The 57671-nt window shown below is 60.7% G+C and carries 47 protein-coding genes and 1 rRNA gene (1 of these 48 only partly in view); 21 read left to right on the top strand and 27 right to left on the bottom strand.

Translation table 11 applies throughout. The features are described from left to right. Positions 1-73 precede the first annotated feature (73 nt). Positions 74-1087, top strand: coding sequence for a GNAT family N-acetyltransferase (locus tag ACA049_RS21495; protein ID WP_497329674.1), 1014 nt, complete (start codon positions 74-76; stop codon positions 1085-1087). Positions 1088-1242: 155 nt separating this feature from the next. Here ACA049_RS21495 and ACA049_RS21490 read toward each other — a convergent pair whose 3' ends face one another. After that, the gene (locus ACA049_RS21490; RefSeq protein WP_010461205.1) at positions 1243-1791 is read right to left on the bottom strand and encodes an RNA polymerase factor sigma-70; all 549 of its coding nucleotides are present in this window, start codon (positions 1789-1791) and stop codon (positions 1243-1245) included. Between the two features lie 368 nt (positions 1792-2159). Between ACA049_RS21490 and ACA049_RS21485 the strand changes: the two genes are divergently transcribed. Continuing rightward, positions 2160-15143, top strand: coding sequence for a non-ribosomal peptide synthetase (locus ACA049_RS21485; RefSeq protein ID WP_497329673.1), 12984 nt, complete (start codon positions 2160-2162; stop codon positions 15141-15143). 219 nt (positions 15144-15362) lie between these two features. After that, positions 15363-16175 (top strand): alpha/beta fold hydrolase, encoded by an 813-nt coding sequence (locus tag ACA049_RS21480; RefSeq protein ID WP_497329671.1) that lies wholly within the window; start codon positions 15363-15365, stop codon positions 16173-16175. A 120-nt stretch (positions 16176-16295) separates the two neighbouring features. Here ACA049_RS21480 and dsbG read toward each other — a convergent pair whose 3' ends face one another. From dsbG to ACA049_RS21455, 5 genes are all read right to left on the bottom strand, one after another. After that, complete coding sequence (gene dsbG / locus ACA049_RS21475; protein ID WP_497329669.1) at positions 16296-17066, bottom strand: thiol:disulfide interchange protein DsbG; 771 nt, start codon at positions 17064-17066, stop codon at positions 16296-16298. Then, complete coding sequence (locus ACA049_RS21470) at positions 17042-17908, bottom strand: prolipoprotein diacylglyceryl transferase family protein (protein ID WP_497329667.1); 867 nt, start codon at positions 17906-17908, stop codon at positions 17042-17044. Before ACA049_RS21470 ends, dsbG begins: the two co-directional genes overlap by 25 nt. Beyond that, the gene (dsbD, locus tag ACA049_RS21465; protein WP_497329665.1) at positions 17908-19644 is read right to left on the bottom strand and encodes a protein-disulfide reductase DsbD; all 1737 of its coding nucleotides are present in this window, start codon (positions 19642-19644) and stop codon (positions 17908-17910) included. Before dsbD ends, ACA049_RS21470 begins: the two co-directional genes overlap by 1 nt. A 118-nt stretch (positions 19645-19762) precedes the next feature. After that, positions 19763-20539 (bottom strand): hypothetical protein, encoded by a 777-nt coding sequence (locus ACA049_RS21460; protein ID WP_497329663.1) that lies wholly within the window; start codon positions 20537-20539, stop codon positions 19763-19765. Positions 20540-20611: 72 nt separating this feature from the next. Then, complete coding sequence (locus tag ACA049_RS21455; RefSeq protein WP_497329661.1) at positions 20612-21307, bottom strand: hypothetical protein; 696 nt, start codon at positions 21305-21307, stop codon at positions 20612-20614. 316 nt (positions 21308-21623) lie between these two features. Here ACA049_RS21455 and ACA049_RS21450 point away from each other — a divergent pair, with 316 nt between their 5' ends. The 5 genes from ACA049_RS21450 to ACA049_RS21430 all read left to right on the top strand — a co-directional run bounded on the left by ACA049_RS21450 (position 21624) and on the right by ACA049_RS21430 (position 26141). Beyond that, a complete protein-coding gene (locus tag ACA049_RS21450; protein ID WP_497329659.1) occupies positions 21624-22307 on the top strand; it encodes a response regulator in 684 nt (227 codons plus the stop codon). Continuing rightward, entirely contained in the window at positions 22304-23629 is a 1326-nt protein-coding gene (locus ACA049_RS21445; protein WP_497329657.1) for an ATP-binding protein, read from the top strand. Before ACA049_RS21450 ends, ACA049_RS21445 begins: the two co-directional genes overlap by 4 nt. 227 nt (positions 23630-23856) lie before the next feature. Next, positions 23857-24342, top strand: a complete 486-nt coding sequence (locus tag ACA049_RS21440) for a GNAT family N-acetyltransferase (RefSeq protein ID WP_497329655.1) — start codon at positions 23857-23859, stop codon at positions 24340-24342. Between the two features lie 77 nt (positions 24343-24419). Then, positions 24420-25832 (top strand): aspartate aminotransferase family protein, encoded by a 1413-nt coding sequence (locus ACA049_RS21435; protein ID WP_497329653.1) that lies wholly within the window; start codon positions 24420-24422, stop codon positions 25830-25832. 81 nt (positions 25833-25913) lie between these two features. Beyond that, positions 25914-26141, top strand: a complete 228-nt coding sequence (locus tag ACA049_RS21430; protein WP_010461182.1) for an MbtH family protein — start codon at positions 25914-25916, stop codon at positions 26139-26141. A gap of 163 nt (positions 26142-26304) precedes the next feature. On the opposite strand, the gene ACA049_RS21425 is transcribed toward ACA049_RS21430, so the two are convergent. The 8 genes from ACA049_RS21425 to ACA049_RS21390 all read right to left on the bottom strand — a co-directional run bounded on the left by ACA049_RS21425 (position 26305) and on the right by ACA049_RS21390 (position 32561). Continuing rightward, complete coding sequence (locus tag ACA049_RS21425; protein ID WP_497329651.1) at positions 26305-27219, bottom strand: metal ABC transporter substrate-binding protein; 915 nt, start codon at positions 27217-27219, stop codon at positions 26305-26307. After that, the gene (locus ACA049_RS21420; protein ID WP_003226663.1) at positions 27220-28119 is read right to left on the bottom strand and encodes a metal ABC transporter permease; all 900 of its coding nucleotides are present in this window, start codon (positions 28117-28119) and stop codon (positions 27220-27222) included. Next, positions 28119-28877, bottom strand: a complete 759-nt coding sequence (locus ACA049_RS21415) for a metal ABC transporter ATP-binding protein (protein ID WP_497336928.1) — start codon at positions 28875-28877, stop codon at positions 28119-28121. Before ACA049_RS21415 ends, ACA049_RS21420 begins: the two co-directional genes overlap by 1 nt. A gap of 101 nt (positions 28878-28978) precedes the next feature. Beyond that, complete coding sequence (locus tag ACA049_RS21410; protein WP_497329649.1) at positions 28979-29905, bottom strand: metal ABC transporter substrate-binding protein; 927 nt, start codon at positions 29903-29905, stop codon at positions 28979-28981. A gap of 34 nt (positions 29906-29939) precedes the next feature. Further along, positions 29940-30512 carry a DUF6162 family protein gene (locus tag ACA049_RS21405; protein WP_497329647.1) on the bottom strand — a complete coding sequence of 191 codons (573 nt, stop codon included), beginning with the start codon at positions 30510-30512 and terminating at the stop codon, positions 29940-29942. Beyond that, entirely contained in the window at positions 30509-30832 is a 324-nt protein-coding gene (locus ACA049_RS21400) for a hypothetical protein (RefSeq protein WP_109633514.1), read from the bottom strand. Before ACA049_RS21400 ends, ACA049_RS21405 begins: the two co-directional genes overlap by 4 nt. Continuing rightward, positions 30829-31371, bottom strand: a complete 543-nt coding sequence (locus ACA049_RS21395) for a PA2404 family protein (protein ID WP_497329645.1) — start codon at positions 31369-31371, stop codon at positions 30829-30831. Before ACA049_RS21395 ends, ACA049_RS21400 begins: the two co-directional genes overlap by 4 nt. Further along, positions 31368-32561 carry a PepSY-associated TM helix domain-containing protein gene (locus ACA049_RS21390; RefSeq protein WP_497329643.1) on the bottom strand — a complete coding sequence of 398 codons (1194 nt, stop codon included), beginning with the start codon at positions 32559-32561 and terminating at the stop codon, positions 31368-31370. The genes ACA049_RS21395 and ACA049_RS21390 overlap by 4 nt, the downstream gene beginning before the upstream one ends. A 797-nt stretch (positions 32562-33358) precedes the next feature. Here ACA049_RS21390 and leuC point away from each other — a divergent pair. Both leuC and leuD read left to right on the top strand, forming a co-directional pair. Next, on the top strand, positions 33359-34780 hold the full coding sequence (leuC, locus tag ACA049_RS21385) for a 3-isopropylmalate dehydratase large subunit (protein ID WP_497329641.1): 1422 nt from the start codon (positions 33359-33361) through the stop codon (positions 34778-34780). Next, positions 34777-35391 (top strand): 3-isopropylmalate dehydratase small subunit, encoded by a 615-nt coding sequence (gene leuD / locus ACA049_RS21380; RefSeq protein WP_497329639.1) that lies wholly within the window; start codon positions 34777-34779, stop codon positions 35389-35391. Before leuC ends, leuD begins: the two co-directional genes overlap by 4 nt. Before the next feature lie 142 nt (positions 35392-35533). Here the strand turns inward: leuD and ACA049_RS21375 are convergent, their stop codons facing one another. The 3 genes from ACA049_RS21375 to ACA049_RS21365 all read right to left on the bottom strand — a co-directional run bounded on the left by ACA049_RS21375 (position 35534) and on the right by ACA049_RS21365 (position 38079). Beyond that, complete coding sequence (locus ACA049_RS21375; RefSeq protein ID WP_497336926.1) at positions 35534-36484, bottom strand: LysR substrate-binding domain-containing protein; 951 nt, start codon at positions 36482-36484, stop codon at positions 35534-35536. An 18-nt stretch (positions 36485-36502) separates the two neighbouring features. After that, the gene (locus tag ACA049_RS21370; protein ID WP_497329637.1) at positions 36503-37378 is read right to left on the bottom strand and encodes an alpha/beta fold hydrolase; all 876 of its coding nucleotides are present in this window, start codon (positions 37376-37378) and stop codon (positions 36503-36505) included. Between the two features lie 242 nt (positions 37379-37620). Continuing rightward, positions 37621-38079, bottom strand: a complete 459-nt coding sequence (locus tag ACA049_RS21365; protein WP_497329635.1) for a VOC family protein — start codon at positions 38077-38079, stop codon at positions 37621-37623. A gap of 254 nt (positions 38080-38333) precedes the next feature. Here ACA049_RS21365 and ACA049_RS21360 point away from each other — a divergent pair, with 254 nt between their 5' ends. From ACA049_RS21360 to ACA049_RS21350, 3 genes are all read left to right on the top strand, one after another. Beyond that, positions 38334-39548, top strand: a complete 1215-nt coding sequence (locus ACA049_RS21360) for an SfnB family sulfur acquisition oxidoreductase (protein WP_497329633.1) — start codon at positions 38334-38336, stop codon at positions 39546-39548. A 3-nt stretch (positions 39549-39551) separates the two neighbouring features. Beyond that, complete coding sequence (locus ACA049_RS21355; protein ID WP_497329631.1) at positions 39552-40217, top strand: methionine ABC transporter permease; 666 nt, start codon at positions 39552-39554, stop codon at positions 40215-40217. A gap of 69 nt (positions 40218-40286) precedes the next feature. After that, positions 40287-41057 carry a MetQ/NlpA family ABC transporter substrate-binding protein gene (locus ACA049_RS21350; RefSeq protein ID WP_497329629.1) on the top strand — a complete coding sequence of 257 codons (771 nt, stop codon included), beginning with the start codon at positions 40287-40289 and terminating at the stop codon, positions 41055-41057. 118 nt (positions 41058-41175) lie between these two features. On the opposite strand, the gene soxR is transcribed toward ACA049_RS21350, so the two are convergent. Then, the gene (gene soxR / locus ACA049_RS21345; protein WP_497329627.1) at positions 41176-41643 is read right to left on the bottom strand and encodes a redox-sensitive transcriptional activator SoxR; all 468 of its coding nucleotides are present in this window, start codon (positions 41641-41643) and stop codon (positions 41176-41178) included. 95 nt (positions 41644-41738) lie between these two features. Between soxR and ACA049_RS21340 the strand changes: the two genes are divergently transcribed. Next, complete coding sequence (locus tag ACA049_RS21340; protein ID WP_497329625.1) at positions 41739-42110, top strand: antibiotic biosynthesis monooxygenase; 372 nt, start codon at positions 41739-41741, stop codon at positions 42108-42110. A gap of 4 nt (positions 42111-42114) precedes the next feature. Here the strand turns inward: ACA049_RS21340 and ACA049_RS21335 are convergent, their stop codons facing one another. The 4 genes from ACA049_RS21335 to msuE form a co-directional block, all read right to left on the bottom strand. Beyond that, positions 42115-43218: a sigma-54 interaction domain-containing protein gene (locus ACA049_RS21335; protein WP_497329623.1), complete on the bottom strand. Its 1104-nt coding sequence runs from the start codon at positions 43216-43218 to the stop codon at positions 42115-42117. A gap of 24 nt (positions 43219-43242) precedes the next feature. Then, complete coding sequence (locus ACA049_RS21330; protein WP_497329621.1) at positions 43243-44430, bottom strand: acyl-CoA dehydrogenase family protein; 1188 nt, start codon at positions 44428-44430, stop codon at positions 43243-43245. A gap of 130 nt (positions 44431-44560) precedes the next feature. After that, a complete protein-coding gene (gene ssuD / locus ACA049_RS21325; RefSeq protein WP_101206980.1) occupies positions 44561-45706 on the bottom strand; it encodes an FMNH2-dependent alkanesulfonate monooxygenase in 1146 nt (381 codons plus the stop codon). Between the two features lie 10 nt (positions 45707-45716). Then, positions 45717-46280, bottom strand: a complete 564-nt coding sequence (msuE, locus tag ACA049_RS21320; RefSeq protein WP_219095270.1) for an FMN reductase — start codon at positions 46278-46280, stop codon at positions 45717-45719. A gap of 401 nt (positions 46281-46681) precedes the next feature. On the opposite strand from msuE, the gene ACA049_RS21315 reads away from it, so the two are divergent. The 4 genes from ACA049_RS21315 (at position 46682) to ACA049_RS21300 (ending at position 50900) form a co-directional block, all read left to right on the top strand. Next, on the top strand, positions 46682-46951 hold the full coding sequence (locus ACA049_RS21315) for a hypothetical protein (protein ID WP_497329619.1): 270 nt from the start codon (positions 46682-46684) through the stop codon (positions 46949-46951). Positions 46952-47053: 102 nt separating this feature from the next. Further along, on the top strand, positions 47054-47665 hold the full coding sequence (locus ACA049_RS21310; protein ID WP_497329617.1) for a LysE family translocator: 612 nt from the start codon (positions 47054-47056) through the stop codon (positions 47663-47665). 204 nt (positions 47666-47869) lie between these two features. Further along, positions 47870-49027: a cysteine desulfurase family protein gene (locus ACA049_RS21305; protein ID WP_497329615.1), complete on the top strand. Its 1158-nt coding sequence runs from the start codon at positions 47870-47872 to the stop codon at positions 49025-49027. Between the two features lie 64 nt (positions 49028-49091). Then, positions 49092-50900, top strand: a complete 1809-nt coding sequence (locus ACA049_RS21300; protein ID WP_497329613.1) for an aminopeptidase P family protein — start codon at positions 49092-49094, stop codon at positions 50898-50900. On the opposite strand, the gene ACA049_RS21295 is transcribed toward ACA049_RS21300, so the two are convergent. Continuing rightward, entirely contained in the window at positions 50893-51813 is a 921-nt protein-coding gene (locus ACA049_RS21295) for a LysR family transcriptional regulator (RefSeq protein WP_497329611.1), read from the bottom strand. The two genes, ACA049_RS21300 and ACA049_RS21295, sit on opposite strands and share 8 nt — an antisense overlap. Before the next feature lie 104 nt (positions 51814-51917). On the opposite strand from ACA049_RS21295, the gene ACA049_RS21290 reads away from it, so the two are divergent. After that, a complete protein-coding gene (locus ACA049_RS21290; RefSeq protein ID WP_497329609.1) occupies positions 51918-52916 on the top strand; it encodes a zinc-dependent alcohol dehydrogenase family protein in 999 nt (332 codons plus the stop codon). Here ACA049_RS21290 and ACA049_RS21285 read toward each other — a convergent pair. Together ACA049_RS21285 and ACA049_RS21280 are read right to left on the bottom strand one after the other, a co-directional pair. Then, positions 52913-53503, bottom strand: coding sequence for a 2-hydroxychromene-2-carboxylate isomerase (locus tag ACA049_RS21285; protein ID WP_497329607.1), 591 nt, complete (start codon positions 53501-53503; stop codon positions 52913-52915). The two genes, ACA049_RS21290 and ACA049_RS21285, sit on opposite strands and share 4 nt — an antisense overlap. Positions 53504-53543: 40 nt before the next feature. Next, a complete protein-coding gene (locus ACA049_RS21280; protein WP_497329605.1) occupies positions 53544-54272 on the bottom strand; it encodes an SDR family oxidoreductase in 729 nt (242 codons plus the stop codon). 92 nt (positions 54273-54364) lie between these two features. On the opposite strand from ACA049_RS21280, the gene ACA049_RS21275 reads away from it, so the two are divergent. Further along, the gene (locus tag ACA049_RS21275; RefSeq protein WP_497329603.1) at positions 54365-54937 is read left to right on the top strand and encodes a TetR/AcrR family transcriptional regulator; all 573 of its coding nucleotides are present in this window, start codon (positions 54365-54367) and stop codon (positions 54935-54937) included. On the opposite strand, the gene ACA049_RS21270 is transcribed toward ACA049_RS21275, so the two are convergent. Both ACA049_RS21270 and rhtA read right to left on the bottom strand, forming a co-directional pair. After that, entirely contained in the window at positions 54924-55205 is a 282-nt protein-coding gene (locus ACA049_RS21270) for a hypothetical protein (protein WP_497329601.1), read from the bottom strand. The genes ACA049_RS21275 and ACA049_RS21270 overlap by 14 nt on opposite strands. A gap of 168 nt (positions 55206-55373) precedes the next feature. Beyond that, positions 55374-56261, bottom strand: a complete 888-nt coding sequence (gene rhtA, locus ACA049_RS21265) for a threonine/homoserine exporter RhtA (protein ID WP_497329599.1) — start codon at positions 56259-56261, stop codon at positions 55374-55376. Between the two features lie 671 nt (positions 56262-56932). Here rhtA and ACA049_RS21260 point away from each other — a divergent pair. Next, positions 56933-57671, top strand: a 16S ribosomal RNA gene (locus ACA049_RS21260); it runs 800 nt beyond the window's last position.

The raw sequence follows: 57671 nt of genomic DNA, 5'->3' as shown, positions 1-57671 counted from the left end.
GACTTCGCTTAAATTTCCTGCCCCGGCTCACGTCACATGGTTGAACTGTCGACGATTATCGTGAGCCCGACCCATGCCCAATCTGAATGACCTGACTGCTTTGGCGTTGCCCAACGGAAGCCGTCTTGTAGCTGATGAAACCGAGAGCCGCCTGTACCTCAGCCTGGAAGGGCAGCCGTTGATCGAGCTGCGTCTGACTCGCGAACCCGAATTGACGGTGCAGGTCGAACAGCACTTCGACACGTCTGAAGATCAGGCGCTCTGGGCCGCCTGCTATTGGCTGTTTGCCCGTGATCCGGCGTGCCAGCACCTGACGTTTCAACTGCAGCAATCGCCCACCGATGCCTTGGCGAGCGGTTTGCTGATTGCCACCGACACCGCCGGCCAATACCGCAGCGAACGCACGCTGTTCTGGCAGTTGCCTCAGCCGTGGTTGAGCCAGGCGCTGACCGCCAGTTATCCGCAGCAAATGGTCATCAGCGGCGGCAAACGTCATCCGCTGCGCCCGCTAAAACCTCGCGGTGAAGTCTATCGGCGCTTCGATGCGCGGCTCGGTGCCTGGATTTCCCTGCGCACGGTGGACATCGACCTGGACCTGGCTCGTTTCAATCGCTGGCAGAACAGCCCGCGGGTGGCGAGTTTCTGGCAGGAGGAGGGCAGCCTCGAGCAGCACCGCGAATACCTGAGCAAACTCGACGCCGACCCTCACACCGTGACGCTGATCGGTTGTTTCGACGATCAGCCGTTTGCCTATTTCGAAGCCTATTGGGCCAAGGAAGATCGCATCGCACCGTTCTATGACGCCGGCGATTACGACCGCGGAATTCACATGCTGGTGGGTGAAGAAAATCACCGGGGTCCGCACAAGGTGGCGAGCTGGTTATCGGCGTTGACGCATTTCCTGTTTCTCGACGATCCGCGCACTCAGCGAGTGGTCGCCGAGCCGCGCGCCGACAACGGGAAGATGATCGGGTACATGCAGAACCAGGGTTACCACTGCGAGAAAGAGTTCGACTTCCCGCACAAGCGTGCGGCGTTGATGGTGTTGGGGCGTGAGCGGTTTTTTGATCGGTGCAAGTTGGCGTGATGCGTAAGGCTCAAGGTCTGCACCGACCTTGAGTCAGCCTTCGCGAGCAAGCCCGCTCCCACATTGGATCTCCTGTGAACACAAAATATGTGAACACCCGAGATCCAATGTGGGAGCGGGCTTGCTCGCGAAGGGGGCGCCGCAGATTTCAGATTTTAGCGGCGGGCAAAGGTATCCACGCGATTGCCCGACACCTTGCGGCAGTGCACCAGCGCATCGCGAATCATGAAGTTCACCAGGGTCGGCGAGACGCCGAGTTCCTTGGCGATGTCCTTTTGCGGCACGCCGTGCAGGCGGTACATCTCGAAGGCGTAGCGGGTGCGGCTCGGCAGCTCCGTCAGCGCATCGGCAATGTTTTCCAGGGTCGAGAAATTGATGTGCGAGGTTTCCGGCGAAGCACCCTGGATCACCACGTTCAGACCTTCCTCTTCCGGCCCGGAATACTTCTGCTCCAGCGCCTGTTTGCGATAGTGGTCGATCGCCAGGTTGCGCACGATCTGGAACAGATAACTGAGCTGAGCCTTGAAGGACGACGTGATTTGCGGCGCCGACTGCAGCCGGAAAAACGCATCCTGGACCACGTCTTCAGCACGCGACCGGCAGCCGGTAATCCGCGCTGCAATTTTGACCAGAATCAGTCGGTTGTCGACGAAGGCCTGAAGTAGCGGTGAATCGCACCTGCTTGTGGATACTTGTTCCGTCATGGAAATCACCTTGCTGCCAATAGGTTTGGTGGGAGGCCGAGGGGGGAGCCGTCCTACACATCGAGCGACAAATTATTCTGAATGATAATGATTGTCAATTGAGAAAGAGAACTAATGCTCCTCAAAGGTGCAGAGTGAGAACTGCGACACGCTGTCGCACGCCAGCCCCGTTGGCGATCACGCCTGCCGACTAATTATTTCAAGACGTCATCCGTTCTCATTGGTGAAAGGTGCCGGGTAAATCCCGGCCAAAACCGCATTCCCAATGCCTTGCGCAGTCGGCGAAGACTGCGTCCTGCACGCCCCTTCATGGGCGTGACGCAAGAAAACCGATTCCATTTGCAAGCCGAAATCAGGCAGGAAACCTCATGACCGACGCGTTCGAACTCCCAAGCAATCTGGTCCAAGCCCTCCAGCGCCGCGCGGCCCTGACGCCGGATCGGGTGGCCTTGCGTTTTCTCGCCGACACCCCGGATCAGGCGGTGGTCCTCAGTTATCGCGAGCTGGATCAGCGGGCGCGAACCATTGCCGGCGCGTTGCAGGCCGAGGCTGAATTCGGCGATCGCGCCGTGCTGTTGTTCCCGAGTGGTCCGGATTACGTCGCGGCATTTTTTGGTTGCCTGTACGCCGGGGTGATCGCGGTGCCGGCTTATCCGCCGGAGTCGGCCAAGCGTCATCATCAGGAACGTCTGCTCTCGATCATCAGCGATGCCGAGCCACGCTTGCTGCTGACCAGCGCCGGTCTGCGCGATGCCTTGCAACACATTGAAGGTGCGCCGCCGTTGTTGTGCGTCGACACCCTCGATGGCGCCTTGGCCGAACGCTGGATTGCACCGACCCTGGCCGCCGACCACATCGCCTTCCTGCAATACACCTCCGGCTCCACCGCGTTGCCCAAAGGTGTGCAAGTCAGCCACGGCAACCTCGTGGCCAATGAAATGCTGATCCGTCATGGCTTCGGCATCGACCTGAACCCGGACGATGTGATCGTCAGCTGGCTGCCGCTGTACCACGACATGGGCCTGATCGGCGGGCTGTTGCAGCCGATTTTCAGCGGCGTGCCGTGCGTATTGATGTCGCCGGCGTACTTCCTTGGCCGGCCGTTGCGCTGGCTGGAAGCGATCAGCGAGTACGGCGGCACCATCAGCGGCGGACCGGATTTCGCCTATCGCCTGTGCAGCGAACGCGTCAGCGAATCAGCGCTGGAGCGCCTCGACCTGAGCGGCTGGCGCGTGGCGTATTCCGGCTCCGAACCGATTCGTCTCGACACCCTCGATCGCTTCGGCGAGAAGTTCGCGGCGTGCGGTTTCACCACCGACAGCTTCATGGCGTCTTACGGGTTGGCCGAAGCCACTTTGTTCGTCGCCGGAACCCCACGCGGTCAGGGCATCGGCAACCTGCGCGTGGATGATCAAGCCTTGGCCCAGAACCGTGTGGAAGCCGGCGAAGGCAGCGCGATCATGAGTTGCGGCATCAGTCAGCCGGACCATGCGGTGCTGATTGTCGACCCGGTCGCGCTCGATGAACTCGCCGACAACGTCGTCGGCGAAGTCTGGGCCGCCGGGCCAAGCATCGCCCATGGCTACTGGCGCAACCCTGAGGCCAGCGCCAAGACGTTCGTTCAGCACAACGACCGGACCTGGCTGCGCACTGGCGACCTGGGTTTCATGCGTGACGGTGAGCTATTCATCACCGGGCGCCTGAAGGACATGCTGATCGTTCGCGGTCACAACCTGTACCCGCAAGACATCGAGCAGACCGTCGAACGCGAAGTGGAAGTGGTGCGCAAAGGTCGCGTTGCTGCCTTCGCGGTCACGATCGATGGTCAAGAAGGCATCGGCATTGCCGCGGAAATCAGCCGCAGCGTGCAGAAAATCCTCCCGCCCGACGCATTGATCAAAGCCATACGCCAGGCCGTGGCCGAGGCGTATCAGGAAGCGCCGAGCGTGGTGGTGCTGCTCAATCCGGGCGCATTGCCCAAGACCTCCAGCGGCAAACTGCAACGTTCGGCCTGCCGCAATCGCCTGGCGGACGGCAGCCTCGACAGCTATGCGCTGTTCCCGTCGGCAGATGTTCAGAGCGAAGCCAAAGCCGAATCAAGTTCTGAGCTGCAAGCCTTGATCGGCCAGATCTGGAGCGAACAACTGCAGGTCAAACAGGTCGGCGCCGACGATCACTTCTTCCTGCTCGGTGGCAACTCCATCGCCGCCACTCAAGTGGTGGCGCGGCTACGTGAAGCACTCGGTCTGGAGCTGAACCTGCGCCTGCTGTTCGAAGCCCCAACCCTCGGCGCGTTCACCGCTGCGGTCGCCCGGTTGCAACAGGACGGCGGCCTCGCACAAGGCGCGATCACCCCGCTGTCGCGCAACGAACCGATGCCGCAATCCCTGGCGCAAAACCGCCTCTGGATCACCTGGCAACTCGACCCGCAGAGCAGCGCCTACAACATTCCCGGCGCGTTGCGCCTGCGCGGCGAGCTGGACGAAGACGCCTTGCGCGCCAGTTTCCAGCAACTGATCGAGCGTCATGAATCCCTGCGCACACGGTTCTTCGAACGTGACGGCGGGGCGCTGCAACAGGTCGATGCAGCGGGCGACTTCAACCTGCAATTGATCGACATCAGCGACCTGCCCGCCGCCGAGCGTGAAGCCCGCGCGCTGCAAATCCGTGAGGACGAAGCCCGCACCCAGTTTGATCTGGAGAAAGGTCCGCTGCTGTGGGTGACGCTGGTACGCCTCGACGACGAGGACCATCAACTGCTGGTGACGATGCACCACATCATCGCCGATGGCTGGTCGCTGAACGTGCTGATCGACGAGTTCTCGCGCCTGTATGCCGCCGCGTCCCAAGGACAAAAAGCCACGCTTCCCGCATTGCCAACTCAATACGCCGACTACGGCAGCTGGCAGCGTCAATGGCTGGCGCAAGGAGAGGGCGAGCGTCAACTCGCCTACTGGAAAGCCCAGTTGGGTGATGAGCATCCGACCCTGAACCTGGCCACCGATCACCCGCGCTCGGCGCATCACGTCCACAGTGCCGCGCGCCATTCCATAAAACTGGCCGCGACCTTGAGCGATGCCATTCGCCAGAGCGCCCAGGCGCATGAATCGACGCCGTTCATGCTGTTGCTCGCCGCGTTCCAGAGTCTGCTGCACCGCTACAGCGGCCAGCGCGACATCCGCATCGGCGTGCCGAATGCCAACCGTCCGCGCCTGGAAACCCAAGGGCTGATCGGTTTCTTCATCAACACTCAAGTGCTGCGCGCCGAGGTCGATTCGCGGCAGCCATTCGTTGAGCTGCTGGCGCAAACCCGTCAGGCCGCGCTGGGCGCGCAAGCGCATCAGGACCTGCCGTTCGAACAACTGCTCGAAGCCTTCCCGCAAGCGCGCGAACAAGGCCTGTTCCAGGTGATGTTCAACCACCAGCAACGGGATTTGAGCGCGCTGCGCCGCCTGCCTGGATTACTGGCCGAAGAACTGCCGTGGCACAGCCGTGAAGCCAAGTTCGACCTGCAACTGCACAGCGAAGAAGACCAGAAGGGGCGCCTGAGCCTGTCCTTCGACTACGCCAGCGAACGGTTCGACGCGTCGACCATCGAGCGTCTTGCCGAGCATTTCAGCAACCTGCTGCGGGCCATTTGTGAGCAACCGTCCACCGCCATCGGCGACCTGCCGCTGCTGACCGCAAGTGAACACGGCCAACAAACGTCCTGGAACTCTGCACCGTGCACGCCGGCCAGCCAATGGTTGCCGGAACAGCTCAATGAACAAGCGCGCCAGACCCCGGAACGCACCGCGCTGGTATGGGATGGCGGCAGCCTCGATTTCGCCGAGCTGCACACCCAGGCCAACCGCCTGGCCCATTACCTGCGCGACAAAGGCGTCGGCCCGGACGTGTGCGTGGCCATCGCCGCCGAGCGTTCGCCGCAGTTGCTGATCGGCCTGCTGGCGATTATCAAGGCCGGTGGCGCCTATGTGCCGCTGGACCCGGATTACCCGGCTGAACGCCTGGCCTACATGCTCAGCGACAGCGGCGTCGAATTGCTGCTGACCCAGACCCAATTGCTCGAACGCTTGCCGGCCACCGACGGTGTCAGCGTGATCGCCATGGACGCCTTGCATCTGGAAAACTGGCCAAGCCAGGCGCCGGGTTTGCACCTGCACGGCGACAACCTCGCCTACGTGATTTACACCTCGGGTTCCACCGGTCAACCGAAGGGCGTCGGCAACACCCACGCGGCGCTCGCCGAGCGCCTGCAATGGATGCAGAACACTTACGGTTTGAACGACACCGACGTGCTGATGCAAAAAGCCCCGATCAGTTTCGACGTGTCGGTGTGGGAGTGCTTCTGGCCATTGATCACCGGCGCTCGTTTGCTGATCGCCGGCCCTGGCGAGCACCGCGATCCGCATCGCATCGCGCAGCTGGTCCAGCAATACGGCGTGACCACGCTGCACTTCGTCCCGCCGCTGCTTTCGCTGTTCATCGATGAACCGCTGACGGCCGAATGCACCAGCCTGCGCCGCGTGTTCTCCGGTGGTGAAGCCTTGCCCGCCGAACTGCGCAACCGCGTGCTGGAACAGCTGCCGGCCGTGCAACTGCACAACCGCTACGGCCCGACCGAAACCGCAATCAACGTCACCCATTGGCACTGCACCCGCGCCGATGGCGAGCGCTCGCCGATTGGCCGCCCGTTGGGCAACGTGGTGTGCCGTGTACTCGACAGCGACCTCAACCCGGTGCCGGCCGGTGTGCCGGGCGAACTGTGCATCAGCGGCATCGGCCTGGCCCGTGGCTATCTGGGCCGTCCGGGCCTGACTGCCGAACGGTTTGTCGTCGATCCACTGGGCGAGCAGGGCGCGCGTCTGTACCGCACCGGCGACCGCGCGCGCTGGACCGCCGATGGCGTGATCGAATACCTCGGTCGCCTCGATCAGCAGGTCAAATTGCGCGGCTTTCGCGTTGAACCGGAAGAAATCGAAGCGCGTTTGCTGGCTCAGGATGGCGTCGCCCAAGCCGTGGTGCTGGTGCGCGAAACGGCAGTCGGTGGCCAGTTGATCGGTTACTACACCGCCACTGAAACCCGCGAAACCGAAGACGCGCAAACCGCACGCCTGAAAACCGCACTGGCGGCTGAACTGCCGGAATACATGGTCCCGGCGCAGCTGATGCGTCTGGACGAAATGCCCCTGAGCCCGAGCGGCAAACTCGACCGTCGTGCCTTGCCCGAACCGCAGTGGCAAGTGCGCGAACACGTCGAACCGGTTTCTGCGCTGGAGCAACAAATCGCTGGCATCTGGCGCCAAGTGCTGGGCCTTGAGCAGGTCGGCCTGCGCGACGATTTCTTCGCCCTCGGCGGTCATTCGTTGCTGGCCACGCAAATCATTTCCCGCACCCGCCAGGCTTGCGACGTCGAGTTGCCACTGCGCGCGCTGTTCGAAAACAGTGAGCTGGGCGCCTTCGCCGATCAGGTGCAACTGATCCAGGCCAGCGGCAAGACCAATCAGCAACCGCCGATTGAGAAAGTCGACCGCCGCCAACCGGTGCCGCTGTCCTATTCCCAGCAGCGCATGTGGTTTCTCTGGCAGATGGAGCCGGACAGCCCGGCCTACAACGTCGGCGGCATGGCGCGCTTGCGTGGCGTGCTGGATGTCGGGCGTTTCGAAGCGGCGCTGCAAGCGCTGATCTTGCGTCATGAAACCCTGCGCACCACGTTCCCGAGCATCGACGGCGTGGCCCGTCAGCAAGTGCATGCCGAGACGGGCGTGCGCATGGACTGGAAGGATTTTTCGACACTGGCCGCTGACATCCGCGAGCAGCGGGTGCAGCAATTGGCCGACGATGAAGCACACCGGCCGTTCGATCTGGAAACCGGTCCGCTGCTGCGCGCCTGTCTGGTCAAGACCTCCGAGCAGGAGCACTACTTTGTCCTGACCCTGCACCACATCGTCACCGAAGGCTGGGCGATGGACATCTTCGCCCGTGAACTCAGTGCGCTGTACGAAGCGTTCGTCGACGACCGCGAATCGCCGCTGGCACCGCTGCCGGTGCAATACCTGGATTACAGCGTCTGGCAGCGCCAGTGGCTGGAGTCCGGCGAACGTCGACGCCAGCTCGACTACTGGACCACGCAACTGGGCCGCGAACATCCGTTGCTGGAATTGCCGGCCGACCGTCCGCGTCCACCGGTACAAAGCCATCAGGGTGAATTGTTCCGTTTCGACCTGAGCGATGACCTGGCCGCACGGGTCCGCGCCTTCAACGCGCAAAACGGTCTGACCCTGTTCATGACCATGACCGCCGCGCTGGCCGTGCTGCTTTACCGCTACAGCGGCCAGACGGATCTGCGCATTGGCGCGCCGGTGGCCAACCGGATTCGCCCGGAAAGCGAAGGGCTGATCGGTGCGTTCCTCAACACCCAGGTGCTGCGTTGCCAGCTCGATGGGCAAATGTCCGTCGGCGAATTGTTCGAGCAAGTTCGCCACACGGTGATCGAAGGCCAGTCCCATCAGGACCTGCCGTTCGATCACTTGGTGGAGGCATTACAGCCACCGCGCAGCGCCGCTTACAACCCGCTGTTCCAGGTGATGTGCAACGTACAGCGCTGGGAATTCCAGCAGAGCCGCACCCTGGCCGGCATGACCGTCGAGTACCTGGCCAACGATGCCCGGGCGACCAAGTTTGACCTCAACCTGGAAGTCACCGACCTCGATCATCGACTGGGTTGCTGCCTGACCTACAGCACCGATCTGTTCGATGAACCGCGCATTGCGCGGATGGCCGGGCACTGGCGCAATCTGCTGGAAGCGCTGCTGACTGATCCGCAACAGCGACTCAGCGAACTGCCGTTGCTCGACGCCGGCGAACAGCAAAAGCTGCTGGACAGCCTTGGTGTCGAACCGGGCGAGCATCGCCTCGACCAGTGCATCCATCACCTGTTCAGCGAGCAGGCGCTGGCGCGCAAGGATGCTCCGGCGCTGACGTTTGCCGGTGAAACCCTGATCTACGCCGAACTCGACAGCCGCGCCAATCGCCTGGCCTGGATGTTGCGCGAGCGCGGTGTCGGCCCGCAGGTTCGTGTCGGCCTGGCGCTTGAGCGTTCGCTGGAAATGGTCGTCGGCTTGCTGGCTATCCTCAAGGCCGGCGGCGCTTACGTGCCGCTGGACCCGGAATACCCGCTCGATCGCCTGCACTACATGATCGAAGACAGCGGCATCGGTTTGCTCCTCAGCGATGCGGCGATGTTCAAAGCACTCGGCGAACTGCCGGCGACCGTCGCTCGCTGGTGCCTCGAAGAGGACGCCGCCGCGTTGGCCAATTACCCGGCCACCGAACTGCCGTTTATCAGCCTGCCGCAGCATCAGGCGTACCTGATTTACACCTCGGGCTCCACGGGTAAACCGAAAGGCGTGGTGGTGTCTCACGGTGAAATCGCCATGCATTGCCAGGCCGTGATCGAACGTTTCGGCATGCGCCCGGATGACTGCGAACTGCATTTCTATTCGATCAACTTTGACGCCGCCACCGAGCGTCTGCTGGTGCCGCTGTTGAGCGGTTCGCAAGTTGTTTTGCGTGCCCAAGGCCAGTGGGACGCGGAAGAAATCTGCGGTCTGATCCGTCGCCACCACATCAACATTCTCGGCTTCACCCCAAGCTACGGCAGTCAGTTGGCACAGTGGCTGGCAACCCAGGGCGAAACCCTGCCGGTGCGCATGTGCATCACCGGCGGCGAAGCCCTGACCGGCGAACACCTGACGCGAATCCGCGCAGCGTTCAAGCCGAGCCTGTTTTTCAACGCCTATGGTCCGACCGAAACCGTGGTCATGCCGCTGGCGAGTCTGGCGCCGGAACAGCTTGAAGAAGGTTTGGGCAGCGTGCCGATCGGCAGCGTGATTGGCGCTCGCGTTGCGTACATCCTTGATGCCGATCTGGCCTTGGTGCCGCAAGGCGCGACCGGTGAGTTGTACGTCGGCGGTGCCGGTCTGGCGCAGGGTTATCACCAGCGTCCGGGCATGACCGCCGAACGGTTTGTGGCGGATCCGTTCGCCGCCGATGGCGGGCGTCTGTACCGCACCGGCGACCTGGTGCGCCAGCGTGCCGATGGTTTGGTGGAGTACCTCGGGCGCATCGACCATCAAGTGAAAATTCGCGGTTTCCGCATCGAGTTGGGCGAAATCGAAACCCGTCTGCTGGAGCATGATTCAATCCGCGAAGCCGTGGTGCTGGCGCTTGAGGCACCGAGCGGCAAACAACTGGTCGGCTATCTGGTGACCGACGTCGCCGAGCAGGACGAAGCGTCACAAGCGGCACTGCGCGAAGCCTTGAAGCAGCACCTCAAATCGCAACTGCCGGATTACATGGTGCCAACGCACCTGATCCTGCTGGCGAGCATGCCGCTGACCGCCAACGGCAAACTTGATCGCCGCGCCTTGCCGGCGCCGGACTCGGAACTCAACCGTCAGCACTACGTGGCGCCGAGCAACGAGCTGGAACTGACCTTGGCCGGCATCTGGTGCGAGGTGCTGAACGTCGAGCAAGTGGGCCTCAACGACAACTTCTTTGAACTGGGCGGCGATTCGATTCTGTCGATCCAGGTGGTCAGCCGTGCGCGGCAGCAGGGCATTCATTTCAGTCCGCGTGACCTGTTCCAGCACCAGACGGTGCAGACCCTGGCCGCCGTGGCGACCCGCACCGAGCACGTCACCGCCGAGCAAGGTTTGCTCACCGGTGAATCGCGTCTGACGCCGATTCAACACTGGTTTTTCGACACCGACATTCCCGAGCGCCAACACTGGAACCAGGCGTTGCTGCTGGAACCGACCGTCGCGCTGGAACCCCATCGGCTGGAGCAAGCGCTGCTGGCGGTGATCGAGCAACACGACGCCTTGCGCCTGCGCTTCAACCAGACCGATGCGCAATGGCGCGCCGAGCATCAGGCGATTTCCGACGTGCCTGTGCTGTGGCAAGTGCGTGTTTCGTCGATGGACAAATGCACCGCGCTGTTCGCCGATGCCCAGCGCAGCCTCGACCTCGAACAGGGTCCGCTGATGCGCGTGCTGCTGGTCGATGGTCCCGAGGGCAAACAACGGCTGCTCATCGCCATTCACCACTTGGTCGTGGACGGTGTTTCGTGGCGGGTGCTGCTGGACGATCTGCAAACCGTCTACCGTCAACTGGACGCCGGGCAGTCGGTCAAACTGCCGGCGAAAACCAGTGCGTTCAAGGATTGGTCCGCCCGTTTGCAGGCCTATGCCGGCAGCGAATCCCTGCGTGAAGAACTGAGCTGGTGGCAGGCGCAACTGGCCGGGCCGAACGCCGAATTGCCGTGTGATCGTCCTGAGGGCGGGCGGCAGAACCGGCATGCGCAAACCGTCAGCGTGCGCCTCGATGCCGAACGTACTCGCCAGTTGCTGCAACAGGCGCCGAGTGCCTATCGCACCCAGGTCAACGACCTGCTGCTGACCGCGTTGGCCCGCGTACTGTGCAATTGGAGCGGACAGGCATCGGCGCTGATTCAACTCGAAGGCCACGGCCGCGAAACCCTGTTCGACGAGATCGACCTGACCCGCACCGTCGGCTGGTTCACCAGCGCCTATCCGTTGCGTCTCGAGCCGGCGAACGGGCAGGGCGCTTCGATCAAGGCGATCAAGGAACAACTGCGCGCCGTGCCGCACAAAGGCCTGGGATATGGCGTGCTGCGTTACCTGGCCGATGACCTGAGTCGCCAGACCCTGGCCGGGTTGCCGGTGGCGCCGATCACCTTCAACTACCTCGGCCAGTTCGACCAAAGTTTCGGTGCGGATGCGTTGTTCCGTCCGCTGGACGAGCCCGTCGGTGCGGCCCACGATCCGCAGGCGCCGCTTCCCAATGAGCTGAGCGTCGACAGTCAGGTGTATGGCGGTGAACTGGTGCTGCGCTGGACCTTCAGCGCCGAACGCCACGATCCGAAAAACATCACCGACCTGGCGAATGCTTACCTGGGTGAGCTGCAAAGTCTGATCGAACATTGCCTGCAGGACGATGCCGGCGGCCTGACGCCGTCGGACTTCCCGCTGGCCAGACTGACTCAGCCACAACTGGATGCGCTGCCGATTCCGGCGGCCGTCATCGAAGACGTCTACCCGCTGACCCCGATGCAGGAAGGCATGCTGCTGCACACCTTGCTGGAACCGGGCACCGGTCTCTACTACATGCAGGATCGCTACCGCATCAACAGCGAACTCGATCCGCAGCGTTTCGCCCAGGCCTGGCAAGCGGTGATCGCCCGTCACGAAGCCCTGCGCGCGTCGTTCTGCTGGAACGTCGGCGAAGACATGCTGCAAGTGATCCACAAGCCCGGCGGCACGCCGATCGAGATCCTCGACTGGACCGCGATCGCTGAAGTGGAGCAAGAACCGAAGCTGCAAGCGCTGCTCAAAAGCGAGCGCGAGGCCGGGTTCGATCTGCTCAACCAGGCACCGTTCCACCTGCGTTTGATCAAGGTCGGCGCGGCGCGCTACTGGTTCATGATGAGCAACCACCACATCCTCATCGATGCCTGGTGCCGCTCGCTGTTGATGAACGATTTCTTCGAGATCTACACCGCCCTCGGCGAAGGCCGCGAAGCGCAACTGGCCGTGCCGCCACGTTATCGCGACTACATCGGCTGGCTGCAACGCCAAAGCCTGGCCGAAGCGCGGCAGTGGTGGAAAACCAACCTGCAAGGTTTCGAGCGGACCACACCGATCCCGAGCGACCGGCCATTCCTGCGCGAACATGCCGGTGAAAGCGGCGGCATGATCGTCGGCGACCGCTACACAAGGCTTGATGCTCGTGACGGGGCGCAACTGCGTGAACTGGCGCAGGCGCATCAACTGACCATCAACACCTTCGCCCAAGCGGCGTGGGCCCTGGTGCTGCGACGCTTGAGCGGTGATCGCGACGTGCTGTTCGGCGTCACGGTGGCCGGGCGGCCAGTGGAAATGCCGGAGATGCAACGCACCGTCGGGCTGTTCATCAACAGCGTTGCGCTGCGGGTGAAAATGCCGGAAAACGATCAGCATTGCAGCGTGCGCCAATGGCTCAGCGGTTTGCTCGACAGCAACATGCAACTGCGCGAATACGAATACCTGCCGCTGGTGAGCATTCAGGAAAACAGCGAACTGCCCAAGGGCCAGCCGCTGTTCGACAGCCTGTTCGTGTTCGAAAACGCCCCGGTGGAAGTCTCGGTGCTGGACCGTGCGCAAAGCCTCAATGCCACGTCGGATTCGGGCCGCACCCACACCAACTTCCCGCTAACGGCGGTCTGCTATCCGGGCGATGACCTGGGGCTGCACCTGTCTTACGACCAGCGTTATTTCGACGAGTCGACCGTCGAGCGCATGCTCGCCGAGTTCAAGCGTCTGTTGCTGGCGCTGGTGGAAGGCTTCCATGGCGACATGGCCGATCTGCCACTGCTGGGCGCCGAGGAACAGGATTTCCTGATCCACGGCTGCAACCAGAGCGAGCACGATTACCCGCTGGAGCAGAGCTACGTCGCGTTGTTCGAAGCGCAGGTCGTTCAGCATCCACAGCGGATTGCCGCGAGTTGCCTGGATCAGCAACACAGTTATGTCGAGCTGAACCAGCGCAGTAACCGCCTGGGTCATGCATTGATTGCGGCCGGCGTCGGGCTGGATCAACCGGTGGCGTTGCTGGCTGAACGCAACCTCGATCTGCTTGGCATGATCATCGGCAGCTTCAAGGCCGGCGCCGGTTATCTGCCGCTGGACCCGGGGCTGCCGAGTCAGCGTCTGAGCCGGATCATCGACCTCAGCCGCACCCCGTTGCTGGTCTGCACTGAGGCCTGTCGTGAACAGGCGGTCGCATTGCTGGATGAGTTCAGTTGCGCCAATCGGCCGAAATTACTGGTGTGGGAAGACGTGCAGGCGAGCGATGCATCGGTAGCGAATCCGGGTATTTACAGCGGCCCGGACAACCTCGCCTATGTGATCTACACCTCGGGTTCGACGGGTCTGCCGAAAGGCGTGATGGTCGAGCAGCGCGGCATGCTCAACAACCAGTTGAGCAAGGTGCCGTACCTGAATTTGAGCGATGCCGATGTGATCGCCCAGACTGCTTCGCAAAGCTTCGACATTTCGGTCTGGCAGTTCCTCGCTGCGCCGCTGTTCGGGGCGCGGGTCGACATTGTGCCGAATACCATCGCCCACGATCCGCAAGGGTTGCTGGCGCATGTGTCGGCCCAGGGCATCACGGTGCTGGAAAGCGTGCCGTCGCTGATTCAGGGCATGCTCGCCCAGGAACGCATGAGCCTCGACGGTTTGCGCTGGATGCTGCCGACCGGTGAGGCAATGCCGCCGGAGCTGGCGCACCAGTGGCTGCTGCGCTACCCGGAGATCGGGTTGGTGAACGCTTATGGCCCGGCGGAATGCTCGGACGACGTGGCGTTCTTCCGCGTGGACATGGCCTCGACCCGTGGCAGTTACCTGCCGATCGGCACGCCGACCGACAACAACCGTTTGTACCTGCTCGATGGCGCGCTGGAACTGGTGCCGTTGGGTGCGGTGGGCGAGTTGTGCGTCGCCGGCACCGGGGTCGGGCGCGGTTATGTCAGCGATCCGTTGCGCACGGCGCAGGTTTTTGTGCCGAACCCGTTCGGCGCGCCGGGGGATCGTCTGTATCGCACTGGCGACCTGGCCCGACGTCGCAGCGACGGCGTGCTGGAATACGTCGGTCGTATCGACCATCAAGTGAAGATTCGCGGTTATCGCATCGAACTGGGTGAAATCGAAGCGCGTCTGCATGAGCAACCGGAAGTCCGTGAAGCGGCGGTCGGCGTGCAGGAAGGGGTGAACGGCAAGCATCTGGTTGGCTACCTCGTGGCGGCTGACTCGGCGCTGAACCCGACCGAACGGCTGGAGCGCATCAAGCAGCGCCTGCGCGCCGAACTGCCGGAGTATATGGTGCCGCTGCACTGGTTGTGGCTCGACCGCATGCCGCTCAATGCCAACGGCAAACTCGACCGCAAGGCACTGCCGGCGCTGGAGATCGGGCAGTTGCAGAGCCAGGATTATCAGGCGCCGCGCACTGAGCTGGAGCAGACGCTGGCGGATATCTGGGCTGAGGTGCTGAAGGTCGAACAGGTTGGCGTTCGCGACAATTTCTTCGAACTGGGCGGGCATTCGTTGCTGGCGACGCAGATTGCTTCCCGGGTGCAAAAAGCCCTGCAACGTGATGTGCCGCTGCGGGCGATGTTCGAATGCAGCACGGTGGCGGAACTGGCCGAATACATCGACGGGTTGGCGGCGAGTGACATCACCGAGGAGAAGGTGGATCGCCTCAATGACTTGATGGCGGAGCTGGAGGGGCTTTGATTCTCTAGCGTCTGTTCGGACGCCTTCGCGGGCAAGCCTCGCTCCTACAGGTTTTGTGTCGATCCCCAAAATTGCGAACGACACAAAACCTGTAGGAGCGAGGCTTGCCCGCGAAGGCGTCGCTGAAATTTGCGCGAATTTGCGCGTTGACTGCCGCGTCGGACCGGCTCAGGCTGCCTCTGCTTTTTTTGTTGAATTCCTTCACAAAGGAGACAGTCAATGCCCTTCGTAACCGTCGACGGACAAGCCCTTCACTACATCGATCAAGGCACCGGCCCGGCCGTGCTGCTGGCCGGCAGCTACCTGTGGGACCAGGCCATGTGGGCGCCGCAGATTGCTGCGTTGTCGCAGCACTACCGGGTGATTGCCCTGGACCTGTGGGGCCACGGCGAATCCGGCCCACTTCCCGAAAATACCAACTCACTGGATGACATCGCCCGTCAGGCCTTGGCGCTGCTCGATCATCTGGACATTGATCGTGTCACGCTGGTCGGTCTGTCGGTCGGTGGCATGTGGGGCGTTCGACTGGCGCTGTCGGCACCACAGCGGCTCAACGGCCTGGTGCTGATGGACACCTACGTCGGCGTCGAGCCGGAACCGACTCGCCAATACTATTTCTCGTTGTTCAAGCAGATCGAAGACACCGGCGTGATCGCACCGCAGTTACTCGACATCGTGGTGCCGATCTTCTTCCGTCCAGGGATCGATCCGCAGTCGGCGCTGTATCAGGATTTCCGCGCGAAACTGGCTGCGTTGCCGGCCGAGCGTCTGCGTGAAAGCATTGTGCCGATGGGGCGGATTACGTTTGGTCGCGATGATCTGTTGCCGCGTCTGGGCGACCTGAATGCTGAAACGACGCTGGTGATGTGTGGCGATCAGGACAAACCACGGCCGCCGTCGGAAACGAAGGAAATGGCCGAGTTGATTGGTTGCCCGTATGTGCTGGTGCCGGAGGCGGGGCATATCTCCAATCTGGAGAATCCGCCGTTTGTGACTGAGGCGTTGTTGAAGTTTTTAGCCGAGAGAAATTAGTCGGTCTGCTGACGCCTTCGCGGGCAAGCCTCGCTCCTACAGGGTTTGTGTCGTTCGCAATTTTTGTGATCGACACAAATCCTGTAGGAGCGAGGCTTGCCCGTGAATAGGCCGATGAATTCACTTAGGCCCGAGAATCTTCACCAACTTGTCCGGCGAAGGCGCGCCTTGCTGCTGTTGCAGCTCGCCCTTGTCGTCCATGTAGAAAATCGCCGGAGTGGCCTGAAGTTCCAGGTCTTCCATCAGTTGCATGTTCGCCGCCAGTTTCGCCTGAATCGCCGGCGGCACGTCTTTCAAGGCTTTCAGCGAACTGCCCTTACCGGATTTTTCGTGATCTTCCAGCGCCTTGCTCGGGTCCTTGGCGGCCAGCAGCGCGGCGGATTTGCCCGGGCTGTCTTCACGAATGATCCCGACCATGATGTGCCGCAGCTGCACCTTGCCGGCCTTGACCCACGGCCGCGCCTGTTCCCAGAACATGTTGCAGTAAGGGCAGTTCGGATCGCTGAACAGATAGACGACGCGCGGTGCATCCTTGTTGCCATCGCCGATCCAGTTGCTGGCCTCCATCTTGGCCCAGACTTCCTTGGACATCGGCGCGTAGACCAGTTTCTGCAACGGCGCGGTACTCAGGTCATTGCCCTCGGCGTCGTACAGATTGCCCAGTAGCACATGCTTGCCATCCGGGGTCAGGTACAGCGCCATGCCGCGATTCTGGTATTGCGCGGCATACCCGCGCAGACCGTCTGGCGCATCGAACTGGCCGACGATTTTTGCGCCCTTGGCTTCGATCTTCTTGATCGCTTCAGGCAATTCTTCGGCGGCCTGCACCGACGGCAGGTGCAGCAACGCTGCGCCCAGGGTCAGCGTCAGCAGGTGGCGGAGGCGGGGCATGGCAATTTCCTTGAAGAGGTGGCCGGTACGGCAGGAGAAGGTGCGTCGAAGTTTTCCAGGGCGCGGGCCAGGCTGGCATCCGAGAGTTCGCCCAGGTGGCTGCCCAGTAATCGACCTTCGGGGCTATAGAACAGCGTAGTCGGCAATGCCATGGAACCCACGGCCTGGCCCAATCGACCGCTGCCGTCGAACAGCACGTTGGTCAGGCTCAGGCCCTGGGTTTCGAGGAAGGTGCTGACGCTTTGCATGCTTTCGGCCTGGTTGACGAACAGGAAGGTCAGGTCCGGGCGCTGTTGCTGGGCGTTTTCCAGCACCGGCATTTCCCGGCGGCACGGCGGGCACCAGGTGGCCCAGAGGTTGATGACCAGTGGCCCACCCTTGTAGTCCGCCAATTGGACGGTTTCGCCAGCGGCATTGCGCAGGGCGATTTCCGGCAGGCGCGTGCCTTGCTCATAAATGTTCAGGGAGAACGTCGCCAGCAGCCAGAACGCCAGACCGCTGGCCACGCCAAAACCCAACGGGCGGCGCAAACCGGGTCGACGCCAACCGCGGTACAACGCGGTGAGCAGCAGCACAATCACCCCGGGCCAGGCGAGGAAACCGCCATCGCGCAGGTCGATGATTTGCCACGGATCGTTGCGATAGTGGGCCCAGTAAGCGACCACAAAACCGACCCGCGCCGCCAGCATACCGAGCAAAAACAGGCTGAACAGCGCCGACTCCGGGTTTTCGCCGCCACGCTTGGCCACCCGCCAGCCGACAAACGTCGCCAGCGCCAGGGCACTGATCAGCAGCAAATGGTTAAGCGCGATGGCAAAGGTGCCGAGGGTAAAGGTCAGCATTAACGGGCGTCTCGGGTGGTGGTCCAGCGTTGCAGGAAAGTGTCGGCATCAACCTCGCCGGTGATGCGCTGGCTGCGACGCTCCTGGCCGTCGGCGCCGATCCACAGAAAACTCGGTGGCCCCGGCACTTTATAACGGCCGAGCAGTTCGCGGCTGGCGGCATTGTCGGCGGTCACGTCCAGCCGTAGCAAGCGCACATCGCTCAGCGCTTCCATCACGTTGGCTTTGCCGAAGACCTGTTTTTCCATGACCTTGCACGACACGCACCAGTCGGCGTAGTAGTCCAGCAGCACCCATTGGCCCTGGGCTTGGGCGGCGTCCAGTTCCCGTTGCAGTGCCGCGGGGTCATTGATGGTCGTGAACGCCTCATGGCCGGTCGGGCGAGCGGCATTACCGGGAGAAGCCGAGGCGCTGTAGACCTGCAACGGTTTGAGCAAATCATCGCTGCCACCGGCGGCGCCGATCATCAGCAGACTGCCCCAAACCCCGAGCAACAGCGCACTGGCGCCGAACAGATGGGCGACGCGGCCAAAACCTTCCGACTGTTTCCAGGCACTGTAGGCGGCAATCAGCAACAAGGCGCCGCACAAACCGATCCACAGCGATTGATCCAGTACCGGGCGCAGCATCAGCAGCGCAGTGGCGAGGAACAGGAAACCGAAAATGCCTTTGAGCAGGTTCATCCAGGCACCGGGTTTGGGCAGGAAGCGATTGCCCACGGTCACCAACAACAACAGCGGCACACCAATGCCGATGCCCATGGCGAACAGAATCAGCCCGCCATGCAACGCATTGCCGCTTTGCGCGATGTAGAGCAGGGCACCGGCCAATGGCGCGGTCATGCACGGGCCGACCAGCAGCCCCGACAAAGCGCCGAGCACACCGGCGCCGATCAAACTGCCGCCACGCTGATTGCGCGATACATTTTCCAGGCGATCACGCACCGCCACCGGCAATTGCAGCTCGAAGAAACCGAACATCGGCAACGCCAGCAAGACAAATATCGCCGCGAAACTGCCCAGCAACCACGGGTTCTGCAACAGTGCCTGAAGGTTCGCCCCGAGCAGCGCAGCCAGTACGCCCATCGCCGCATACACCAGCGCCATGCTCACCACGTAACTGGTCGCCAAGGCGAAACCACGTTTGGGCGTGGCGCCGCTGCCGACGATCAACCCGGCCAGAATCGGCAGCATCGGCAACGAGCAAGGGGTGAAGGCCAGCAACAGGCCCAGACCGAAGAACACTAGCAGGCTCCAGCCCAGCGCCCGTTGTTGCAGGCCGCTGGCCAGGGCTTGATCCGGTGCTTCGTTGGTGGCGACCGCGACGCTGCCGCCCAGGTCCACGACCTGGGTTTGCGGCGGATAACACAAGCCGGCATCGGCGCACCCCTGGAAGCCCACCTTGATTTGGCCGGTGGCTCCCGCCGGAATCTTCAGCTCCAGGCCTTGGCGATAAACCTGTTGTTCGCCGAAGAACTCATCACTGTGCGCTTCGCCTTCAGGCAATGGCGGCTGCTGCTCCGGGGGCAACCCCTCGAATTTCAGGCGTTTCTGATAAAGGTAATAACCGTCGGTAATCTGCCAATAGAGCTGTGTTTCGCCCGATTCAAGGCGCTCGGAGGTAAAGACAAAGGCCTTTTCCACCGGCAGGAATTCAGGTTTGGTATCGAACGGATTGGTCCCTGCCTGGGCCACACCCGAGATCAAGAGAACAAAAAACAGAAACAATCGACGCATGGGTAAGCCTTATCCCTGTGCAAGTGAGGTGCACAATGGGCAGCGGCGATTAACCGATCATTAACCACCGCCGGACTGTCTACGAAGTCGCTCATGGACAGTCATCAGCTTCAAATCCTCAATTGCGCAACAGCCCTGGCCAGGACTCGTCGTTTACCGAGTGTGGGCCAGACACCAGTGCGTTTTTCGGAATGTTGTATATCAGGTACTGATTGTTAGTCAGGAAAATATAGTAATAATTGTCGGCAAATGTTCGATCTTTCTGCATCCCTGTGATAATTCGATCCTTGTAGGGTGCCAGACCTGGCCAAGTAGTCTCTGTGATAGGGTCAAGCCGTATTGTTTGAGTGGGCGTCACCACCGGATTAAAGAGATTGTCGTCATATTTGTCGCCGGAATAGTCGATTCGAGGATTTTGAGGCGTCTCGCCCCAGTCCAAATAAAGCGAGTTTCCGTCGTTCAAGATAAATCTAAACAACGAGCTGCGATTTGTTTGCCACCATGTGCCAGTAATAATTCGGTCGAAGTAAGGAAGTAGCAGTTTCCATTTTGTCCCACCCACAGGCCTTGTGTGCATGACTTTGTCAGTGTCTTGATTGTAGGCACAGACCATAGGGATATCCTGCTCGTAGTAGAACAGCCAGAGGATATCAAGATCAGAACGGTCCATTGGGCGGTCAAGCGTTAAAGCCGTGGTTGTAAATCCAAATCGCAGGTTTTTTACATGACCTTCGAATGTCCCCCATCTTCCTTTAACCGTCCAGGGATACCCATCTGCGACTTTGTTGTCATCGATATCAAAGCGGGAGTAAGTGTTGGTGTTTTTGTAGAAAAAGTAGAATTTATCCTTTCCTGAGCGCCAATCGACAGCGACAGTATTTTCAAGTGCCGGCATGCTTTGAATCCTTTCAGTAGGTAAGGGGTGTATCGATAATCAAGAGACATTGGGTATTGCCTGCCCTGAACCTCAGCCCCGCAAGAGTCCAGGCCAATTGCCGTCATTGATTTTTACAGGACCCGTCTCCGCCTTGTTGTTTTTGAGGTTGTACCTGATGTATTCGTTGTTCGTGAGAAAAATATAGTAGTAGGTGTCGATAAGAGGAGCATCGTTTTGCGCCGCCGTTATGATTCGATCTTTATACTGTGAAAGTCCGGGCCACGAGGCGGGTGTTATCGGCAGTCGTGTTGTTGTTTTTGTTGTGTGGTTAAATACGATGTAGTGGCCATCATTCATCAGGAATCGAAATGTATTTTTGGGTGCGAAAGTATCCCACCAAGTGCCAGCAACTATTTTGTCAAAGTAAGGAAGCAAGGAACTCCACAGGGAATCTTCAAGGCGATAGTTGCCGACGGGCTTGTCAAGGTCCTGATCGTACTTGCAGACCATCGGTGTATCGCCGCCGTAATAAAATAGCCACAAAATATCATCGCCTCCGCCCCAGGAGCCTCCCAGTGCGGGCGCTGTGAATCCGAAGCGCAGGTTCTTGAGCTGAGCATGTACGGCCCCCCAGCTATCGGATGTAATGTTGGCAGGAAAACCCGCTTCAACCGTGTTCGAGCCAATATCAAATCGCGAGTATTGATTGGTGTCCTTGAAGAAGAAGTAGATTTTATCTTTTCCTGCGCGCCAGTCGACGGCAACAACGTTATTGAGTTTTGGCATGATCTGAGTCCTTTCAGTCAAATGAAGTTTTTTAGATGGTGTTTTTTAAATGGATAGCTGTTGTGTGTGGCGGGTTTAGATTATCGCGATGTAATGCTGTTCGGTATGGTTTTTTAGTGGGAGTTGTTTCGGTTTGAAACCGGACTGTGTATTGCCAACTAACGCACTAAAATAATCAGGCGAATATCCTATATCCCTCTGATACGCTCATGCGACGGCTTGACGGCAGGCCGTGCTTCTCGTCTGCAGTGGGACTTGCCATAATTGCGGCTTAATCCTCGTCTGCTTCACTCGCGTTTTTGCTCATGGAGCACCCATGCACGTACTGGTTTGCGAAGACGACGAGCTGATCGCCAGCGGCATTGTCGCCGGCCTCACCGCCCAGGGCTTGACCGTGGAGCACGTTGCGACGGCGTCCTCGGCACGGGCGATGCTCAAGGTCGCCGAGTTTGATGTCATGGTGCTCGACCTCGGCCTGCCCGATGAGGATGGCCTGAAGCTGCTCCAGCAGTTGCGTCACAGTGGCCTGGAGATTCCGGTGCTGATTCTCACGGCGCGGGACTCAGTCACTGACCGCGTTGATGGCTTACAGGCCGGCGCCGACGATTACCTGCTCAAGCCCTTCGACCTGCGTGAACTCGCCGCTCGCCTGCACACCTTGTTGCGAAGAGTGGCGGGGCGCAGCGTCAACCTGATCGAACACGGCCGACTGACCTATGACCCGAGCAGCCGCGAAACCATGCTCGGCGGTCAGTCCGTCGACCTTTCGCGTCGCGAGCAGTCGCTGTTGCAGGCCCTGTTGCATAACCGTGGCCGGGTGCTGTCCACCGAACAGTTGAAGGACAGCGTCTACGGGTTCAACGACGAACTGGAAAGCAACGCTCTCAACGTGCATATCCATCACCTGCGGCGCAAACTCGGCAATGGCATCGTCGAGACCGTGCGCGGCCTGGGCTATCGCCTGGGGCCGGCCGATGGTGGAGAGGAATTGAAAAAGTGATGAGCCTGCGTTTGCGCCTGAGCCTGACGCTCGGCGCCGCCTTTGCGCTGATCTGGGCCCTGGCGGCGGCCTGGATGCTCAGCGACCTGCGCAACCAAATGATGTTTTCCCTCGACCAGCGGCTGGTGGCATCGGCGCGCATGGTTGCCGGTCTGATGGAGCAATTGCCGGCATTGCCGACCAAGGGCGAGGGCACCCATTTCAGCGCTGAGCAATTGAACATCCCCGGCGGCATGGCCTGCCAGGTCAGCTCGTTGCGCGGCGAAATCCTTGCCCGCAGTCACACCGACCCGCAACAAACCCTCGAAGCCGAGAAAATGGGCTTCCACGATCAGATGATCGACGGCGCGCCGTGGCGCAGTTTCACCCTGGCTCGCGGTGATTTGCGCATCACCACCGCTGACCGGCAGATCGAGCGCGAGGCGCTGAACATGTCGATCCTGCTGGCCGCTTCGGTCCCGGTGGGCGTGGCGTTGCTCGGCTGCCTTTGTCTGTTGTGGCTGGGGATTGGCCAGGGGCTGGCGCCGCTGAACCGGATGCGCGATGCCTTGATGCGCCGCAGTGCTGATTCCCTGGAACCCTTGCAGATCCAGCCGCTGCCCAGCGAACTTCAACCGTTGCTGGATACGCAGAATCAGTTGTTCCAGCGCATCGGCAAGACCATCGAACGCGAGCGCCGCCTGACCGGCGACGCGGCGCACGAATTACGCAGCCCGCTGACGGCCATCAAAACTCACTTGCAAGTGGCGCGCATGACCGACGGCGCGGCCCGGGATCAATCCCTGGCCCGGGCCGAAGAGGGCGCCGACCGCATGCACCGCACGCTGGAGCAATTGCTGCTGCTGGCGCGGGTCGAGGGCAGTCTGTCGTTCGACGACGGCGTGCAGTGCAGCGCCGAGCAAGTGGCGAAACTCGCGATTCAGGACGCCGCCAGTGGTGATCGTCGGCGTATCAAGCTGCAAATGCCGACGAAATTCTCCAATGCGCCGGTGCAAATGCCTGCGGTGCTGTCGATCGCCGCATTGCGCAACCTGCTGGACAACGCCCTTCGCCATACCCCGGGCGACGGGGCGGTGGAGCTGAGCCTGGAAACCACCGGCAGTCGCGCGCGCTTTCTGGTCCGCGACCACGGCCCGGGCATTGCCGAAGACGATCTGCAACACCTGACCCAACGCTTCTGGCGCCACGGTCAGAGCACCGGCTGCGGATTGGGCCTGGCGATTGTCCAGGCGATTGTCCAGCGCTGCGGCTGCACCCTGCATTTCGACAGTCGCCCGGATGGGTTGCGGGTTGAGTTGACCATGCCGTTACAACCCCTCTAACCCCCACCACAAGCCCCTGTAGGAGCTGTCGAGTGAAACGAGGCTGCGATCTTTTGATCTTGTTTTTAAAAAATCAAAGTCAAAAGATCGCAGCCTCGTTTCACTCGACAGCTCCTACATTGAGTCGGTGGTGTACATCAAAAGTTACGTCTCTCCATTAGTTGTGCAGCGCTAACGGCGCTATCGTCCCCGGCAGCTTTTTCTCAATGGATTGAGGTAACAGCGCCATGGATGCATCGATTCACATCTGCAAAGCAACCCCCGCTGACGCCGGCATCATCAGCCGGATCGTTGAACGTTCCATCCGCGTCGGCTGCGCGCTCGACCACCGCAACGACCCGCGAACCGTCGCCACCTGGACCCACAACAAAACCATCGAGCACGTCCAACCCTGGCTGGCCGACCAACGGTTGTACCTGAACATTGCCCTGTTGCAGGACAAACCGGTCGGTGTCGCGATGGCGGCGATCAGTGGCAAGGTCGCGTTCTGCTACGTGCAGCCGGAATGGTTCCGTCGTGGTGCCGGAGAGGCGCTGGTTCACGACCTCGAAGGCTGGTTGGTCGATCAGGGGCTGGCCCGGGCACAACTCAACAGCACCCGCACCAGCGAAGCTTTTTATCGTCATTTGGGCTACCGGCCCTGCGCCGAAATCTTCACCGTGGCCGGGCTCCACGCCATTCCCATGCACAAGGCGCTGACACCGCCTTCATAGAAAGCTGATCGAGGGTCTAAATCCTCGGCACCCTGATGCGTTTCCAGAACAGGAAAACCTTATTGAGGGGTCGAGAGATGTCAGTCGCTACCAGCCTTATGGAAGATCAGTCGGCCCGGATCACTCCGGCGCCGGCCGAGACGCTTTATCAGTTCAACGAATCGCCGCTGCTGGCCCGTCAAAACCAGCAGGAATCGAATGCCCGCAGCTACCCGCGGCGCATTCCCCTGGCGCTCAAACGCGCCAAGGGCATTTATGTCGAAGACGTTGAAGGCCGCCGTTTCATCGACTGCCTGGCCGGTGCCGGGACCTTGGCCCTGGGGCATAACCATCCGGTGGTGATCGAAGCGATCCAGCAAGTGCTGACCGATGAGTTGCCGCTGCACACCCTCGACCTGACCACGCCGGTCAAGGACCAGTTTGTTCAGGACCTGTTCGGTCTGCTGCCACCGGCCTTGGCCGCGCAAGCGAAGATCCAGTTCTGTGGCCCCACCGGCACCGACGCGGTGGAAGCCGCGCTGAAACTGGTGCGCACCGCCACCGGACGCAGCACCGTGTTGTCATTCCAGGGCGGTTATCACGGCATGAGCCAGGGCGCGCTGAGCCTGATGGGCAGCCTGGGGCCGAAAAAGCCGTTGGGCGCTTTGCTCAGCAGCGGCGTGCAGTTCATGCCATACCCCTACGATTACCGCTGCCCGTTCGGGCTCGGCGGCGCGCAAGGGGTAAAGGTCAACCTCAGCTACCTGGAAAACCTGCTGAATGATCCCGAGGCCGGCGTGCAATTGCCGGCGGCCGTGATCGTTGAAGCAGTGCAGGGCGAGGGCGGGGTGATCCCGGCGGATCTCGATTGGTTGCGCGGCCTGCGACGCATCACCGAGCAGGCCGGCGTGGCGCTGATCGTCGATGAAATCCAGAGCGGGTTCGCCCGCACCGGCAAGATGTTCGCCTTCGAGCATGCCGGGATCATTCCGGACGTGGTGGTGATGTCCAAAGCCATCGGCGGCAGTCTGCCGCTGGCGGTGGTGGTCTATCGCGACTGGCTCGACACCTGGCTGCCGGGCGCCCATGCCGGAACCTTCCGGGGTAATCAGATGGCCATGGCCGCGGGTTCTGCGGTGATGCGTTACCTGACCGAAAACAAGGTCTGCGAGCACGCAGCCGCCATGGGCGAACGCTTGAGCGAACACCTGCGGATCCTGCAGCGGGACTTTCCGCAACTGGGCGACATTCGCGGTCGCGGCTTGATGCTCGGCGTTGAGCTGGTCGATCCGACGGGCACGCCCGATGCACTGGGTCATCCGCCGATCTTCGGTCGCCTGGCGCCGCTGGTGCAGCGTGAATGCCTCAAGCGTGGGCTGATTCTTGAGCTCGGCGGGCGTCACGGCGGCGTGGTGCGCTTCCTGCCACCGTTGGTGATTACTGCCGCGGAAATCGATCGCGTAGCGGAGATTTTTGGCCGGGCCATGGCTGCTGCCACTGCAAGCCTCTAAATTTTTCCGCACCTGGAACGTTCCTTCTACAGACCGGCTGCGCACGCAGTGCAGCCCACCCTACAGCGATGGAGACACACCATGACGTCAGTATTCGACCGCGAGGACATCCTCTTTCAGGTCGTGGTCAACCACGAAGAGCAATACTCGATCTGGCCTGACTACAAAGCCGTGCCTGCCGGCTGGCGCACCGTGGGCAAGAGTGGCCTGAAGAAGGAATGCCTGGCCTACATCGAAGAAACCTGGACCGATATGCGCCCGCTGAGCTTGCGTCAGAAGATGGACGAGCAGGCGGCTGTGGCGAATTAAGTCACGGCGCAAAAAGAAGCCCGCTGAACCGGTAAGGTCAGCGGGCTTTTTTGCATGTGGAACATCAAAAGATCGCAGCCTCGTTTCACTCGACAGCTCCTACAAAGGATCCGTGGAAACCTGTAGGAGCTGTCGAGTGAAACGAGGCTGCGATCTTTTGATCTTAGGCCGATGGCTTACCACTCAACCCCTTTATCAGCAAATCCACATTCCCTTCCAGCTCAGCCACTGGATCTGCCGCGTCCACGCTCAACACCACCAACCGACTGCCAGCCTCGGCAATCACCGCTTTCAACGCATCCGACGGCTGACGATGATGCAACACCACCGCCACGTCATTGTCTTTTAGCGTCGCGCCCAATTGCTTCAGTGCCTCAGGTGTCCACTCGGCATCCGGCCGCGCATCGAGGCCGACCAGTTCCAGATTCAGCCCGCCGATCAAGTAGCCAAAGTGATCGCTCAGGCTCATCACACTGAGGTTGTCGGCACTGGCCAACCGCGCTTCGCTGTCGGCACTGAACTTGAGCAACCGCTGCTTCAACGCTGCCAGATTGGCCTCGATCGCAGGCTTGGCCTCGGGCGCCAGGCGCACCAGGTCTGCCGCCATCACATCGGCCATCCGCCCCATGTTGTTGCTGGAAAACCACGGCTGGCTGTTCAAGCCATCAACCTTGTTGCCCGGCTGCACGGCAATGCCGGGCAGGGCGCCATCCACCGGGCGCGCGGCATCGACCTCAACGATACGGATGTTGCTGCGCCGGGAAATCGGGTACAGCGGATCATCCGCCCACAGCGAACGCAGACCGATCACCGCATCGGCGTCGGTTGCCAGTTTGGCCAGCGCTGGCGCGCCGCGCCCGGTGAAGTACGCGGTCTGACGGCTGCCCGGCAGGTTCGCCGGCGCGGCACGCTCAAGACTGACGTTGGTGCCCTTGAGCAGGACTTCGCCCAGCCCGTAAGTGATGGGCAAGGACGCCAGCACGCGCAGCGGCTTGGTGTTGTCAGCCGCAAGCAGCGGGGTGTTGACCAGCCCACAAAGGGCGACGGCCAAGGTCAATTGACGCAGAGAAAAAGACATTTATCCGAGATTCCCTTTCAGGCTTGGGACGACGCCACGCGCAATGGCGGCGAGGGCGAAGGCGATACCGGCCACCAGAATGATCGCGGCACCGGACGGAATAGGCAGGTCGAAGACAATCGGCGCGAGGATCCCGCACAGCGTGCTGACCGTGGCAATCAGCACCGAACACCAGAAGAAACCCTTCAGTGATTGGCTGAGCAAGCGCGCCGCCGCGGCCGGAATCACCAGCAGCGCACCGACCAGGATCGCACCGATGACTTTCACCGCGGCCACGGTGATCAGGGTCACCAGAATCACAAACAGATAATCCAGGGTCTTCACCGCTACACCACGCACCGCCGCCAGCTGCGGGTTGAAACTGGCGAGCATGATGCGGTTGTACAGCGGCAAGGCCAGCGCCATGACCAGCGAGCCGACGATGGCCAGCACCAGCAGGTCATTACCGTTGACCGTCAGCACCGAACCGAACAGCACGTTTTCGAGAATATGCACGTTGATCTTGCCCGCCAGGATCAGCAGCAAGCTTGCACCCAGCGCCAGCGACACCGAGAGAAACACGCCGATCAACGTATCCGGCGCCAGCCCCGTGCGATTGCGCAGGTAGTTGAGCAGGATGCCGAACAGCAGGCAGTAACCGAACAGGCTGCCGTAAGGTCCGGTGTAAGGTTCGCCGAGCAGGATGCCGATGGCCACGCCGGTCAGTGCCGCGTGACCCACCGCCTCGGAGAAAAACGCGAAGCGCTTGACCACCACCAGCGTGCCCAGACCGCCCAGCACCGGGCCGATTAGCAAGCCGGCGAGCAGCGCGTTGACCACAAATCCATAGGCCAGCGCTTCGGGCAGGTAACCCGAAGACGCCCAACCCTGGACCATCAAACGAAAGGCTTCATAACTCATCAGGCAGCGCTCCGTGGATGGGTCGAGAACAGGGTCAGCAAGCGTTCCGGGGTCAGCGCCTGTTTCGGCGTGGCATCGAACAGCACCCGGCGATTAAGCCCGGTGACGCGATCGGCCAGACGTCCGACCGCTTCCAGATCATGCTCGATCCACAGCACGGTAATGCCGCTCTGGCGCCAGTCGCCGAGCAGCCGTTCGAACACCTGGATGCCGGCCTCATCGAGGGCCGACATCGGTTCGTCGAGCACCAGCAACTGCGGCGCCGGGATCAGCCCTTGAGCGAGCAACACGCGCTGACGCTCACCGCCGGACAACGCGCCCATGCGCCGCTTGCGTTTGTCTTGCATGCCGACCCGTTCCAGCGCTTCACCAATGGCTGCCGCGTAATGCTTGCTCAAACCGAGGAACGCCGGACGGCGCTGACACATCGCAGCCATGAAATCGTCGACGGTCATTGGCAGGCCGCGATCGAATTCCAGCGCCTGGGGCACGTAGCCGATGGTCCCGGGTGTGCCCGGCCATTGCAGGCTCAAGCGACCCTGATGTGGCATCTGCCCGAGCAGCGTCTTGATCAGCGAACTCTTGCCGCCACCGTTCGGGCCCACCAGCGCATGCACGCTGCCGGGCTGGACCTGGAAGGTCACGTTGTCGAGGATCGTCGTGCGGCCCAGCGTCAAACTGACCTGCGCAAAATCCAGCGTCGGCCCCGAACCCTGTGGGAGCGGGCTTGCTCGCGAAGAGGGAGTGTCAGTCGACATCAATGTTGACTGACCCACCGTTTTCGCGAGCAAGCCCGCTCCCACAGGGGATTCGGTGTCAGTTTGGCCAGGGTTTTGTGCACTGATGGTTTCTTTAGCGGTCATTTCCCCGACTCCTGAATCGCCCGAACCACGGTGTTGAGGTTGCCGGTCATTTCCTTTTCGTATTTGTCGGCGGTGTATTCGCCATAGGAAATGTGCGACAGCGGGTACAGCTTGACCCCGGACTCACGCTGGATGGTGTCGACATAGGAGGACGGGAAATCCATCTCGGAGAAGATCACTTTCACGTCGAGTTCGCGCAGTTGGTCGATGGTCTTTTTCAGCTGGCTCGGGCTTGGCTCGATGCCGTGGGCCGGTTCGACCACGGCGGTCACTTCCAGGCCGAATTCACGCAGCAGGTAGTCATAAGCGGCGTGCACCGTGGCCACCCGCAGTTCGGCGTTTGGCGCCTGGGTCAGTTTCGCCAGGGCATCGGCGCGCATCTGCCGCAGGCGCTTGCCGTAGGCGCGAGCGTTCTGGGTGTAGGTCTTGGCGTTGGCCGGGTCGAGCTTGCCCAGTTCCCGGGCGATGTTATTGACCTGGGCAATCGAGGCGCTGATCGACAGGAACGTGTGCGGGTTCACGACCTTGCCGGCACCGCGTGCGGCGACACCGGTGGCGGCCAGCAGTGGCACGTTTTCGTTGGCTTCGATCACCGGGACGTTCGGCGTTTCGCTGGCGGCGATCATGCGGTCGGCGAAGTCGTCATGACCGACGCCGTTGAGCACGATCACGTCGAGCCCGCTGATGCGCTTGATGTCTTCGGAGCGCGGCTCGTAGGCGTGCGGGTTGAAGCCGGCCGGAATCAGCGGCACCACCTCGGCCTTGTCACCGACGATATTGGCCACATAGCTGTAATAAGGGTGCAGGGTGATGCCGATGCGCAGGCGCTTGGCCTCGTCGGCACTGGCCAGTGGCGTCAGCAGCAAGGCAAGCAGGCCGACCAGTAGCGGGCGCAGGAAAGAACGTTGAGATGAACTAGGCATGGGAAAGCGGTCTTCTCTCGGGTGAGTCGAGGGTTCAGTGCCGGTGCTGGCGGGTCACGCCGGCATCGAATTGCGCGACGATCTGCTGCCAGCCGGCGCTTTCCAGCGCGGCGTCAGTGAGATCGGTCGGTGCCGCGAGGGCTTTGCCGCGGTTGAGCCAGACGTCCGGCGCATCGTCGTCAGCAGTCAGGCGCATCAAAAATGAACCGGCCACGGCAGGCGTCTGGCTCTGGCCGAAGTAAGCCTTGGCGTCGAGCAACTGCCAGGCATGACCGCCACGGCTGACGGAACTGGCGTCCTGGGCGAACGGTGCAAAGCCTTCATTAGCAAGCGTTGCGGGGGACGGCAGAGCTTGCTGTTCCTGGCGCAGCAGATGAATCTCGTCCAGGGTCACCCGCAGATCGGCGTAGATCCCTTGCTCGGACGCGCTCAAGTCGCGCCGGGCATCCAGTTGATGGCTGCCAACACTGCTGACTTCCTGAGACTCATGGCGCCAGGCGACCACCGAGCCGGCCACCGCCAGGATCATCAGGCACAACAGCAACACATACAGGGTTTCATGGCCGGCACCGGCCGGGCGGACAACGTGGGTAGTAGGCGTACTCATGGGGCTTCGATGTCCGCTTGGTCGATCTCGACGACGTGGCCGGGGCCGGCGTCGAACAGCACGTAGAATTCGGCGCCCGGCTTCTTGAAGGTCAGGGTCGAATCGGCACCGAGCTTGCCCGGCACCAGGATGGTTTCGTCGTAGCCGATCACATCCAGCGTCACGCCTGGCGCGCCGCTGCCGTCGGAGAAACCGCCGGTGCATTTGATTTGTTCGGCGTCGATGGCTTTGCATTCGCACATCGGGTTGTGGGCCAGGGCGCTGGCGCTGAAGCCGGCGCAGAGCACCAGCAAAGCCGCGTTTAAAGAACGTAGCGTCATGGTTTGCCTCCTTGTTTGTTCAGCCACGCGAGGGTGGCGGGGGATGCCTGGCTCAGGGGGATCGACGCTTGATGCATCGCGCCGTCCCAGCCTTCCATGGTGATCCACAGTTCGGCGTCGGCTTTGGTCTTGTCGGGGATCGGCAGCATGGCGCCCATGCGGTACGGCGTGCCGAAGAAAATCACCCCGGCGGCGCGCAGGCTGCGCGGTTTGCCGATGCGCAGGTAAGTGGCCTTGACCTGATCGCGGCAGCTGTCGCACAGGGCCGCGTTGAAGTTTTTCATGTGGCCGGCCGGGCCATCGAGGGTCGGCGCTTCGTTGCGCAATTCGGCGAGGCGCAAGCTCCACGGCCCGACCTTCACTTCACCGATTTCTCGTTCACCCAGCCCGGTATCACCGCGAAACAGTGCCGCGTCGGCAAAGTATTTGGGCATGAAGCCCAGCGGCACCAGCAACAGCAGAACGTTGATGTGGAAGCGCCATTTGTGCCAGAAGCGGCTCAGTTTCGAGGCGGGTTTGTCAGCGGTGAACAGGCTCATTGGCTGACCTCCGTGGTTTCACGGCTGGTGACGGCGGCGGTGCGCGGACGTTTGTCTTTGCGCTTGAGGGCATTGGCCGCGGCGAGGGCGGTGCGTTTGGTCCAGATCAGCAGGCCACTGAGGACCATCATGCTCAGGATCAAACCGAAGAAGAACCAGATCAGCTTGATCCAGATGCCGCCGAAATCACCGGTGTGCAATGGCCGCATGGATTCGGTCACCAGCTCCAGGCCGGAACGGTCCGACAGCAGGCGAGTGGCGGCGACATCGCCGGTGTACGGGTTGATCTCGGCGGTCTGGAACATCAACGGATACCAGCTGCGACCGCCCACCGTGAGGTAGCTGTAGGCATTGGCGGGCATGCTGACGAAGCTGTCTTCCAGGCCGGGAATGCGCTCCTTGGCCTGAGCAATCGCAGCTTCCAGGCTGATCATCGGCGCCGGCGAGCCATCGGTGCTCACCGGTACGCTCTCACGCGGAACCACCAAGGCCACCGGCGCGGTGGAAATCGACACCTGGTTATCGAACATGAACGCCTGGATCAGGAACCAGGTGCTGGTGATGGAAATCACCGCGATGAACCAGATCGACCAGATGCCGCTCAGGCGGTGAAAGTCGCCCCAGAAAATCCGCGCCCCGTGACGAATGCGCAACGTCGGTCGGAAGAAGCCTTTCCAGAATTTCTTGTAGACCACCAGCCCGGTGACCAACGACGCCAGCAAAGGCAGGCTCAAAAACGACACCAGATACCAGCCCCAGCTGTAACCGTTGGTGAACGGCACCAGCCACCAGCCATGCAATGCACGGGTGAAGGCCTGGAAATTGAACTGCGGGGCGGTGCCCTGAATCACGCCGCTGTACGGGTTGACGTAAACCTTCACCGAGCGACCGTCGGGGTAGCTGACATCGACATCGAGCGCGAAGTGCGACTCGTCGGGCCGGCTGATGCCTTCGACCAGGGTGTTCGGTTCAGCCTTCTTGATGACGGCAATGATCTGGTCATAACTGAGCAGCGGCGCATCGTCCGAAGGCTGGCTGGCGCGCATCTGCGGGTTGGCCAGCCAGACGATTTCCTGGCTGACCACCGCCAGCGTGCCCGTGACACAGACGATCAGCACGAAAAACCAGATCGGCAAGGCCAGCCAGCTGTGGACCAGAAACCAGAGTTTGGAGCGGGATTTCTTCGACATGATTAAAGGTCTTGTATCGATGGGAGGGCCTCTGCTGCGGGCTTCCCAGCGATGAGGTCCATGAAAGGCCGGCCCGTGGCTTTTGCCTACGCGGACCGACTGCATCTATATAGGACGGATGAGCAACGGAAATCCCGAACGGTGATGTGAAAGTAAATGTTTCCTGTTTCTGTTTGTACATGAAAATCTGTGGGGGGTTGGGGTTGGGGTTGGGGTTGGGTGCATATCCGTTTTTTTGGTAACGGCCGCCTATGGTTCCGCTCTTACAACGGGTTACTTGGAAAAGAGTCGGCCTACCGGCCGGCCTGGCGCAGATGCACGCGTTCCTCGACACACACCTCCCCTGTAGGAGCTGTCGAGTGAAACGAGGCTGCGATCTTTTGATCTTGCCGTTGCTTTACCCGACCTAAGCAATGCGTACGTTCAGCCTCTTGAAAAGATCAAGATCAAAAGATCGCAGCCTCGTTTCACTCGACAGCTCCTACAGGGACACAAGTGTGCCGAAGTAAACACGTACGCCTTAGCCAGGCCGGTAGGCCGCCTCGCTTTGCTTTTGCGGTGCCCGCCCCCTCGAGGGCATGCCGAGCCTGGGCGAGGCACCGAGCATCAGGGGCAAGAGCCCTTTGGTTACTTTGGGGCTTTTTGTATAGACCGGGGACATGGTGGACACTTCCTGGTGAACCGATCCAACACGAACCATGGTTCACGGGATCACTCTCCGGCCATTGATGGCCAGGGCCTACTCCCTAAGATGGAGTTCAGACGCCTTTCACCCGCGAGCCTGAGCGAGCCCCTCCATGACGCCAGCAAGAACCCTCTACGACAAACACATCGATTCCCACACGGTGTGTCGCCTCGATGACCAGGGCCACGTCCTGTTGTACATCGATCGCCAGGTCATCAACGAATACACCAGCCCCCAGGCATTCAGCGGTTTGCGCGAGGCCAAACGCGGCGTCTGGCGTGCCGGGACCGCGCTGGCGGTGGTCGATCACGTCAACCCCACCGCACCCGTGCGCATCGCCGCCATGCCCGACCCCGGTGGTGCGCGGCAGGTGTCGTACCTGGCGGAAAACTGCCGGGACTTCGGCATCGAACTGATCGACATCCTCAACAAACGCCAAGGCATCGAACACGTCATCGCGCCTGAGCAGGGCTTCATTCTGCCGGGCATGGTCATCGCCGCTGGCGACAGCCACACCACCACCTACGGTGCCCTCGGTGCGTTCGGTTTTGGCATCGGCACCTCGGAGATCGAGCACCTGTTGGCGTCTCAGACCCTGGTCTACAAACGCCTGAAAAGCATGCGCGTGACGGTAGAAGGCGAGTTGGCGCCGGGGCTGACGTCCAAGGACGTGATCATGGCGCTGATCGGCCAGATCGGCGCGTCCGGTGCCACCGGGTACGCCATCGAGTTTCGCGGTTCGACCATCGATGCCTTGAGCGTCGAAGCGCGCATGACCATCTGCAACATGGCCGTCGAGGCCGGGGCGCGGGGCGCGTTCATGGCCCCGGACGAGAAGGTCTTCGCCTACCTCAAGGACAAACCCCGCGCACCCAAAGGTGCGTTGTGGGAGCAAGCGCTGGAGAAATGGCGCGCCTTGCACAGCGATGCGGACGCGCACTTCGACCGTGAAGTCCGGGTCGACGCCAGCGCCTTGGAACCGATGGTGACGTGGGGCACCAGCCCGGACCAGGCATCACCGATCGGCGCTCGCGTACCGGACCCGCAAGACGTCAGCGACCTGATCCTGCGTCAGGACATGCGCCGCGCTCTCAACTACATGGGCCTCGAAGCCGGGATGCCGCTGAGCGACATCGTCATCAGCCACGCCTTTATCGGCTCCTGCACCAACGCGCGCATCGAAGACCTGCGCGATGCTGCCAGCGTGGTGCGCGGCAAACACGTCGCCGGGCACGTGCGGGCGATGATCGTGCCGGGCTCCACCGAAGTGCGCAATCAGGCTGAAGCCGAAGGTTTGGCGGCGATCTTTATTGAGGCCGGGTTCGAGTGGCGACAGTCCGGCTGCTCGATGTGCCTGGCGATGAACGACGACGTGCTGGCACCCGGCGACCGCTGCGCCTCCAGCACCAACCGCAATTTCGAAGGCCGCCAGGGCGCGGGCGCGCGCACGCACCTGATGAGCCCGGCGATGGTCGCCGCCGCCGCGATCACCGGCCGCCTGACCGACATCCGTCACTTTGGAGACCGCGCATGAGCCTGCAACCGTTCACTCAGGTCACCGGCAAGGCCGCGCCGATGCTCGCGGCCAATATCGACACCGACGTGATCATGCCCAAGCAGTTTCTCAAGGGCATCGACCGCGCGGGGCTGGATCGTGGTTTGTTTTTTGACCTGCGGTTCTTGCCGGACGGTTCGTTGAATCCCCAGTTCGTGCTGAACAAACCGGCATGGCAGGGCGCAAGTTTCATGGTGGTCGGGCCGAACTTTGGCTGCGGGTCGAGTCGGGAACACGCGGTCTGGGGTCTGAAACAGATGGGGATTCGGGCGTTGATCGGCAGCAGCTTTGCCGGGATTTTCTATGACAATTGCCAGCGTAACGGCGTGTTGTTGATTACCCTCGATGAGGCAATGTCACAGCGGCTTGGGCAAGTGGTCAGTGAGCCGGAGAGCGCGCTGATCAATGTCGATCTGGAAGATCAGGAGATTCGCCTCCACGACGGTCGGGTCATCCCGTTCGAGATCGACACCTTGCGCAAAACCGCATTGCTGCTGGGCCTCGATGCGATCGGCAGCACCTTGCAGCGCAGCGAACAAATCAAAGCCTTCGAACGCAATCATCTGGCCACCAACCCCTGGCTAAGCTGAAACACAAACCCAATTGTGGGAGCGGGCTTGCTCGCGAAGGCGTCATGTCAGTCGACAATATCTTTGACTGATGCCCCGCTTTCGCGAGCAAGCCCGCTCCCACATTTGATCTTCATCAGACACTAGACCCTGCATTGCCGGGCTACACCGACAACCCCTTGAAATGCTCCTGCAAAAACTCCACACACGCGCGCAATTTCCCCGAATACGCCAGCCGCGTCGGGTACACCGCCCAGACGTTGGCGCTCTGGGTGTATTCGGGCAGCAGCTGCACCAGCCGCCCTTGCTCCAGCAACGGTTTCACATCCCATAACGACCGCAGCACAACGCCGCGCCCGTCCAGCGCCCACTGCAAGACAATCTCGCCGTTGTTGGACGACAGCGGTCCGCTGACCCGCACGCTTTCTTGAACCCCGTTACGTTCCAGGTTCCAGATGCCGAAGGCGTTGTCGCGCTCCTTGATCACCAGGCAATGATGTTGCTCCAGTTCGCTCAACGTCTGCGGCGCGCCCTGACGTTGCAGGTAACCGGGCGCCGCACAGACGACCCGTCGATTACTCACCAACTGACGGCCGATGTGCTGGCCGGGAATGTCGTCGCCGACACGGATCTCCAGATCGAAGCCTTCATTGACGATGTCCACCACTCGGTCGAACAGGTCGAGGCGAATCTCCAGGTCGGGATAACGCTCGGCCAGCAACGAAACGGCCGGCGCCACGTGATGGCGGCCGAAACCGAAACTGCTGCACAAATGCAGACGCCCGCGAGGGCTGTCGTGGGCGTCGGAGAGTTCGTCGTGCAGTTGCTGGAAATCATCAAGAATGCGCAGCGCCCAGCGCTGGACCCGTTCACCGTCTTCGGTCAGGGCGATGCGGCGACTGGTGCGATGCAGCAGGCGGGTGCCGAGGGTGGTTTCAAGAATCTGGATGCGCTTGCTGACGTAGGCGGGCGACAGGCCCAGCTCATCGGCTGCGGCGGCGAAACCGCTCTTGCGGATCACGGTGAGGAGTACACGCAGGTCTTCGGGTAGGGGCACGTTGTCTTTCTTGGTGGTCATGGCAGAACGAACACTGGCGGCATGAGCCGCCAGCATAGCAGCGGGACGCAACGATCAGCGCAGGAAACCCAGCACTTCGGCGAGCAGCAGTTCGGGCGCTTCTTCGGCGATGTAATGACCGGCGGGCAGGGCCTTGCCACGCACGTCGGTGGCCACGTGTTGCCATTCCTTGAGCGGCTTGAAACAGCGCCCGACCGTGCCTTCGGCGCCCCACAGAACCAGCAACGGCAGGTGCAGATAATTGCCGGCCGCGATGTCGGCACGGTCATGGTCCAGGTCGATGCTGGCGCTGGCGCGGTAGTCCTCGCAGATACCGCGCGCGGTACCCGGCAGTTTCAGGCAGCGCACATATTCACCAAAGGCTTCGGGGGTGAACGGCTTGAGCCCGGCGCTGCGGCTGCCCATCACGCTGCGCAGATAGGCTTCGGGGTCGGCTTCGATCAGGGTTTCCGGCAACGGCGCGGGGCGGATCAGGAAGAACCAGTGCCAGTAGGCGCGGGCAAACGCCTCGTTGGTTTGCGCGTACATCGACAGGGTAGGGGCGATGTCCAGCAGCACCATGCGTTGCACGGTGTCGGGATGATCCAGCGCCAGGCGATGGGCCACGCGGGCGCCACGGTCGTGGGCCAGTACCGAAAACTGTTCGAAGCCCAGGGACTTCATCAGCTCGACGCTGTCCTTGGCCATTTCGCGTTTGCAGTAATTGGTGTGGTGATCGTTGGCCGGCGGTTTGCCGCTGTCACCGTAACCGCGCAGGTCGGCGGCGATCACGGTGAAGTGCGCGGCCAGTTGTTCAGCAACCTTGTGCCAGATGACGTGGGTCTGCGGGTGACCGTGCAGCAATAGCAGGCCCGGCCCGCTGCCACCGATGCGGTAGGCAATGTCCACACCGTTGACGTGGCGCTGGTCTTTCAGGAATCCGGCGAACATGGGGCGAGTCCTTGTTGTAGTTGCCTGCATCCTGAAAGTGTTGCGTGGTTACGGCAAGGCGTGAAGCGTGGTGGGGTTGTTCATGAAGTGTGTTCGGGGGATCTGTGGTGCCAGGAATGGCGCCTTCGCGGGCAAGCCTCGCTCCTACAGGGGATTGTGTCGTTCGAAAATATCAGGAACCACACAAACCCCTGTAGGAGCGAGGCTTGCCCGCGAAGAGGCCCGTCCAGACACAGAAGAATTCAACCTTGCTGAAACATCTCTTTGGCGCGTTGCTCAATCTGCCCCTGCGTCAAATCCTCTTTGCGCGTCGCCAGAAACCAAAGATGCCCATAGGGATCCTTCAAGGTCCCCGAGCGGTCGCCATAAAACTGGTCCTTGACCTCGGACACCACCGTGCCGCCCGCCGCAATCGCCTGTTTATAGGACTTGTCCACATCGTTCACATACAAATGCAGCCCCACGGAGGGCGACTTGTCGGGATTACTCAACGGCCCCTGATCGCACGGCGTACCGAGCATGATCGGGCAATCGCCAATCCTCAGCTCGGCGTGACCAATCCCGCCATCCGGCATGGACAGGCGCATGACTTCGGTGGCGCCAAAGGCCTTCTTGTAAAACTCGATGGCTTCGGCCGCTTTCTGAATGCCCAGGTAAGGCGTGATGCTGTGATAGCCCTCTGGAATGGGTTTGACGCTCATGACGGTTCTCCCTTGTTGTTGTGAATTGAAGCTGTCCCTTCGCCGATTTCCGGTCGGATAACTATAGGTCAGCCTCTTTTGCGCAACGCAGTGCCCGACGAGCAGCAGCGCCACTGTTCAGCCATCAACAGCGCAGCAGCAGATTGCCCGGGTTTATCCCTTTTTAATCGACAAACCGCCCGAAAACACGGGGTGAAGTGGTCGGCACAGAAGCTGCAATGTCCTTTCGAAAACATCAGTACCGAGAGACTTGTATGCCTGAATCTGCCGTTTATCCGATCAACCCGCCGGCCGCCCATCGGATCGCCGATGAAGCCGAAGCCTTGCGCGTTGCCGAGCGTGTGGCTGCAGTTTTGCTGGAGCAGGACGCTGAACGCGACCGCACCCGACAGGTGCCTGCCGAGATCGTCGACTTCTATTCCAACAGCGGCCTGTGGGGCATCAGCGTGCCGAAAGCGTTTGGCGGCGCGCAGGTGTCCTACGCGGTGCTGGCGCAGGTCATTGCGATCATCTCGGCGGCGGATCCGTCCTTGGGGCAGATCCCGCAAAACCACTATTGCCTGCTGGAGGACATTCGCCTGCAAGGCACGCCGGAGCAACAGGCGCATTTCTTCGAACTGGCGCTGCAAGGTCATCGCTTTGCCAATGCCTTGTCGGAAACCGGCGGCAAGAACGTGCAGGACATTCAGGCGACCATTCGCCGCTACGGCGACGGTCATGTGATCAACGGGCGCAAGGGTTACTGCACCGGTTCACTCTACGCCCACTGGCTGGCGGTGCTGGCGCTGGATGAAGAGCAGAAGGGCCAGTTGGCGTTCGTCGAGCGCGGCACGAAAGGGCTGGTGATCGTCGACGACTGGGACAGCATCGGCCAGCGCACCACGTCCAGCGGCACCGTGCTGGTCGAGGACTTGCGCGTGCCGGCGTTCAATCTGTTCCCGACCTATCGCTCCTATGAAACCCCCACCCTGGCCGGCCCGTTCGCGCAGTTGACCACCGCGGCCATCGACGCCGGCATCGCCCGCGCAGCGCTGCGGGACACGGTTGCGTTCGTCCAGCAATTCGCCCGGCCCTGGATCGACGCGGGCGTGGAAAGGGCCAGCGAAGATCCACTGACCATCATTCAGGTGGGTGGCCTGGAGATTCGTCTTGAAGCCGCCGAAGCCTTGCTGGAACGGGCGGGGCGAGCGCTGGATGTCGCGCGTCCGGCACCCGATGAAGACAACGTCGCCCAAGCGTCCCTGGCGGTGGCCAAGGCCAAGGTGCTGACCACCGAAATCGCGATTGAGGCGACCAACAAACTCTTCGAACTCGGCGGCACCCGCTCGACCCTGCGCAAGCACAACTTCGACCGTCACTGGCGCAATGCTCGGGTCCACACCCTGCACGACCCGGTGCGCTGGAAATACCACGTGGTCGGCAACTGGCTGCTCAACGGCGTGAAACCACCGCGCCACGACTGGTCGTGACCCATGGCCGAGTGGTTTAAAAACATCTATTGGGCCGACATCGCCCAGGCCTGCCTCGACACCCTGAGCATGCTCGGTGCTGCGCTGGGATTTACCGTGCTGCTGGGATTGCCGTTGGGCGTGATTCTGTTCCTCACCGGCAAGCGCCAGTTGCACGAAGCCGTCGGGGTTTACCGGGTGTTGTCGGTGATCGTGAACATGCTGCGTTCGCTGCCGTTCATCATTTTGCTGATCGTGCTGATTCCCCTGACCACGCTGCTGGTTGGCACGTCGCTCGGCGTGCCGGGGACGATTCCGCCGCTGGTGGTCGGCTGCACGCCGTTCTTCGCGCGGCTGGTGGAAACCGCGTTGCGCGAAGTCGATCGCGGGGTGGTGGAAGCGACCCAGGCCATGGGCGGCACCACCTGGCAAATCATCCGCCACACCTTGTTGCCGGAAGCCCGGGGAGGGTTGCTGGCGGCGGTCACGGTGACCGCGATTGTGCTGGTGGATTACACCGCGATGGCTGGGGTGATCGGCGGTGGCGGACTGGGCGACCTGGCGATCCGCTACGGCTATCAACGGTTTCAGACGGACGTGATGGTGGTCACCGTGGTGCTGTTGCTGATCCTGGTTCAGGCCCTGCAAATGACCGGCGACCGATTGGTGGCGCGCTACAGCCGACGTTAAACATTCAACTCAAAAAAAAGGCCCCACGTCCACCCCACGACGGCCATTCAATCTGCCTAGGAGCACACCGTGAAAAAGACCCTGGCCATTCTGGCTGCCCTCGTGTCGTTGAGCGTTCACGCCAACGAAAAACTCACCGTCGGCGCCACACCGGTGCCGCACGCGGAAATCCTCGAATTCGTCAAACCGACGCTGGCCAAGGAAGGCGTGGACCTGGACATCAAAGTCTTCACCGACTTCATCCAGCCCAACCAGCAGTTGGCGCTGAAAAACCTCGACGCCAACTATTACCAGTACCGGCCGTTCCTCGATGACTACAACAAGACTCGCCACACCGACCTGGTGCCGGTGGTGGGCGTGCACATCGAACCGTTTGGGGCGTACTCGACCAAGATCAAAAACATCGCCGAGCTGAAGGACGGCGCCACCGTATCGATTCCCAACGACCCGGTGAACACCGGCCGCGCGCTGGTGTTGCTGCACGAAGCCGGGCTGATCAAACTCAAGGACCCGAGCAACACCCTGGCGACCCCGCGCGACATTATCGAAAATCCGAAACACCTGAAAATTCGTGAACTGGAAGGCGCGTTGCTGGCGCGTTCGGTGAGCCAGGTGGACCTGGCGTTTGTGTTCGCCAACTACGCCCTGGAAGCGGGGATCGATACCAACAGCGCGCTGATCGTCGAGAAGGGCAAGAGCCTGTACATCGAATTCCTCGTGGCGCGGCCGGACAACATCAATGACCCGGGTCTGCAGAAACTGGCCAAGGCGTTGAATTCCGATGAGGTGCGGCAGTTCATTTTGACCCGCTACAAAGGGCAGATTGCGCCGGGGTTCTAAGCGTCGGTCTGACTTGAGGACGCCTTCGCGGGCAAGCCTCGCTCCTACAAGGGCGCGTGTTATTCGAAAACAACACAAAACCCTGTGGGAGTGTGGCTTGCCCGCGAAGGTCGCACCACTATTCTGGATCAACCCTCGATTCAAGCAGCTGCGCCCCCGGCCCTTGTTCCCCCAGCACATCCCCAGAATTACGCAACGGACACGCCTCCATCGACAAACACCCACACCCAATGCAGCCATTGAGCTTGTCCCGCAGCAAGGTCAGTTGATTGATCCGTTCATCCAGATCCTGACTCCACTGCGCCGACATCACCTTCCAGTCCGCCGCCGTCGGCGCGCGGTTATCCGGTAGGGCTTTCAACGCCTCGCCAATCTCCGCCAACGGAATCCCCAACCGCTGGGCCACTTTGATCAACGCCACCCGCCGCAACACTTCCCGCGGATATCGCCGCTGGTTGCCCTGATTGCGATTGCTCTTGATCAAACCCTTGGACTCGTAAAAGTGCAGCGCCGTGACCGCCACGCCGCTGCGCGCCGCCAGTTGGCCGACAGTGAGTTCCTTGTGCAGATGTTCCGAGGTGATCATTTGAAAAATGCCCCTTGACCTCTAGTTAACTTGAGGTTTTACCCTGCAGGCCTTCGGATCGCAAGATCCGGCTTACACGTCAGTGGGGACTTTTCATGCAAGCGCCAGAGAAAAATCGCAGCTTCACCCAGTTGATCGAATTCGAGATCGAACCCCATCAGCAACCCGCACTGGTGTCGGCACTGTCAAAGCAGACCGAGCGCCTGGCCCAAGGCTACAGCGGGTTTTTGAGTGCGAGCATCCAGGCCAGCGACGACGGCCGGCGGGTGCTCAATTACCTGCAATGGCAAACTCGCGAGGCGGGGGAAGCCGCGTTCCAGGGCTTTGAAAGCGGCGAGCAGGATTTCTGGCAGCTGATACGCGCGCATCAGGCGAAAACCGTGACCTTCGGCTCGTTCCAGGTGCTGCACAGTCTGGAACGTAGCCACGACGACGCGTTGCACTGCAACCTGGTGCATTTGAGGTAAGTGCTTAGATCGACAACTGCATCAGGCGCTCGCCTTGCACGTTTTCCGTGGCGCGGCGCTTGTTCACCGCCAGCTCGCCGATCTTTATCAGCCGTGTGCGCGTGACGTTGCGGCTCAAGCCGAGCAGGGCAGCGGTGTGCACCTGGTTGTAATGGCTGAAGCGATAAGCCGCTCGCAACAAGGCGTCTTCGACTTTCTCGTGGAGCGCACCGGCCTGTTCTTCAAAGAGCTTTTGAAAGGCCCGATCGAGCAAGGCTTCCGGTGAGTCGTCGAAGCCCGCGTGGTGATCGTCCTGACGCTCGATGCGCATGTTCGACAGGCGCAAATCATCCCGTTCGATCACGCCATTGCGGCAGATCAGCAGGGTGTGGTGAATCACGTTTTCCAGTTCGCGGATGTTGCCCGGCCAGCTGTAGCTGCGCAGTTTCAGTTCGGCCTCTTTGCTGATGGTGATGGTGCCGTAACCCAGGCGCTGGCTGTAGGCTTCGACGAAGTGGCGGGTCAGCGGCAGGATGTCGCCGGGGCGATCGCGCAGCGGACTCAACTCCAGGCTGACCACGTCGAGGCGGTAGTACAAATCCTCGCGGAAATGCCCGGCGTTGATGGCTTTCTCGAGCTGCACGTTGGTCGCCGCCAGCACACGCACGTCGATGGGAATGCTCTTGCGCGAACCGAGGCGCACCACTTCGCGCTCCTGCAACACCCGCAGCAATTTGACCTGAATCGCCATCGGCAGATCGCCGATTTCATCGAGGAACAAGGTGCCGCCATCGGCCTCTTCGAACCAGCCGGCCTTGGCGCTCAAGGCACCGGTAAAAGCCCCTTTCTCATGGCCGAACAATTCGGCCTCGACCAGCGATTCAGAGAATGCACCGCAGTTCACCGCCACGAACGGCCGGTTACGGCGAGAGCTGAGATTGTGGATATGCCGCGCCACCAACTCCTTGCCGGTGCCGGTTTCACCGATGATCAGCACGCTGGCTTCACTCGGCGCGACTTGTTGAATGTGCGCGAGCAAGGCCTGGGATTTCGGGTCTTCGAACACCTGCGCGGTGGCGCGGATCGACGTGGCCAGGGCGGGCGAGGGCGGTAGGGTCAGAAGTTGCATCAGGCAGGCTCCCTGAATAGAAGGCTATGAATAGAAAGTCGGGATCGGCAGGGACTGGTTCAACGCCCAGTCGCCCAGTTCATGGAGTTTGTAATCCACCGGGTCGTGCAGGGTTTGCGTGCGAAGGTTGCGCCAGTGGCGGTCCAGTCGCAGCGAGGCGTGAGTCGAGCGCGCGCCGGTGACTTCGAACAAGCGGCTACAGATGTCCAGGCCATTGCGTGTCGCCGCGACTTTCGCGGTGGCGATGGCCGTGGCCAGCTGTCCGCGTTCTTCGGCGCTGAGATTCGGGCCTTTGGCCCACGCCTTGTCGAGCAACTCGGCAGCGCGTTCCACTAGCAACCGGACACCTTCCAGGGCAACCCAGAATTCGCCGTAATGGCCGAGCACATAAGGATCCTGACGCACATCCTGTGCGCTGGATTTGTGCCACGGCCGGGTCTCGGTGAGCGTGTACTGCCGCGCTTCTTCGAAAGCCCCTTCGGCAATGCCGAGGAACATGTGCGTGAAGGTCAGTTGGGCAATCAATGGCCGCAGGCAGGCGAACGGTGTGCTCAGCGGACCCGGATCGAGCAGCAGTTCCGATTCCTCGACCCGCACCCGTTCGAACGTCGCGCTGCCGCTGTCGGTCTGGCGCTGGCCCATGTTGTTCCAGTCGTTGTGCAGGGTGATGCCGCTGCGACCGCTGGGAATCGCGGCGATCAACAGCTTGCCGCCAGCGCTTTCATCAACGGCTGAGGCGATCAGCATTTCCGAGTCGCTGGCGCCGGAGCAGAAACTTTTTTTGCCGGAAAACTCGCGCCAGCCGCCGAGGTTTTTCACCACGGTGCGGGTGTCCAGCGGGTTGAGGGCGTTGCCCCAGAACCAGTTCTTGCGCGCGGTTTGTTCGAACCACGGCTGCCACTGCTCGGGCCTGGCGAACAGGCGAACGGTGGCGAGCATCAGGTGATGGAAACCGAAGACATGGGCGATCGAACTGTCGACCTTGGCGAATTCCCGCACGATGCCCAGGGTGTCACTCCAGCTGGCGCCGAGGCCGCCGTACTGGACAGGAATGCTCAATGCGAGCAGACCGCTGTGGCGCAAGGCGTCACGTTCGGCCTTGGGCGTACCGCCACGCTCGTCGCGCTCGACAGCGGTCAGGGCAAACCCGGCGGCCAATTGGCGGGCGGTCTGCAACGGGGATAACAGGGCGCTTTGCGGCTTGGCAGTCACGCTGGAAATTCCTTATATGGACGACGCTTTCTGTAGGAGCGAGGCTTGCCCGCGAAGCAGGCGCTGCGGTGGTTCTGATGCACCGCGTTATCGTTCTTCGCGGGCAAGCCTCGCTCCTACAGGAGCAGTGTCAGGCGGAAGCTTTGGCAGGCAGCACATCATTGGCGATCATTTCGCCAAACGGCCCGGTGAGGTTGGTAACGCCGCGCCCCGCGAGGCTCGCGTACGGCTCGGGCAACAGCGGGAACACCAGCTCGGCAAAGCGATAGGCCTCTTCGAGGTGCGGGTAGCCGGAGAAGATGAAACTCTCGATGCCCAGGTCCGCGTACTCCTTGATCCGCGCCGCCACTTGCTGCGGATCACCGACCAGCGCTGTCCCGGCACCGCCGCGCACCAGGCCGACACCGGCCCACAGATTGGGCGAGATTTCCAGGTTGTCACGACGCCCGTCATGCAACGCAGCCATGCGTCGCTGGCCTTCGGAGTCGAAACGCGAGAACGACTTCTGCGCAGCGGCGATGGTCTCGTCGCTGATGTGTTCGATCAGTTTGTCCGCCGCTTTCCAGGCTTCCTCGGCGGTCTCGCGAACGATCACATGCAAGCGAATCCCGAACTTCACCGTGCGCCCGTTTCGCGCTGCACGCTCACGCACATCGGCGAGTTTTTCCGCAACGGCGGCCGGCGGTTCACCCCAGGTCAGGTAGACATCGACTTGCTCGGCGGCGAGTTCATGGGCAGCTTCGGAGGAACCGCCGAAGTACAGCGGCGGATACGGTTTCTGCACCGGCGGATACAACGCCTTGGCGTTCTGCACTTGCAGGTGTTTGCCCTCGAAATCCACCGACTCGCCTTGCAGCACGCGGCGCCAGATCTTCAGGAATTCGTCGGTAACTTCGTAGCGTTCGCTGTGATCGAGGAAGATGCCGTCACCGCGGTTTTCATCCGGGTCACCGCCGGTCACCACGTTAATCAGCAAGCGGCCATTGGACAGCCGATCCAGCGTCGCGGCCATGCGCGCCGACACCGTTGGCGAGATGATCCCCGGGCGGATCGCCACCAGGTAACGCAGGCGCTCGGTCAGCGGCACCAGCGCCGAAGCAATCACCCACGAATCTTCGCAGGAACGTCCGGTGGGAATCAGCACACCGTGATAGCCGAGGCTGTCAGCGGCTTGCGCCACTTGTTTCAAATAGTTGAGCGTGACCGGACGGGCGCCTTGGGTGGTGCCCAGGTAATGGCCGTCGCCGTGGGTCGGCAGGAACCAGAAAACATCCATGAAGAAATCCTTAAGCGATTTTCAGCAGATTTTTGGGGTGCACGCCAAACAACGGCGCGGCGCGTTCTGCAGCAAGACGAATGCGGGCCTTCAAGGGCTCACTGGTTATTTGGTAATTGGCGAAATCGGCTTCGGTGGCGTAGACGCCAATCGGCAAGGTCAGGGCCTGGAAGAAACTGAACAGCGGCCGCAACTGATGATCGAGCACCAACGCATGCCGTTCGCTGCCACCGGTGGCGGCCAGCAACACGGGCGTGTCGATCAGCGCATTGAGGTCAATCAGGTCGAACAGGTGCTTGAGCAGGCCTGGGTAGGAACCGCGATAAACCGGCGCGGCGACGATCAGCAGGTCGGCGTTCTCGATCGCTTGCAGCTCGGCTTCGATCTCGGCGCTCAATTCCTGACGCGACAGTGCGGCGCCCAGTGGCCGGGCAATGTCGCCCAGTTCGATCAGCTTGCTCTCGATCGGCAATTGCTCGGCCAACTCGGCCAATAGCGCTTGGGTCAACACCAGCGTGCGAGACGGACGCCAGGTACCGCCGGAGAGGGCAACGACTTTCAATGGACGCGACATGATCAGTTCCTTTTTAAACAGTTGCTCAGCGAGCAGTGAGTAGTCACAGGGCTTGAGCAAGAGCTGTACCAATCCTTGCAGGCCTTGTTTTACGGGGCTCACAGCGTATCGGTCAGTAGGTACTGTGCGATTTCGAGGACTGTTTGTTGAATGACTGTTGCCTGGCAAACAGTTGCGTGAGCAACAGTGCGGTGAGGCGATGGGGTTGTTATAAAGGCTGGTTGTTATTCCGTAAAAGACCTTAAATTAATATTTATAGATCATTCGGAGATATAAGGCGGATTGGCTGAACGTCGTTAGCCAAATTCGATAGCCACTATCGAGAGCGTTGATTTCTGCCCGTCGAAGGGCGCGGGTAGCCTGTGTTCATTGCCCCGAACCCAGATGCCAGGACGCCACCGATGAAACCTCTAATCGCCACTTTCTTGCTGCTCGCGGTCTCCGTTCTCGCCGGATGTGCCAGCCATGTTTCGCCCGAATTGCGGCCCTACACCGCAGAAGAAAGTCGGGAGTTGGCGTTGGAGGCCTTGAATCGTCGTGGTTTGTCCTTCGAGGAATACCATGCGAAAAAAGCCGAATTGCTCGACCAGCCGCCAAAATCGTTCAGTTTCGACAAACAAGGCGAAATGAACGCCGAACGTGCTGTACAGCTTCACGGCCGTCCAAGCTGATCGAAAACTGTACCGTTCGAAGTTTCACGTAACTGTCCATGGGTTTCCCCTCGGGCGTGCGATAGGGTCAACACCTGACTGACCCTGATTGGACTGCCGCTCATGCTCTCGCTCGATCTGCTGCTGGGCTTCGCCCTGTTTGCCCTCGTCACCTCGATTACCCCCGGCCCCAACAACACCATGTTGCTGGCTTCGGGTGTGAACTTCGGCTTTCACCGCACCATCCCGCACATGCTGGGCATCACTTGCGGTTTCTTCGTGCTCGTCGTGGCGGTCGGTTTCGGTCTGGGCGCGGTGTTTCAAACCTATCCGTTGCTCTATACGGTGCTGCGTTACGTCGGCGCGGCGTACTTGCTGTATCTGGCGTGGAAAATCGCTCATTCAGGCCCGGTCTCCGAGAGTGAACAGGGCGAAAGCAAACCGATCAGCTATCTCGGCGCGGCAGCGTTTCAGTGGGTCAATCCCAAGGCGTGGATCATGGCCATCGGTGCCATCAGCACCTACACGCCGATGCGGGGCTACTTCACCAATGTGATCGTGATTGCTGCGGTGTTTGCCTTGATCAACCTGCCGAGCGTCGGCGTCTGGGCCGGTTGCGGCACATTGTTGCGCAATGTGTTGAAGGATCGTCGCTGGTTGCGCCTGTTCAACTGGGGGATGGCCTTGCTGTTGGTGGCTTCTCTGTACCCGTTGTTGCTCGAGAGCTTTAGCTGACACTTCGCTTCAACCGGTTGGCCGATGCCTGTTAAGCTCGACTTCAGGAGCGTTCCTACGCACTTTTAAATGAAGTTGTTCTTCTTTAACGGCCTCCGATCAGGTATTTCTAACGCTCTGAACGGTCGGCGCAGCTCACGAGGCTGCGCCTTGATGGTTCAGTGACGAGCCTCCTGATCCCGGAACATGCTCTGCGAGTTTTCTATGAATAAACGTCCTCTGTATTTTGACTACGCCGCCACCACGCCGGTGGATGAGCGGGTCATCAAGGTCATGGTCGAGTGTCTGGGTTTCAACGGAAACTTCGGCAACCCGGCGTCCAGCTCCCATGCCTTCGGCCAGCAGGCCCGGCAAACGGTCGAGCAGGCGCGGCGCCAGGTCGGCGAACTGGTCGGCGCCCAGGCGGACCAGATCGTCTGGACCTCCGGCGCCACCGAATCAAACAACCTTGCCCTCAAGGGCGTGGCCCAGGCTCGCGGCGTGTCCGGCGGCCACATCATCACCAGCCAGATTGAACACAAAGCCATCCTCGACACGGCGAAGCAGTTGCAGGACGCCGGTGTCGCGGTGACTTATCTGGTGCCTGACGCCGAGGGTCTGATTACCCCGCAAGCGGTCAGCGAGGCAATGCGCGAAGACACCTTTCTGGTGTCGCTGATGCTGGTCAATAACGAACTGGGCACGGTCAATGACATCGCGGCCATCGGCCAGATCGTGCGTGATCGCGACGCGTTGTTCCATGTCGACGCGGCCCAGGGCGCGGGCAAAGTGGTGATCGACCTGGCCCGTTTGCCGGTGGACCTGATGTCGTTTTCGGCGCACAAGATCTACGGCCCCAAAGGCATCGGTGCCCTGTACGTCGGCCCGCGCGCGCAGCAGCGTTTGCTGGCGCAGATTCACGGTGGCGGTCACGAGGGCGGTTTGCGTTCCGGGACCCTGGCGACTCACCAGATCGCCGCCATGGGCGTCGCCTTCGCCCTGGCAGCCGCTGCGTTCGAGGAAGAAAAAGCCACGATCGTGCGGCTGCGCGAACGCTTGCTCGAGCAACTGCTGAGCATCCCCGGTGTTCGGCTCAATGGCAGCCCGACCCAACGCATTCCCCATACCCTGAGCCTGACCTTCAACGAAGGCGAGTTCAATTCCGCGGCGTTGAGTCATTCGATCGCGTTTTCCGCGACCTCGGCCTGTAACTCCGCCAGCAATGCGCCGTCCCATGTGCTGCTGGCGCTGGGGCATGACGCGCGTTCGGCGGGTCGCACCATCCGCTTGAGTCTCGGCCGGTTCACCACCGAGCAGGACATCGACCAAGCGGCACAACTGATCAAAACAGCCTGCGCCAGTGCTCCGGCATTCTGGCAGTAGGCCTGAAAGTGCCGGCATTGATCGGCACTCAACAATAATGATGAAGTGATTAGCAGGAGACATGATGAGTACGCAGCCTTCGATCAATGGATCGGTGCCCGAGCGCCTGGCGCAAACCCGCGAACTGATGAGCCGGGAGGGCATTCATGCCCTGTTGGTGCCGTCGGCCGACCCGCACCTCTCGGAATACCTGCCGGGCTACTGGCAAGGTCGGCAATGGTTGTCGGGTTTTCATGGCTCGGTCGGCACGCTGATCGTGACCCCGGATTTTGCCGGTGTCTGGGCCGACAGCCGTTACTGGGAACAAGCGAGCAAGGAACTCAACGGCAGCGGCATCGAACTGGTCAAGCTGCAACCGGGCCAGCCCGGCCCACTGGACTGGTTGGCCGAACAAACCCCTGAAGGCGGCGTGGTCGCGGTGGACGGCGCGGTGATGGCTGTTGCATCGGCCCGTACGCTGGGCGGCAAACTCGAAGAGCGCGGCGCACGTCTGCGCACTGACCTCGACCTGTTGAGCGAAGTCTGGAGTGACCGTCCGAGGCTGCCGAACGAGCCGATCTATCAGCATTTGCCGCCTCAGGCGACTGTCAGCCGTGGTGAAAAACTCGCGAAGTTGCGTGAGGTGTTGAAGGATCGTGGTGCTGACTGGCACTTCATCGCCACCCTCGATGACATCGCCTGGCTGTTCAATCTGCGGGGCGGCGATGTGTCGTTCAACCCGGTATTCGTGTCCTTCGCCCTGATCAGCCAGGAGCAGGCCACTCTGTTCGTGGCCCTGAGCAAGGTCGATGCCGAGTTGCGCGCAGTCCTCGAACAAGACGGCGTGACCCTGCGCGATTACAGCGAAGTGGCCGATGCCCTGCGCGCCGTGCCGAGCGGCGCGAGCCTGCAAGTCGATCCGGCGCGCGTGACGGCCGGTCTGCTGGAAAACCTGGACAGCGGCGTGAAACTGGTCGAAGGCCTGAATCCGACCACCCTGGCCAAATCCCGGAAGAGCCTGGCCGATGCCGAGCACATTCGTCAGGCCATGGAGCAGGACGGCGCGGCGCTGTGTGAATTCTTCACCTGGCTGGACTCGGCGCTCGGTCGCGAGCGCATCACCGAACTGACCATCGACGAACACCTGACGGCCGCACGTACCCGACGTCCGGGTTATGTGTCGCTGAGCTTCAACACCATTGCCGCGTTCAACGCCAATGGCGCGATGCCGCACTACCACGCCACCGAAGAAGAACACGCAGTGATCGAGGGTGATGGTCTGTTGTTGATCGACTCCGGCGGTCAATACCTGGGCGGCACGACCGATATCACGCGGATGGTGCCGGTCGGTACGCCGACAGATGAGCAGAAACGCGATTGCACGCGGGTGCTCAAAGGCGTGATCGCCTTGTCCCGTGCGCAATTCCCTAAAGGCATTCTCTCGCCGTTGCTCGATTCGATTGCCCGCGCGCCGATCTGGGCTGAAAGCGTTGATTACGGACACGGCACTGGTCATGGCGTCGGCTACTTCCTCAACGTTCACGAGGGCCCGCAGGTCATCGCCTATCAGGCTGCCGCTGCCCCGCAAACCGCGATGCAACCGGGCATGATCACGTCCATCGAACCGGGCACTTACCGTCCAGGCCGCTGGGGTGTACGGATCGAGAACCTGGTGTTGAACACCGAAGCGGGCAAGAGCGAGTTCGGCGAGTTCCTGAAATTCGAAACCCTGACCTTGTGCCCGATCGACACCCGTTGCCTGGAGCCGTCGCTGCTGACTCTGGACGAAAAGCAGTGGTTTAACGCTTACCACGCCGAGGTCCGCGAGCGCTTGAGCCCGTTGCTGGATGGCGCGGCCCTTGAGTGGCTAAACACTCGCACCGCGGCTATTTGACCGGTTGCAGTTCAGGCGCTGTTTCGAGCGCCTGACTCATGTAGTCGACAAAGGCTTTGACCCTGGCGGATTGGCGACGATTCGCCGGGGACACGGCATGAATCGGCAGCGGCTGCGCGGTGTAGTCCTGCAAAATCGCGGTCACTCGCCCGGCGTTCAGATCCTCGCTGAACAACCACACCGGCGACAACGCAATCCCCAATCCTCCCAACACCAGCTCGCGAATCGCTTCGGAGTTGTTGCTTTGCGCATTGCCCTTGATTCGCACCTCGTGACGCTGGGCGCCTCGTTCGTAAACCCATAGGTTCTGACTGTTCAGCAGGTTGAATTGCAGGCAATTGTGTCCGCGCAGTTCTTCCGGTGTTTGCGGCTGGCCGAATTGTTTGAGGTAGTCCGGCGCTGCGACGGTTATCCGGTGGGTGGTGCCGATGCGGCGGGCGATTAGGCCGCTGTCGGTCAATTCACCGATTCTGAACGTAACGTCCAGGCCTTCGCTGACCAGGTCCTGATTCTGATCGCTGAGTTGCAGGTCTATCTGAACCTGGGGGTGTTGTTTCAGAAACTCGGGAAGCCTCGGTGCAATCTGCAGACGCCCGAAACTGACGGAAGAACCGATCTTCAGGTTGCCGGCAACGGTTTCGCGTCCCGATTGAAAACTATGTTCTGCCGCGTCCACGGCCGCCAGGATTTGTCGGCATTCGCTGTAGTACCGCTGACCTTCGTCCGTCAGCGAAAGTTGGCGCGTGCTGCGGGAAATCAGCTTCCCGCCCAACTCGGTTTCCAGCGCCCTCAACACTTTGCTGATGGTCGGCTGGCTGGTTTGCATCTCCCGGGCCACGGCAGAAAAGCTGCCGCGTTCGACAACCCGGACGAAGATGGCCATTGCATTGAGTTTGTCCACGGGATTTCTCATTGATGCCAAATGGGCATGGTCACTATAGCCATATAGCGTCTTATCGGCATGAGTGTGTGGGAGGAAGATCGGTCCTACAGCCACCTCTGACGGGAATTTGCGAAATGACTGACTCACTTGAAATGCTTGCTCTGATTGTTGATTCGGCCAATGGGCCGTTACGCTTGGTTTCCATCCAGCGACCCGTGCCAGGACCGGGTCAGGTGTTGGTCAGGATCAAAGCCAGCGGGTTGAACCCGTTGGATGCAAAGATTCGTTCGGGGCAGGCTGCTCATGCGCGTCAGCCTTTGCCGGCAGTGCTGGGCATGGATCTGGCCGGGACAATTGAGGCGTTGGGAGAGGGCGTCAGCGGATGGCTGCCGGATGATGAGGTCTACGCGATGGCGACGGGCATTGGTGGTGCGCAAGGTTCTCTTGCGCAGTTCGCGGTGGTCGATGCGCGGCTACTGGCACACAAGCCGGGCAATCTGAGTATGCGTGAGGCCGCAGGCTTGCCCTTGGTGCTCATCACCGCGTGGGAAGGATTGGTAGACCGGGCTCGGGTGCGTGCGGGTCAGAAAGTGCTGATTCACGGTGGTGCCGGTGGTGTCGGGCATGTGGCTGTACAAATAGCCCGGGCTTTCGGTGCCGAAGTGTTCGCCACTGGCTCGGCGGGGCAGCAGGCAATCATCGAAAGTTTCGGTGCGACGTTTATCGATTACCGCAAATTTTCGGTCGAGGACTATGTGGCGGAGCACACGGCGGGGGAGGGCTTCGATATTGTCTACGACACGGTGGGCGGTGAAACGCTGGACGCTTCCTTCAAGGCCGCTCGTGTTTACGAGGGGCATGTGGTGAGCTGCCTCGGTTGGGGTCAGCACAGTCTGGCGCCGTTGTCGTTTCGGGGTGCGACCTACTCCGGGGTGTTTACCTTGTTGCCTTTGTTGACTGGCAAGGGGCGCGAACATCACGGGCAGATCCTTCGGGAAGCCGCGCAGTTGATTGAGGCCGGTAAGTTGAAGCCGTTGCTCGACCCGCGGCAGTTCACCCTGCAAACCGCCGAGGCCGCCCATGAACTGCTCGCTGCTGGAGCGGCTCAAGGGCGGTTGGTCATCGAGATTTAACTCAGGGCCTCAAGGACGAAGTCCAGTCGATCCTGGCCGAAGAACATCTGATCACCGACAAACATGCTCGGTGCGCCGAATACACCGCGTTGGACCGCGTTCTCAGTGTTGTCCTTGAGAACGGCTTTGACTTCTTCATCGGCGGTGAGTGCCAGTACTTCGTTGGGATCGAAACCGTTTTGCGTCAGCACGGCCGCAACAGTCGCTGGATCATCGAGGCTGCGTGCCTCGACCCAGAGCGCGAGGAACAGGCAATCGATAAACGCGAGGAAGCGTTCGGGATGACGCAACTGCATACCCGTGACGGCACGCATCAGCATCAGGGTGTTGATAGGGAAATGGGGGTTGTACTTCAGTGTCACGCCGTAGCGTTTGGCGTAGCGGTCCAGGTCCTGAAACATGTAACGACCTTTGGCCGGGATGGTCGCCGGTGAGGCGTTGCCGGTGGCTTTGAAGACCCCACCCAGCAGCATCGGTTTATAGATCAACTGGCTGTCGGTCTGTTCGCAAATCTTCGGCAGTTGGGTATAGGCCAGGTAGGTCGCGGGGCTGCCAAGATCGAAAAAGAACTCTACGGTTTTGCTCATCGTCGGTGCGCTCTGCTTATTGTTGTAGGGGGGGGAGGGCTTACCAGCGTTCGTTCCAGGGGCGCAGATCCAGCTCGAAAGTCCAGGCGTCCCGGGGCTGGCTGTGCAAGTACCAATAGTTCTCGGCGATGTGCTCGGGATTGAGGATGCCGTCCTCGTCCTTGGTCGCGTACTTCTCCGGAAAACTGTTGCGAATGAAGTCAGTATCGATGGCGCCGTCGACGACGACATGGGCAACGTGAATGTTCATCGGCCCCAGTTCGCGGGCCATGCTTTGGGCCAGCGCGCGAATCCCGTGCTTGGCGCCGGCAAACGCTGCAAATCCCGCCGCACCGCGCAAGCCTGCGGTGGCGCCGGTGAACAGAATCGTGCCGCGTTGACGCTTGGCCATCCGCTTGGCCACTTCGCGGGCATTGAGAAAACCCGAGAAACAGGCCATTTCCCAGATCTTGAAATACTTGCGGGCGGTTTCTTCGAGAATGCTGCACGGCACGTTGGCACCGATGTTGAAAACAAACGCTTCGATGGGGCCGATCTCGGTTTCAATCTGCTCCACCAGCGCAATCACATCCTCTTCTTTGCGTGCATCACAGGCAAATCCGTGGGCTTCACCGCCGGCGGATTTGATTGCATCGACCAACGGCTGGAGCTTGTCCGCGCTACGACGAGTGACGCAGGCAATGAAACCTTCCTGGGCAAAACGCTTGGCAATGGCGCCGCCGGTTGCATCACCTGCGCCGACCACCAGTACGACCTTCTTGTTATTCATGGGTAGATCCCTTTGCTAAACGATCGTTAACTGAACGAACGTTATGCTAGGATTTGGCAAGCGTCAAGACGATCAATCCTGAGGGCAAGGCAATGCGGTACTCGGCCAATCACAAGCTGGAAACCAGAGAGAAACTGCTGACGAGCAGTGCGGTGTCGGCCAAAAAGTCGGGTTTTTCCACGGTAGGTGTCGACGGGCTGATGAAGGCGATCGGCCTGAGTGGCGCCGCTTTTTACAGTCACTTTTCGTCGAAGGACGAGCTGTTCGCCTCAATCGTCGAGCGCGAATTGAGCCAAAGCCTGGAGCGATTGGGGGCTGACCAGGATCGCGACAGGCTGGAACGCTGCCTGAAGCATTATCTGAGCATGTCCCATGTCGAGCACCCGGAGTCCGGTTGTGCATTACCGGCGTTGGGCGCTGAAATTGCTCGTTCAGATATCGCTGTTCGTCAGCAGGCGGAGGGCTGGATTTGTCGCTTGCAGGAGAGTTGGGCGCGGATTCTGGAAAGCGACAGCCTGGCGTGGGCAATTCTGTCGCAATGCATCGGTGCGTTGGTCGTGGCGCGAATGTTGGCCAATCCGGACATTCAGCGCACTGTGCTGAAGTCCAGTTCCGATGAGATTGGCCGCCAGATTGCCGGGCGGCATCAATCTACTTGCAGATGACGATCATGCTTCGGCTGGTATAGCCGGCAGGGTTGAGACCAAATGGATAATCACCGGGCTCTTCCACGGTATCCCCCGACTTGGCGATGACCTTGTAACCCTTGGGCGCGCACGAGTTGGCGGCGCTGGTGTAGCACTTGTCCCAGGATGACGAAAGCCCTGAACAGTTGATATGTAGCCCTTTCTTGCCATGTTTGACTTGTGTTTTCGATGTCGCCGCGCAGCCCGCAATTGCGAGTACGGCGATCAGAACCAAAATTCGTTTCATTACTGTCCTTATAGCGTTCCCGGATCTCGTGCCCGGGTGTGGCTGCATTCGCTTTCGCTTGAAGCGTTCTGATATCCCTGTCCTGAAAAATCCATGTCTGACACTGGGTTGCGGGCCTAAACATGGCCTAATTGAGCGTCAAATACCAGACTTGCGTCAAATCCTGTCTCAATCTGCCGCAACCGCTGGCTTGGCGGCACTGCCCATGGTCATGGTCGCTCCGACGGAAGCCAGAATGATGCACATGATCGCCATCCACTGTGACAGGGTGAGGTACTCATGGAGAAACAACAGGCCAGACAGCGCGCCAATAGCCGGTTCAATGCTCATCAATGTACCGAAAGTCCGGGTTGGCATTCGGGTGAGAGCGATCATCTCCAGCGTGTAGGGCACGGCTGTTGAGAGAAGGGCGACGCCGATGGCCACGGGGATCAATGACGGTGTCAGCAGGGCGGCGCCGGCATGGACGATGCCGATAGGGGCGACGAACAGTGCGGCAATCATCACGCCCAGTGCTGCGGTCTGCACACCATTGTCGGCACCGGCCTTTTGGCCGAACAGGATGTACAGCGCCCAGCAGACACCCGCCCCCAAGGCATAGCCGGCACCTGCAAGATCGATTCCCGCAGTCGTCGCTCCTGTGGGTATTAATAGAAGCAAGCCGATGGCCGCCAGGGCTATCCACAAAAAGTCGATCGCACGGCGTGAGGCATAGATCGCCACCGCCAGCGGCCCGGTGAACTCCAGAGCTACGGCAATACCCAGGGGGACGGTGCGCAAAGACATATAGAAGAGGAAGTTCATGCCGCCCAGTGCCATCCCGTAGATGATGACGGTACGCAGGGACTTTGCGGTGAGCTTCGCCCGCCATGGGCGCAACAGAATCAGCATGATCACGCTGGCGAAGAGCAGCCGCAGGGTGGTGGTCCCTTGGGCGCCGATAATCGGGAACATGCTTTTGGCCAACGAGGCTCCGGACTGGATCGACGCCATGGCTATTAATAGCAGGCCCACCGAGAACAGAGTCGAGGCGAGGCTGCGGGGATGGTCATTCATAACGTGGCATCGTCCGAAATGGGAAGCGAGAGTGTTGTTCTGTGTGTATTGGGCAATATACTGCGCATTCGCGACGGTTGCGTCTATATATAAGCAATGATTTTGAGCATCCTGATAGAAAAGCAAAATTAGGGGTTGACGGCAGATTCTGGAAGTCTATAATTCGCCCCACTTCCGGCGCAGTCGAAACGGAAAACTCCTTGGTAAACAAAGAGTTACGCAGTTTTCGACAGCGAGTTGCTTCAGGTCATCGAAGCCCAGAAGGAGTCGGTAAGGCAGGTTGGTTTGGCCTTATAGACGTTTCGATCTTCTCGGTCGAAAGCGGAGAAAAAGAGGTGTTGACAGCAGCGAGTAACGCTGTAGAATTCGCCTCCCGCTAACGAGAGATCGGAAGCGCAAGTGGTTGAAGTTGCAAAGGAAACTTTGAAAACTTCTGAAAATAACCGCTTGACAGCAACAGAGGCTGCTGTAGAATGCGCGCCTCGGTTGAGATGAAAGTCTTAACCAACCGCTCTTTAACAACTGAATCAAGCAATTCGTGTGGGTGCTTGTGGAGTCAGACTGATAGTCAAAAAGATTATCAGCATCACAAGTTACTCCGCGAGAAATCAAAGATGTAACCAACGATTGCTGAGCCAAGTTTAGGGTTTCTTAAAAACCCAAAGATGTTTGAACTGAAGAGTTTGATCATGGCTCAGATTGAACGCTGGCGGCAGGCCTAACACATGCAAGTCGAGCGGCAGCACGGGTACTTGTACCTGGTGGCGAGCGGCGGACGGGTGAGTAATGCCTAGGAATCTGCCTGGTAGTGGGGGATAACGCTCGGAAACGGACGCTAATACCGCATACGTCCTACGGGAGAAAGCAGGGGACCTTCGGGCCTTGCGCTATCAGATGAGCCTAGGTCGGATTAGCTAGTTGGTGAGGTAATGGCTCACCAAGGCGACGATCCGTAACTGGTCTGAGAGGATGATCAGTCACACTGGAACTGAGACACGGTCCAGACTCCTACGGGAGGCAGCAGTGGGGAATATTGGACAATGGGCGAAAGCCTGATCCAGCCATGCCGCGTGTGTGAAGAAGGTCTTCGGATTGTAAAGCACTTTAAGTTGGGAGGAAGGGCATTTACCTAATACGTAAGTGTTTTGACGTTACCGACAGAATAAGCACCGGCTAACTCTGTGCCAGCAGCCGCGGTAATACAGAGGGTGCAAGCGTTAATCGGAATTACTGGGCGTAAAGCGCGCGTAGGTGGTTTGTTAAGTTGGATGTGAAATCCCCGGGCTCAACCTGGGAACTGCATTCAAAACTGACAAGCTAGAGTATGGTAGAGGGTGGTGGAATTTCCTGTGTAGCGGTGAAATGCGTAGATATAGGAAGGAACACCAGTGGCGAAGGCGACCACCTGGA

The sequence above is a fragment of the Pseudomonas sp. LBUM1662 genome, from assembly GCF_059695915.1.
Note: the sequence above shows the minus strand (reverse complement) of the source record. Positions and strands in the feature narration are given on the sequence as shown.

Bases quoted from the DNA above. Each gene is read 5' to 3' on its own strand.
- ACA049_RS21480 (WP_497329671.1), top strand. From the start codon at position 15,363: ATGCCCTTCGTAACCGTCGACGGACAAGCCCTTCACTACATCGATCAA.
- ACA049_RS21275 (WP_497329603.1), top strand. From the start codon at position 54,365: ATGCGGTACTCGGCCAATCACAAGCTGGAAACCAGAGAGAAACTGCTG.
- ACA049_RS21455 (WP_497329661.1), bottom strand. From the start codon at position 21,307: ATGCCAAAACTCAATAACGTTGTTGCCGTCGACTGGCGCGCAGGAAAA.
- ACA049_RS21405 (WP_497329647.1), bottom strand. From the start codon at position 30,512: ATGAGTACGCCTACTACCCACGTTGTCCGCCCGGCCGGTGCCGGCCAT.
- ACA049_RS21390 (WP_497329643.1), bottom strand. From the start codon at position 32,561: ATGTCGAAGAAATCCCGCTCCAAACTCTGGTTTCTGGTCCACAGCTGG.
- ACA049_RS21470 (WP_497329667.1), bottom strand. From the start codon at position 17,908: ATGCTGACCTTTACCCTCGGCACCTTTGCCATCGCGCTTAACCATTTG.
- rhtA (WP_497329599.1), bottom strand. From the start codon at position 56,261: ATGAATGACCATCCCCGCAGCCTCGCCTCGACTCTGTTCTCGGTGGGC.
- ACA049_RS21395 (WP_497329645.1), bottom strand. From the start codon at position 31,371: ATGAGCCTGTTCACCGCTGACAAACCCGCCTCGAAACTGAGCCGCTTC.
- ACA049_RS21290 (WP_497329609.1), top strand. From the start codon at position 51,918: ATGACTGACTCACTTGAAATGCTTGCTCTGATTGTTGATTCGGCCAAT.
- msuE (WP_219095270.1), bottom strand. From the start codon at position 46,280: ATGTCGCGTCCATTGAAAGTCGTTGCCCTCTCCGGCGGTACCTGGCGT.
- ACA049_RS21300 (WP_497329613.1), top strand. From the start codon at position 49,092: ATGAGTACGCAGCCTTCGATCAATGGATCGGTGCCCGAGCGCCTGGCG.
- ACA049_RS21360 (WP_497329633.1), top strand. From the start codon at position 38,334: ATGCCTGAATCTGCCGTTTATCCGATCAACCCGCCGGCCGCCCATCGG.
- ACA049_RS21355 (WP_497329631.1), top strand. From the start codon at position 39,552: ATGGCCGAGTGGTTTAAAAACATCTATTGGGCCGACATCGCCCAGGCC.
- ACA049_RS21270 (WP_497329601.1), bottom strand. From the start codon at position 55,205: ATGAAACGAATTTTGGTTCTGATCGCCGTACTCGCAATTGCGGGCTGC.
- ACA049_RS21410 (WP_497329649.1), bottom strand. From the start codon at position 29,905: ATGCCTAGTTCATCTCAACGTTCTTTCCTGCGCCCGCTACTGGTCGGC.
- ACA049_RS21420 (WP_003226663.1), bottom strand. From the start codon at position 28,119: ATGAGTTATGAAGCCTTTCGTTTGATGGTCCAGGGTTGGGCGTCTTCG.
- ACA049_RS21415 (WP_497336928.1), bottom strand. From the start codon at position 28,877: ATGTCGACTGACACTCCCTCTTCGCGAGCAAGCCCGCTCCCACAGGGT.
- ACA049_RS21365 (WP_497329635.1), bottom strand. From the start codon at position 38,079: ATGAGCGTCAAACCCATTCCAGAGGGCTATCACAGCATCACGCCTTAC.
- dsbG (WP_497329669.1), bottom strand. From the start codon at position 17,066: ATGCCCCGCCTCCGCCACCTGCTGACGCTGACCCTGGGCGCAGCGTTG.
- ACA049_RS21485 (WP_497329673.1), top strand. From the start codon at position 2,160: ATGACCGACGCGTTCGAACTCCCAAGCAATCTGGTCCAAGCCCTCCAG.
- ACA049_RS21440 (WP_497329655.1), top strand. From the start codon at position 23,857: ATGGATGCATCGATTCACATCTGCAAAGCAACCCCCGCTGACGCCGGC.
- ACA049_RS21305 (WP_497329615.1), top strand. From the start codon at position 47,870: ATGAATAAACGTCCTCTGTATTTTGACTACGCCGCCACCACGCCGGTG.
- ACA049_RS21435 (WP_497329653.1), top strand. From the start codon at position 24,420: ATGTCAGTCGCTACCAGCCTTATGGAAGATCAGTCGGCCCGGATCACT.
- ACA049_RS21335 (WP_497329623.1), bottom strand. From the start codon at position 43,218: ATGCAACTTCTGACCCTACCGCCCTCGCCCGCCCTGGCCACGTCGATC.
- ACA049_RS21340 (WP_497329625.1), top strand. From the start codon at position 41,739: ATGCAAGCGCCAGAGAAAAATCGCAGCTTCACCCAGTTGATCGAATTC.
- ACA049_RS21450 (WP_497329659.1), top strand. From the start codon at position 21,624: ATGCACGTACTGGTTTGCGAAGACGACGAGCTGATCGCCAGCGGCATT.
- ACA049_RS21370 (WP_497329637.1), bottom strand. From the start codon at position 37,378: ATGTTCGCCGGATTCCTGAAAGACCAGCGCCACGTCAACGGTGTGGAC.
- ACA049_RS21295 (WP_497329611.1), bottom strand. From the start codon at position 51,813: ATGAGAAATCCCGTGGACAAACTCAATGCAATGGCCATCTTCGTCCGG.
- ssuD (WP_101206980.1), bottom strand. From the start codon at position 45,706: ATGGATGTTTTCTGGTTCCTGCCGACCCACGGCGACGGCCATTACCTG.
- ACA049_RS21400 (WP_109633514.1), bottom strand. From the start codon at position 30,832: ATGACGCTACGTTCTTTAAACGCGGCTTTGCTGGTGCTCTGCGCCGGC.
- ACA049_RS21285 (WP_497329607.1), bottom strand. From the start codon at position 53,503: ATGAGCAAAACCGTAGAGTTCTTTTTCGATCTTGGCAGCCCCGCGACC.
- ACA049_RS21495 (WP_497329674.1), top strand. From the start codon at position 74: ATGCCCAATCTGAATGACCTGACTGCTTTGGCGTTGCCCAACGGAAGC.
- dsbD (WP_497329665.1), bottom strand. From the start codon at position 19,644: ATGCGTCGATTGTTTCTGTTTTTTGTTCTCTTGATCTCGGGTGTGGCC.
- soxR (WP_497329627.1), bottom strand. From the start codon at position 41,643: ATGATCACCTCGGAACATCTGCACAAGGAACTCACTGTCGGCCAACTG.
- ACA049_RS21375 (WP_497336926.1), bottom strand. From the start codon at position 36,484: ATGCTGGCGGCTCATGCCGCCAGTGTTCGTTCTGCCATGACCACCAAG.
- ACA049_RS21430 (WP_010461182.1), top strand. From the start codon at position 25,914: ATGACGTCAGTATTCGACCGCGAGGACATCCTCTTTCAGGTCGTGGTC.
- ACA049_RS21280 (WP_497329605.1), bottom strand. From the start codon at position 54,272: ATGAATAACAAGAAGGTCGTACTGGTGGTCGGCGCAGGTGATGCAACC.
- ACA049_RS21490 (WP_010461205.1), bottom strand. From the start codon at position 1,791: ATGACGGAACAAGTATCCACAAGCAGGTGCGATTCACCGCTACTTCAG.
- leuD (WP_497329639.1), top strand. From the start codon at position 34,777: ATGAGCCTGCAACCGTTCACTCAGGTCACCGGCAAGGCCGCGCCGATG.
- ACA049_RS21425 (WP_497329651.1), bottom strand. From the start codon at position 27,219: ATGTCTTTTTCTCTGCGTCAATTGACCTTGGCCGTCGCCCTTTGTGGG.
- ACA049_RS21310 (WP_497329617.1), top strand. From the start codon at position 47,054: ATGCTCTCGCTCGATCTGCTGCTGGGCTTCGCCCTGTTTGCCCTCGTC.
- ACA049_RS21460 (WP_497329663.1), bottom strand. From the start codon at position 20,539: ATGCCGGCACTTGAAAATACTGTCGCTGTCGATTGGCGCTCAGGAAAG.
- leuC (WP_497329641.1), top strand. From the start codon at position 33,359: ATGACGCCAGCAAGAACCCTCTACGACAAACACATCGATTCCCACACG.
- ACA049_RS21315 (WP_497329619.1), top strand. From the start codon at position 46,682: ATGAAACCTCTAATCGCCACTTTCTTGCTGCTCGCGGTCTCCGTTCTC.